Genomic DNA, 57,671 nt, shown 5'->3' on the forward strand with positions numbered 1-57,671 from the left:
CGCTCTCGTCGAGGATTCCCGATTCAGGATCTCCAGGAAATTGCGGCGTCACCCGATGTAAATAAGCTCGTGCTCGCAACTGAACTTGGCCTGCGCGATCGGGATCGCTACGTTTCAGCTGTGCGAGTCCATCGCGCAGGCGAGCGACATCCAGAGCGTTGATGGCGAATGCCCCCACGCAGCACTGCGTGCAGCCGGGACGGCAGACCAGCCAGTCTCCGGCCCGCCGAGCTGCATCCTCGAGCGCGGCGTCGACTATTTGAACTAATTCTCGATCCCGGGCTGGACGCCGACAAGGCATGCGTCAGCATAACGCAACTTGTATTGCTGGTAGGTAACCGATCAGTTTGACGATTACTTGTGGCCCCCAAAGTCGCAATCAACACCTCGAGACTGTCATCCCTCGCGTCCGCCGCGGCGGACGCGGGGGATCTGCTTTTGTGCGCATCGAAGAACAGCGGATCCCCCACTCCGCGTTGACATCACTGACACCACAAACGGCTTTGCTGCGGAGTGAGGGATGACAGTTCGTGGAGTTAAGGAGGCTCTTGAGCTAAAACCACGGAGTCTGTAATCGACATTTTCTCGAAACCGACCACTACCGATTGGTGTGCGGACACGACGAAGAAGAAACGCGAGCGCCGTCTCTCGTCGCGTACCGCGATCGCTTCGTGAGCTACTTATTGATGTCGTCCTTGGCTTCCAAACGTTTTACCAGACCGTTCAAGGCTGGCTTGTAGATATCGGGAGCCTCGTTAACTGCAAGCTTCATCTCCTTCACGGCATTGTCGTAGTCGCCGTGGGCAACTGATAGGCGAGCAGCCTCGTTGCGTGCGACCCAGCCTTTGGGATATTTCTTCACGTTTGTGCGAAACAGTTCGAGCGCCTGATCCTGATGTCCCTGGCTCTGCAGCTGCCTGGCATAGCCGTGGATCTGGAGCGCATTGGCGAGGTCAAGCGCCTGGGCGCGGGCTGCAGCCGATTCATCCTTCTTGCCCATCGCTTCGAGCACCTGCGATTTCGTAATCAGGTTGTCGAATCGGGATTCCACCTGAATGGAGTGATTCGCATAGTCGAGAGCCTGCGGGAGGTTCGTTTTACTGGCGAGGAAATAGTTGGCAGCCTCGTCCCATGGCTCCCAAATGTACTGCGCGCCTCCGCGGAGCTGGTTTTTGACATCGGCTTGCACGACATCGCTGACTGGCACACCGATCCGGAATGGGACAGAGACTTTCTCCCAGCGCATCGTGACCAGCGTCGAGTCCGGAGTCACATCGTCAAAGTCGTAAACGAGTGCCTCACGAAACTCGCCGGATTGTGGCTTTACCGAGACACGCAGCGCATCCTCGTCTTCTTTATATGAGAAGCTTCCCCAGGCAGTGGACACTTTCGAGAAGATCACGGTCCACTCGTTCTCTCCGGGAATCATGTGGAGACCGTAAGTCCCTTTTGCGAGCTGTTTGCCTTCAACCGTGACCGGATCGGCAAATTCGATGGTGGTGTTCTCATTCGCGCCAGCCCGCCAAACCTGCCCATAGGGGACGAGCTTCCCCCATATCTGGCGTTTGTTGACCAGAGGACGGCTGTAGTTGATCGAGATATCCGTGATGCCCACGCGCTGCGTGACCAGGGCATGCTGGCTGGCGCGTGGCAGGTTCAAGATGCTTTGTGCATACGACTCGGCCGCGCCGAACATCATCGCGCCGATCGCAAGAAATGCGAGCAGCATTCGCTTTTGCATATGTGGTTAACCTCCGCCTTTGGACGGATGTAAAAAGAGATTTGTAAGCAGAGTTGCAGAGATCTCGAGGACCATTGGTCCCCAGAACCCAACGAAATGTCACAGGAGAATCGCGCGGTCGGAGAGCGCATTCTGAACAGAAATCTTGCCAGCAATGCGACTGGAGACCTGCCTTGTCGGCGTACAGAAAGAGTCGTCACCCAGTGAGGGCCATGTACGACAGAAATTCACTGCTTATTCACTGTTATTCACTGTTCTCTAAACCGACATTCGCGCAGATTCGGGAAAATTCAATAACGTCTCGGTTATTTTGCAGAAATTCACTGTTCTCGCGAAAAAGTTCTTGAACCGCGAAGGCCTCAGTTCCCCTTCATCTTCCCTTTCACTGACCTCGCCAGCTTCTCGATTTCCTCAGCCTTTTTGATCACGTCGAGGGAAAGTGTGTGTTCGTTAGTCTTGTCGACATACTCTTTGAGTTCAGTCGCGAGTTGAAGCAGGCGATCGGTATCTTTCTGCAGCGACGTCTGCCGTTGCTTGTTCATCGCCTTCTCGCGGTCGTGCTCGATCTTCTCTTCTGCAGGATCTTTTGGTCGCTCACGGCCAAATGGAGGCTCCTGTGTCGGACTCTGGATGTTGCTGTCGATCTGAGCGAAGCAATTCGACATCAGTAAAAAAATGAGCAGAAAGATTACAAAAGCGGGATAACGCACAAGCACCTCAACTCGATTGCGGAATATGGCCGATTATAGCTATCGCCAGCACGTTATGCGGCTCAGGCTGCGTCTTCTTGCTTGCTATAATCCAGCTTCCGCCAACGCAATTCATGAGCATCCTGGGCACAAACATCCTCTCTGAACCTATCTGGCGGCGCGTGTTTTCCGCGTGGCACGACGATCTCGCCAACTGGGCGCGGCTGCATGTGCCGCGCATTCTCGTAATCCTGATCGTGGCGGGCGTTCTCACCCGTTTGCTGGGACTGTTAACCCGAAAATTGCAGGATTTCAGCCGACGCAACGCTCTGCCCAGCGGCATCCGTGCGACTCAATTGCGTACTCTGGCGTCAATCATCCAAAGCGTCGGCGGCTTCGTAATTTTCTTCTTCGCACTTCTGCAGATCCTTGACGATGTCGGTATCGATGTAAAACCGTTCCTTGCCAGCGCGGGCATCGTTGGTTTGGCAGTCGGCTTCGGTGCGCAAACCCTGGTGAAAGATGTGATCAACGGCTTTTTCATCATCATCGACAACATCTATGACCTCGGCGATCTCGTGAAAATTGCCGGTGTACAGGGTACCGTCGAACAGATGTCGCTACGCATGACCGTATTGCGCGACGACACCGGAGCAGTGCATTCCGTTCCCAACAGCGAGATCAAGATCGTCTCCAACATGACTCGCGACTGGGCACAGGTCGCGCTGCATGTCTCAGTGGACTATAGCGAGAGTTCCGATCGCGTAATCGAGCTGCTAAAAGAAGTCGTCTCCGGTCTGCGGGACGATCCAGAGTTCGGAAAGGATATTGTGGGAGAACCCGAGGTGCCAGGGATTGAGCGCGTGAGCGGATCGGAAGTCGACTACCTGGTGATTGTGAAGGCTGGTCCAGGCAGCCAGCATGCGGTTCGGCGTGAACTGCGCAAACGAATCAAGGCTTCTTTAGAAAAGAATGGCATAAAAGCCGGCGCGCCCAACCGTATGTATGTAATGGAAGCTCCCCCTGCCAGTCGGTAATCTGATCGACATGGAAACAGGACTCAAGGACAAAGTTGCGCTGCTGGTGGCGTCGAGCGAAGGCATTGCCCGCGCGGCCGCCGAGAAGTTCGCCGCTGAAGGCGCCCGGCTTGCGATGTGTGCTCGCAATGAAACGAAGTTACTCAGAGCAGCAGACGAATTGCGCGCTCGTCATAACGTCGACGTGCTGGCCGAACGTGTCGACGTTTCGGATTTTGCGTCGATGCAGGCCTTTGTTCGCCGCGCGGTCGAACGCTTCGGCCGAATCGATGTTTGTCTCGCAAACTCCGGTGGCCCGCCGGCCAAGAACTTTCTTTCCATCGAACTGGACGAGTGGAAGAAGAACGTCGATCTGATCTTTCTCAGCGTCGTGAACCTGGCTAAGTCCGTGATCCCGCACATGCAGAAGAATGGCGGGGGACGCTTTATCGCCATCACCTCTACGTCGGTTAAGGGATCGATTCCCGATCTTGTCATGTCGAATGCAGTGCGGCCCGCGGTCGTGGGACTGCTGAAGAGTTTGTCGATTGAGTTCGGAAAAGACAACATTACCTTCAATAACGTTGCGCCCGGATACACCGCCACCGAACGGCTCAAGGAGCTTGCCGGAACGCGCGCGCTTGCGGCCAACGTAAGCGTCGCCGAGATCTATGAGAAGTGGTCAGAGGAGATTCCGCTTCGGCGATTGGCACGTCCAGAGGAGGTTGCAGATGCGATCGTGTGGCTCGCCTCGGAGCGCGCGTCGTATGTGACCGGACAAACCATTCTGGTTGACGGCGGAAGATATCCTGGCGTCGCGTGAGGGTGTGGGTGGCAGCTAAGGAGCTACTTGAGAGTTCTGCATATCGATGGGGATCAGCTCACGCTCGACGACCTGCGTGAGGTGGTCTACGAACAACGTCCGGTACTGCTCGCGCCCGACGCACGGCAGAAAGTCCTGACTTCGCGCGAAGTGGTTGACGAACTCGTGCGCGAGAACCGTGTCGCCTATGCGGTGACGACCGGTGTCGGCAAGCTGAGCGAGGTCCGCATTCCGCCCGAGCAAATTCGTGAGCTACAGCTCAACCTGCTGCGTTCCCATGCGGTCGGTGTCGGTGCGCCACTGTCGGAGGCGGCCACGCGAGCGATGATATTGCTCCGCGCCAATTCCTTAGCTAAGGGATTTTCAGGAGTGCGGCCGCTTGTAATCGACACACTCTGCGAAATGTTGAGCCGCGGCGTGCATCCGGTAATCCCTTCGCAAGGGAGTGTTGGAGCCAGCGGCGACCTTGCGCCCCTGGCTCATCTGGCTCTGGTTCTCGTGGGAGAGGGTGAAGCCATCTTTCAGGGGCGCCGGCTCCGCGGCGCGGAAGCGATGGGGGCGGCCCAGGTAAAACCCGTCACATTGGAAGCTAAGGAAGCGATCTCACTGATCAACGGCACGCAGGCAATGTTGGCCATCGGAACGCTGTCGCTGCTAGCCGCGCAGACGCTGGTCGACACGGCTGACGTACTCGGCGCGCTAACCCTCGACGCGCTTCGCGGCACGACGGTTGCCATGGACGAGCGCATTCATCGCGCTCGTCCCCATTCGGGACAGTTGCACAGTGCGAGTAATGTCCGCAGGCTCCTCGAGGGCAGCGAGATTCGTCAGTCTCATATCGACTGCACCCGTGTCCAGGATGCCTATTCGCTGCGCTGCATTCCCCAGGTCCACGGCGCCGTGCGCGACACTCTCGCTTATTGCCGCCAGGTTTTCGACATAGAAATGAACTCAGCAGTCGATAATCCGCTAGTCTTTCCGTCTCCACGATCGCAACGCGAACCCATGCGCCCCTCGAAGGTTCCGGCGATCGACGACCGCCGAGCCAAAGAGAACGCAAACGACCATACTGATTCGGGACAAGTACTCTCTGGCGGCAACTTCCACGGAGAGCCAATAGCCTTCGCGCTCGACTATCTGGCCATCGCGCTGACCGCTCTGGCAGGAATCTCTGAGCGGCGCATCGAGCGCATGGTCAACCCGGCCCTCAACGAGGGCCTGCCTCCATTCCTGGCTCCAAACGCCGGACTCAACTCCGGATTTATGATGCCGCAAGTGACCGCTGCCGCATTGGCAAGCGAGAACAAGGTTCTGGCGCACCCCGCCTCTGTCGACTCAATTACGACGAGCGGCAACAAGGAAGATTACGTTTCCATGGGCATGGCCGCCGGCCTCAAGCTGCAACGCGTAGTCGCCAATACGACCCATGTGCTTGCGATTGAGGCGGCCACGGTTGCGCAGGCGATCGACTTTCTTGCCCCGCTCAAAACGAGTCCGCGGTTGCAAAAGGTCCACTCGGCGATTCGAGGCATTAGTCCGCCAGTGGACCGGGACCGCGTCTTGGCCGATGAGTTCTCCAGACTCGCACAGGCAATTTCCGAAGGAAGGCTGACAAGGGCGGCTTTTGAGTAAGCGTGCCAGCATTTCTGCAAAACTAAGGGAGACCGCTCTTGGAATGATTGTATGTGCCACGGCCAACTTTGGATGGATTCACTCATGCTGACGAACCATGTAGCACTGTCATCCCTCAGGCCGTCGCTTAGCTGTCAATGGTCCTTCAAAGCTGATGCGGCCTGGGGAATCTGCTGTTCTGATCACTAACGAAACAGCAGATCCCCCGCGCCGCAAAAAACCAACTTTTGGATCCGAGCTGGTATCGCTGCGGCGCGAGGGATGACAGTTCCAAAAAGGCATCGCACAACTAATGAGCGCACGCGATATTGCAGGTCCAAAACCTGAATTCGCTTCAGTGCCCGGACTCCTGCAGCAACTCCCTAAGATACTGCTGCCAGAAAACCGCCCACGTGTGCGTGCCATGACCATGGGTTTCAGCCGATGTGGGGATGAGCACGAATCGCCCACGCTTTACGCGCTTGATTTCGCGCTGAGCGATTCCCAATTCGGGTGGATTGATGAAATCGTCCGCTGAATTGATGTACATCACCGGCGCTGTGATCTTTTCAAGTTGGTTGGAGGGATCGTAGTTTCGCGACGCGCTTACCGCGTATAACAAATCATTTGCATCAAGAGTATGAGTTACTCGGTTGCGATAATCCTCCAGATCTTTATCCGCAGAATCTCGTGTTGGATAGCTGATCTGCATGGGCAACGGAGTGCTTCCTGCAATCAGTAAGAAGTCGGTAGCAATTTCGATGCCCGCGTGTGGCTGAGAACTGTAATCCCCGTCTTTCCATTCCGGGTCACGCCGGATTCCATCGATCACCATCTTGCGCCACATACGATTACGACCGGCGATTTGCACGGGCAGGCATGCCAGTGGCATGAGCGCATCCATGTAATCGGGATAGGTCTCGCCCCACACCCACGAATGCATGCATCCCATGGAAGTACCGAGTATCAGGCGAAGGTGATTAATGCCGAGCCCTTTTTCGAGCATCTCGTGCTGAGCCGCCACCATGTCGTCGTAGTCATACTGCGGAAAGCGTGCGTGCAATCCATCGCTGGGCTTACTGGATTTGCCGTGGCCAATGCCGTCGTCAAGAACAATGAAATATCGGTTGATATCAAGCAACCGCCCTGGACCAAAGAGGACATCCGCAAACTGCGGTTGAAGGAACTGCTGGCCAGAACCACCGGTACCGTGAAGCAGGAGCACAGCGTTTGTGGTACGACCATTGGCATCGCGAACAGGTTTACCGAACGTTAGGTAATGCAACCGCAATTCGGGCAGCGATTCGCCTGAACGAAAGTGAAAGTTGCGAGCGATGTAATCGCCTTCCTGCGGCGCAGGGATTTTTGTAGATTCCTTGAGGACTTGCCCTTGACACGAATAGGCGAGACAAACAAATATCAAAACTCTCCGAAGCGATGACATCAAATGCTCCCGTCTGTAATTGTTATTCAAATCACGCCGAGCCATTTTACTGGTGCGCCGGCATAAGCTACCTGCGATGAAAGCCACGATGACGGCAATCCAGGGAGACATCACGAGGCTGGCGGTCGATGCCATCGTGAATGCTGCCAACAGCTCCCTGCTCGGCGGTGGAGGCGTCGATGGCGCAATCCATCGCGCTGCCGGCCCTGGACTGCTCGCTGAGTGCAGAACGCTCGGCGGTTGCGCGACGGGGGACGCCAAAGGAAGTCGCGGTCATCGCTTGCCGGCGAAATATGTGATTCACACCGTCGGGCCTGTCTGGCGGGGAGAAGAGAGCACGAGCCTTTCGATCGATGAACGAGATGAGGATCGCCTCTTGGCCTCGTGCTATCGCCGCTCGCTGGAGATTGCGAACGAGCTTGGCGCGGCAAGCATCGCCTTCCCCGCAATCAGCACGGGCATCTATGGTTTTCCGCGAGAACGGGCCGCCAAAATCGCAGTTGCAGAAGTCAGAAAGATACTCGGTGAGTACCAGACGATCGAGGCGGTGATCTTCTGCTGCTTCGATTCGGCCACTCTGCAGATCTACGAAGAAGTGCTTGGGCAGAATCCCTAATACGGTCCGAATGCTTCCCTGTTACTTTTGTTGTCTCTTCCCGAAAGAGAACTAAACCCTTTGTTAATGGTAACTTAGCGCCGAAATCAGGAGTTCCCTGTTCAGTCCCTGCGTTCGAGCGAACTTGGCGATTTTTGGGCAGAAACGTGTAACTGAAGCGTTAATCTTGAAAATCGCTCTGTATATATCCCTGTTTCTTTTTGCGGACGTTTCCCCAGGTTAAAGTCCACGCGCACGATGCTCCTTGAAAATGCACTTGTCCATCACGACAAAGATTCCCGCATCACGAGCTTTCTTAGCTGCAGCTTGATGCACAACGCCTTCCTGCAGCCACACAGCAGGAATCTTTAAACGGATCATTTCGTCGACGATCTCCGGGACGAACTCTGGACGCCGGAAAACGTCGACCAGGTCGATCTTTTCAGGAACTTCCGCGAGGCTGGCGTAGGATTTCTCTCCGAGGACCGCCTCCTCATTGGGATTCACAGGAATAATGCGATAGCCCTTGCGCTGCATGTATTGAGTGACGCCAAAGCTCGGGCGCAAGGGATCGGACGACAAGCCAACTACGGCAATGTTTCTCGCTTTGGTTAGGAGGTCTCGAATTTCGTCGTTCAGGGTCATCATGATTCAAAGACAGCTGCGCTGATGAAACTAGCTACCTCCGCCAGGTGTGGTTCTGGTTTGTATCAACCTGAGAGCCCCCTTCCGCAGGGTCTCGGGAATGTTTTTGTTCATGGAAAGAACCTTCAGGTCCGGGCCCATCAGGTTCTTTATCAGACCTAAAGAAAGATCGAGAGGAGTTCGCGGATTGTTACAGAGATTTCTGAGAACGACATAGTTCTTCATAAACTTGCGGCTGCGAGCGATATCGCGCAGCACGTTCTCACGAACGTTCTTCATGTTGGCGAAGGCCTCGATTTCCTGCTCACTCACTTTCGGCGACGCGAGTACCGCGGACGAAACCAGCTTCGATCCGTCGCGAATCAGGATGCCGCGTTCCTCCCTACTGCCAAGCATCGCAACCTTGACGCGCTCGCCAACATTCATGCGCGCGAGCTTCTGCAAAATTGAGATGCGCTCGTCTTCCTGCTTGCCTTTGCCCTTCGCCGCTTCCAGAGCCTCGGCGCTGATTACAATTCCTTCTTCATCGCCGAGTTCGTCCACTCCGCCGAGCAGAACAAACGGCTTCGCCTCTCTCTCTTCAGCCTCAAGTTCCGCCGCGTGCTCTTTGAGCCATGCAAGCACTTCGACATCGGTAATGGTTCCGAATTCGACAGCAACGTCCACCCCAAGCCGCGACAGACTTTCCGATACGCGTACATGTTCTTCGGGGGCGAGATTTGGATTATTCAGCAACGGCCTCAATACGGTTGCGGAACCCATGACGCGGGGACTCGAAAGCAACAATGCAGTCGTCTCTCGTGTGGCTGTTTCAGCGATCGCAGCCAAAGTCTTGTCAGATACTGAGGGGTTGTTGAACAATGATGGCAAAAGCCGCGGCCGGCGATTCCGGGGCGCAAGGAAATAATTGAGGACTTCGTGAGGAGTGCCCGGATCGGCCAAAGCAGTCGCCGATCCGCCTTCATCGAAGCTAGCGAGCGTCATGCGGGCCTGCTCGCCAAAAATTGGATGTTCACTGAGGTAGACGAGTATCTCGAGCATCTCCCCCGGAGAAACTGCGAGTGCTCCGCGAGCCGCCGATCGCATCACGCCTGCGGGAACAGCCGACTGCCTCATCATCTCGATCAGTCGAGCCATTGCGAGTTAGCTGGCGCCAGCTTCGCGTCGCATCAGGAGATATCCGCGAATAAATGGAGTCAGATCTCCATCGAGCACCCGGTCAGGATCGCCGACTTCGACCTTCGATCTAACGTCTTTCACGAGTCGATAAGGCGCGAGGACATAGGAGCGAATCTGCGAGCCAAAATCGATGTCCAGTTTTGAGTCTTCGAGCTTCTTCGTCTCGGCGCGCTTTTTTTCGAGCTCATATTCGTAGAGCTTCGAGCGAAGAATCTTCATTCCCCGCTCGCGATTCTTGTGCTGAGAACGCTCGTTCTGGCAGCTCACCACAATTCCAGTGGGAATGTGAGTGATGCGCACCGCGGAATCCGTTGTGTTCACATGCTGTCCGCCGGCGCCACCGGAGCGATAGGTGTCGATCTTGAGATCGCTTTCTTTGATATCGATCTCAATTGACTCGTCGATCTCGGGGGAAACAAATACGCTGGCAAAGGATGTATGACGGCGCTTGGCCTGATCGAACGGTGAGATGCGCACCAGGCGATGCACGCCGATTTCGCTGGTCAGCAAACCAAAAGCGTACTCACCATTCACCGTGAAAGTCGCCGACTTGATGCCCGCTTCCTCTGCTGCCTGATAGTCATTGAGCACCGTCTCGAAGCCTTCGCGCTCCGCCCAGCGCAGGTACATGCGCATCAGCATCTCGGCCCAATCCTGTGACTCGGTACCTCCAGCGCCCGGATGGATCGTCACGATAGCATTGCGGGCATCGTTCTCGCCGGCAAGCAGCGTTTTAGTCTCGAGCTTCTCGACGACTTCTCGCAGGCTGTCGATCTCGCGACGCAGCTCCTGATCGACACTCTCACCCTCTCGTGCCAGCTCAAAATATGCTTCGATGTCCTGGGTACGGCGGGCAAGGTCACTCTCGCTCGCCAGTGCGGCTTCGATGCGCTTGCGCTCGCGCATGACCTGCTGCGACTGTTCCTGATTCGACCAGAAGTTGGGATCGCTCGCCTTTTTCTCTACTTCGGCGAGCTGCTCTCGTAGGCGCGGAGCGTCAAAGATACTCCCGCAGATCGTGGACCTTGGCGCGTACGGCCGCGTATTCGCGTTCGAGATCCTCAAGCATGAATTTGCGTTCCCCGGTCTGCATAAAGAGAGTTACTGGCGCAGTGGAGCTCGTCCGCTTAGTGCGGCGCTGACCAAAGCCAATATCGAAATTATCGCACAGCCTCCCGCGAACCAATCGCCATGCCGCGTGTAGAACGTGGTTCCCGACTCGAAGCTGTAAGGAGCCTCGAGCACAGTCCGCGTCTTGCGTGGAACGGCGGCGACGACCTGGCCGAAAGGACTTATCGACACAGTGATCCCGGTGTTGGTCGCCCGCAGCAGCCAACGTCCATTCTCGATCGCGCGCATGCGGGCCATGTTCAGATGCTGCCCAGGTGCGCCGGACTCACCGAACCATCCGTCGTTGGAGATGTTCACAAACAGCTCTGCCCCGTTGCGGACAAATCTCAATACTTCATCGGGAAAGATTGATTCGTAGCAGATAAAAGTTCCGACGCCATGCCCATCTACATGAAGAACGTTGCGTTGGTTGCCGCGCGAGAATTCGCCGATATCATGCGTCAGGGACTGGGCAAAGCTAAGCAAATTCCGGAATGGAACAAATTCACCAAAAGGTACCAGGTGAATCTTGTCGTATCGAGGTCCCCAATTCCCATCGGGCAGAACCAACTGCGCCGAGTTAAACACTTCCGCCTTGCCACCAACCCTCGGACCTACTCCCAGACTCCCTGCAATTACGTATGCGTGAGAATCCTGAGCCAGCGCGCTGAGCCAGTGCTGAAACTTCTGATCCGAGGTGTAAAACGGCGCCGGAGACTCCGGCCACACGATCAAGGGGGGATTTGCACTGTGTTGCGCTGCTGCCGATACTCCTTGCCCACTGAGTTGCACGAGTTGGGCGATAGTCAAATCGTAGAAGGTAGGCGACCAGTCGGTTTCGAGAATGGGCAAATTCTCCTGAACCAGCGCCGCAGCGTGGTCGGGATGAGACTCCGGATAAGGAACGAGCGATCCGGACTCTAATGCGATCGCGCCCAGGATGCCGGTAAATGCCACGGCCAATCGCCGATCTCGTGGCAGCAAAAAGCCGAGAGCGAGAACGGAGTTTACGAGTGCAATCGCGAGCGAAAGCCCATACACGCCAGTAAAGGTCGCCAACCTTGTAAGCGGCAGATTATTGACTTGCGCATATCCAAGGAGGTCCCAAGGAAAGCTGGTAATGTGCGCGCGAGCGAATTCAACCGCAACCCAGAAAAAGGGCGCGAGGATAAGAGCGCGAGCGTTAGCGAATAAACGGCTGCGCGTCGCGAGGCCGAGAAGCAAACCGAAGGCAGCGTGATAGAGCGCAAGATACAGACAAAACAGCACGAGGATGTCGGCGGCAATCGGACGAGAGAGATTGCCGTAGCTATGCATCACATGAAAAATCCAATAGCAGGTGCCTGCGTACCAGACAACGCCGCTGAAGTATGCAAGCAGAACGCAGCGCGTGAGAGTGGGAGAGTATCGACGATCGATCAGGGCCACGAACAACGGGGCCAGCGCGATCCAACACGTGAAGTAAACGCCAGGGGACGGGAAACTCAGTATCTGGAGAACAGCGGAGAGCAGTGCAAGCAGCCATCCAGCTCTCGGCGATGGTCGCATGATCGAAAGTCTACAGGATGAGCTTTGCCAAGCCCATGATAGAGTTCACGAAGGCGGGCGCGACGACCGCTTACATGGCGCCTATTCAGCCGCCTTTACTCATTCAAGAATCTGGATCGACTCGGACGCACCGAACCTACTGCCGAGGTGTGAGCCGATTCGATAAAGCCGGACGATCGTGTGCTGCGCGTAATGGCCACAACCAGGAGACCCGCCAGCAATTGCACGGTTGCGACGTCGTAATCACTGAAAGCGCCCCTATGGCTGGAAAACACTTCCAGCACACCGAGGACGCTGTTCAAGTGCGAGACTGGCGCAGCCAGCACTGACTGAGTCCCCAACTCTCGGCAGCGGTTGCGGTCAACGTACGTATCCGACTCGGCAGAATCGCAGCGCCAGCTCACGCCAGTACTCGCGCAGAGGCCTGAGATTCCGTGGCCCAACTTGAGTTCGACTCCCAGGTCAGGGAGCAACTGTTCCAGCTTGAGCTTGGCAAACAAGCTTGCCTTGGCGAGAAAGTGCGAGTGCAGCACCGTCGGCGTTCGTGATCGTGCATGCACGCTCGACTACCCAGCGCATTGCCGGCTGAAGCTGCGGCAGTGAATTTGGCAAGGTTCTGCACGCAATCCCGCTCGCAGAACGATATGCTAGAGGCGCCGACGGGCTCTGCAGGATACTCCCGCGCCATATCACTGCAGAGAATGTTCTCAACGGCACGATCGATAAGGTCGTCCTCAATCAGACGTGCCCGCTCCTGATTGCGCAGCGAGCCGCCAAGCACGCGAGCGAGTGTAAGCAGTGCAGTACTTCCGCAGGCCAGACAATTGGAGCCGCTGTTGTAGCTCATTAGCTCGCATTGCACGCAGAAGACAGTATTACGAAGTTCAAAGAAGGTGACATCCGCAGGCCGAAGATGTGGCATTTCCTAAGGTCGAGCCCCTTAACCCAGACGAAGTAGACGAAACAGATTCGTTGAAGATAAAAGCACACGAGCTTGTGCAGGAGTAGCACCGCTGGTTCATTTTTGAATCGCCGTCGGGCATCGGCATTCGGGCTTGACGCAACTTGTCAGTAAGAAGCACTCTGGCGGGTCACGCAACAAATTTCTCGGCCAGGAACGAAGATCGATGTCTGGCTTTGCAGCACAGCTTCGAAACGAAATAACTGCGCGTGCAGTGGAGTATGCGCAGCAGAACGGCATACCTTTCCGTCGCAGTCATTTCGACTTCGGCAGCATCGTATTCGCTCCGGAGGACGGCGCCTCGCGACACGGGAACTTTCATCCAGCGAGCTATCGCGCCATTCTCAAGCGCCCAATCTGGTGCAAGCGCCTGGGCAAGGTGCTGACTGTTACCGAGAGGCTGAAAAACCCAGACGACGATCGCAGACTCTGCGAACTAGACTCCTGCTGCAGCTCCGACGCGCTGCTGATGAATATCTTCTGCCACCCCAACGTGCGCAGCAGACCGCAAGTCCGCCGAATGCTCGGAGTAGACGAGCGTGCCGTGCCGATCTTCGGCTGGCGTACTCGCGTGCCACTGTTTGATCAGAAGTTCGATCGCACCGAAGTCGACATGAAGTTCGGCAATCTGCTGGTCGAGGTCAAGCTCACTGAGAGCTCGTTCGAGAGCTGCACCTTCGCCCGTATGCACGAGTATGCCGACTTCCGTGAAGTGTTCCGTCTGAGCGAATTGCCACGTTCCAGTCGCCAGTACCGGTGCTACCAACTCCTCCGTAATGTGCTGGCCGCGCAGGCGCACAACGCGGCTTTCTGCCTTTTGACGGATGCCCGCAGAATCGATCTGATCGAGTGCTGGTACAGGGTGCTTGCGGCGATTCGGCCAATAGATCTGCGCGTGCGGTGCAAACTGCTTACCTTCCAGGAGCTATCGCCGGCGCTACCGCGTTCGCTACGCGAATTTCTCGATCAGAAATACGGCATCGTGTCCACCGTTGCTGCTACCAGCACGGCTGTGGGATATTGAGCAACGGAGTCTTTTCGTCGATGCCCAACTCCTCGGTTGCCGTCCGTTTCGAGTACGCCAGCGAGAGAAAGATTCGCGAGCGTAACAAGCTGCACTACCGGTTCGCGCACTGGCCGATCTGGATCGCCGTCTTCTACCTCGCGCCGGGACCATTTACCTTCGACTTATTCGCACATGGGTTGCATCCCTACATGGCTGCGTGGCTGGGAATCGTGATAGTCGGTACTGGAATCGCGGGATTACTTGGCAAGCTGCCGGGCGTCGAGCCGAAGCCGTACATCATTCGCTTCACCGAGGATCGTCCAAATCCCTTGTATCGTCGCATCTGTTACACGCTCGCCTGGAGCGAGCTGGTGACCTACGCAGTACTGAATATTACGGGGCTGATCGGTGCCATCGTAACCGGCCAATGGAAGCTGCAGCAGATTTACTCCTACGGATACTTTCCTATCGCTGCCACGTTCTGGATCCTCGGCGCGTTAGGAAAATTGCCGCGCGTAAGACCTTCCACCACAGGAGAATGTCATGAACGACGCTACTTTTACGGCGCCGTTTGGGCATGTGTCCTCGCACAGCCCATTCTGGGACTGTTGTGGTGGTGGCTTCCACGAGGCCGTAATTTCGACATCCTGCGGCTCGGCGGATTCCTCGGCGTGCTGGCATTCATGGGTGCGCTGGCCGTTCGAGGACATCTCCCGCGCACTCGTCCGATCCTTCCCGGCGAACTCGCCATCTCCGACTGACTCAAGATTGTGTTCTACGTAATCACTTTCGCCATCGCAATTGCATTGCTGGTTGCTGCCGGCGTGCTTTTCCAGGCAATCGGACTCAGGCGTGACGAACGTCGCTTCCCTGCTCCCGGACTCCTCGTCGATGTTGGTGGATACAGATTGCACCTCCATGAACTCGGCTCAGGCTCTCCAACCGTCGTTCTGGAATCGGGAATCTCTGCTTCGTCGCTCAATTGGCGGAGGGTTCAGACAGAAGTCGCAAAGTTTGCTCGTGTGTGCAGCTACGATCGTGCGGGACTCGGTTGGAGCGAGCTCTGCGATCTGGCTTGCACGCCGGCATCACTCGCAAAGCAGCTCCACACGCTGTTGCACAACGCAGGAGTCGCCGGTCCATACATCCTCGTAGGACATTCCTTTGGCGGGCTGATCGTTCAGGCTCTCGCTCGCTTGTACGCCAATGAAATCGTCGGCCTGGTGCTCGTCGATCCACTCGATCCTGCGGAATGGACGCCAATCACAGACGAGCAACGTCGAATTATCCACCACGGAATAGGACTCTCACGACGCGGCGCACTCGCGGCAAGGTTCGGAGTCGTGCGCCTTTGCCTCAATCTTCTGCTCGCCGGCAACCAGTTAGTGCCACGAATGGCGGCAAAACTCTGGAGTGGAGACGCTTCTCAAGTAACCAACCGCATCGCTGGACAAGTGCAGAAGATGCCGCCAGAGACATGGCCGCTGGTAGCAACGCACTGGAAGAATCACAAAAGTTTCGAGGGTATGGCGCGCCACTTTCAGGCGCTGGCGGAGAGTGCCCAGGAACTTTCGCAGGTACGACAACTCAGCGTGCCGGTCACAATGCTGGTAGGCACACAAAACGAACATCCGGCAGATCCCAGGGAATACGCAAAGAAGCTTTCGCCCGAGACTCGTCTCATCTTCGCCGAGAAGAGCGGCCACTGGATTCAACTCGACGAACCCGAACTCGTCGTGAAATCGATCGCAGAGATGCTTGAGACTACACAGCGCCTGGAACGGGTTACCGCTCGCTGATAGCGCTATCCGCCCCGCAGGAGACAGAGGCAACGGGGAGGCGTATACACACCCAAGACGCTAGAAATGCCGGAATTCCTACCTCTGTCCCGAGGGATCTGCGGCGGTTAGCCGAGGCTAGCTGGCGAGAGCGTCCAGCACGTCGCTGGTCGCGGCTGAGGGCAGTGGGCACTCGTACATAGCATGGTGGTCCTTAGCCGCGCGCAGTTCCTGCTCGTCGACTCCCCGAGCGCTCCAGCGGCAATTGGGGCAAAGCACAACGGACTGAGTTGTTTCCATGTTGGCCCTCCAGTCACTAATGTGCGCTTTAGATACCAATTAGTGAAATCGAGATTTCTTATGCTCACAATCGGAAAAAGTTATCGTAAGTAAAGCGTATAACCACGAGGACTGAATTCGCACTTATGGTCGACCCCGTCGTAGAGAAACTGATCCTCGAACTCCTTGAATGGGTGGCCAGGCGGGAGAGGACTTACGAAGACGTAATCGATGCCTGGCGCACCTCATGTCCGAGACTTCCAATTTGGGAGGACGCCAATGAGCGCGGCTTCCTAGTGGTGGAACAGGCCAAGGGACGAAGGATTGTCACCATTACCGCAGCCGGCCTCGGATTCCTGCAGCGGCATAAACCTTCTGAGAAGTCCATACATTGGAACAATAGCTGACCGTAACCGCATCGCGTGTTCGCTAAGTAGGGTGTGAGGTCAGATACTCGATGGGTGCGGCATCCGTTCGATGGAATCCCAAAAGAGGGGCCTCTCCCGGTGGGCGATAAGATGCGTAGGATGAGTCGCCCGTCCTTTGGCCGCAGCTCCTACTCACTGTGATCCCGACGAGCAGCGGTGCCCTTAGGAACAAATGTCCGCCTCAGCCCTGGTTTCCAGAAACGGAAAGGAACCAACTTTATAACCCTTCGATTAACAAAAGTACTATACTGTTATCCCCTTTCGAGAGGCTAAAGCAGTCCCCCACAGCCTCCGGTTGAAGTTCGCCCCCAGGTTCAGTCGGCCCCAAACATCAAGACCGCAAGAGATAGAAAGAATAATGTTTGGCAAGCGCGGGACTGCTGTCCTACACGCGATGATCCTCATCGTGGGGCTAGTCGTGTGGACAGCCGGATGCGGCGGCGGGGGCGGATCTAACAGCTTCTCATCCAGTCCTGCTCCTCAGCCAACGACAAGTAACACATCGACGGGAACGAATGTGTCCGTTCAACCGGCAGATGCAAACGGCGCAACGCCTGCCAAACTGACCTTCAGCAACGTAACCCAAGGGGGAATGACCACCCTCACAATGGCAAGCACCGGCTTGGCGCCTCCGGCCGGATTCCTTGTCGGCAACCCCGCACTGTACTTCGACCTGGCCACGACCGCTGTTTTTTCCGGCACCGTTTCCGTTTGCATGAATTACACGGCGATTACGTTCGTGAATTCGCCGCGACTCTTTCACTACAACGGAAGCGCCTGGGTAGATGTAACGACTTCGGTCGACACGGCAAACCACACGGTCTGCGGAAACGTTACGTCTTTCTCTCCATTCGCAATCTTTCAGTCAGCCACGTCGCCCGCGATCACGAGTGCAGGCAGCGCGGCGTTCACGCTGGGCACTGTCGGTTCGTTCACGGTCACCGCCATCGGCTTCCCCACTCCTGCCCTGACAGAAGGCGGAGCGCTACCGAACGGGGTCACATTCACCGACAACCACGATGGCACCGCGAAGCTGAGCGGCACAGCAACAGCAACCGGGAATTTCCCAATCACGATCACTGCGCATAATGGTGCGACTCCAGATACGACGCAGAATTTCACACTATCAGTCAATCAAGCGCCAACGATTACGAGCGTGAATAGCGCTACCTTCGCCGTCGGCGCGGCGGGTACGTTCACCGTGACGGCAACGGGGTTTCCGGCACCGACTGTCAGCGCGAGCGGTTTGCCGGCGGGCGTGACCTTCAACACCGCGACTGGAGTGTTGAGTGGAATGCCGAGCACGAGCGGCACGTTTCCATTCATCTTCACCGCGCACAACGGTGTAGGCGTCGATGGCATACAGGACTTCACGCTGACGGTAACGGCCGCCACGCAGGCGACGCTGACGATCACAGGACCGTCAGTCGTAATCTATGGCGCGACTGGCACAGCAACGGTTTCTGGCGGGAGCGGAACAGGCGCAGTGAGCTTCAACGCTGGGGCCTCGACTGGATGCTCAGTCACGGGAACAACAGTTTCAGTTACCAACGCAAGCGGCACGTGCACCCTGGTTGCAACCAAAGCAGGCGACGACAGCTACAGCCCAGCGACTTCTGCACTGTCCACCGTAGTGCTGAACAAAGCAACGCCCACGATTAAAATCCTCAACGGCAACACTGACGTTACTGGCCAGACCTCCACGTTCACCTACAACGGAGGCTTGCAAGGTCTGACGGCAACCGTTACTGGCGCAGGCTCCGACAGCCTCTCGATCACCAGCCTTACCTACGACGGATCCTCCATTGCGCCGGCGAACGTGAAGGTCGTCAACAACGCAATAGCCAGCTACAACGTGGTTGCCAGCTACGGCGGCAATAACAACTACAACTCTGCATCTGCCAGTTCCAGCGAGCTCATCAATCGGGCCACCGCGGTGATCAGTGTCACGGGCTACAGGGTGACCTACGATGGCCAGGCACATACGGCAACTGGTACTGCGACGGGCGTGGAAAGCACGCCAGCGAACTTGAGCTCACTGTTCACGTTAAGCGGCACGACTCACACAGAGACCGGCATCTACAACGGCGACGCCTGGACCTTTTCGGGAAATAACAACTACAACCCGGCGAACGGCACGATCAATGATGCCATCTCGATGGCGGGTTCAACGATGACGGTGGACTGCACAGCGGGTGCGCCTTACACCTATACGGGTTCGCCATTGACGCCCTGCACGGCAGTCGCCGCTGGAGCTGGGAATCTAAGCGTGCAATTGACGCCAATCTACTCGAATAACATCAACGCGGGCACGGCCTCGGTGACGGCGGACTACACGGGCGATGCCAATCACAGTGCCAGTACCGGCGGTGGCAGCTTCGTGATCGGGAAGGCGACGCCGACGATCACCTGGGCGAACCCGGCCAGCATCACCTACGGCACCGCGCTCGGCGGGACGCAGTTGAATGCCAGCGCCGCTGGTGTGCTCGGCAGCTTCGCCTACACGCAGCCAGCGGGCACGCTGCTAAACGCCGGCGCGAGCCAGACACTCTCGGCGACATTCACTCCGAACGACACGACCAACTACACGACACAAACTGCGACCGTGACCATTACGGTCAGCAAAGCCAGTTCCACGGTGAATGTCGACTGCACTGCCGGCGCACCCTTCATCTATACGGGTTCGCCATTGACACCCTGCACGGCAGTCGCCACCGGAGCTGGGAATCTAAGCGTGCAATTGACGCCAAGCTACTCGAATAACATCAACGCGGGCACGGCCTCGGTGACGGCGGACTACACGGGCGATACCAATCACAGTGCCAGTACCGGCAGTGGCGGCTTCGTGATCGGGAAGGCGACGCCGACGATCACCTGGGCGAACCCCGCAAACATCACCTACGGCGCGGCGCTCACCTCCGCGCAGTTGAACGCCAGCGCCAGCGTGCCCGGTAACCTCACTTACACGCCGGCAGCAGGTGCCGTGCTGAGCACGGGCAATCAGATGCTAAACGGTGAAGTTCACCCCCACCGACACGTTGAATTACCAGACCGTGACCAGTTCGGTGAACGTCAATGTGATTCCGGCGGTGCTGACGGTGACGGCGCAGAACGCTGCTCGCACTTATGGAGCAGCGAATCCGGCGTTCAACGCAATCATCACCGGCCTCGTCAACGGCGACACGCAGAGCATGGTGAGCGGAAGTCCCAGCCTGAGCACGACAGCTACACCAGCCTCGGGCGTGGGCAGCTATGCGATCACCGCCACTTTGGGATCGCTGGCGGCAGCCAACTATACCTTCACCTTCGTGAACGGCACGCTGACAGTGAACGCCGCTGCGTTGACTGTAACGGCGCAGAACGCCTCGCGTGCTTATGGAGCAGCGAATCCAACGTTTACCGCGAACATCACCGGCCTCGTCAACGGCGATACGCAGAGCGTGGTGAGCGGAAGTCCCAGCCTGAGCACGACGGCGACACCAGCTTCCGGAGTGGGCAGCTATGCGATCACCGCCAGTGCGGGAACGCTGACGGCAACCAATTACACCTTCAGCTTCGTACCCGGCACGCTGACGGTGAACGCGGCTGCGTTGACAGTGACAGCGCAGAACGCTGTGCGGGCGTATGGGGCGGCGAACCCCACGTTCAGCGCGAGTATCACCGGCCTCGTCAACGGCGACATGCAGAGCGTGGTGAGCGGAAGTCCCAGCCTGAGCACGACAGCTACACCAGCCTCGGGCGTGGGCAGCTATGCGATCACCGCCACTTTGGGATCGCTGGCGGCTACCAACTACACCTTCAGCTTCGTACCCGGCACGCTGACAGTGAATGCGGCAACCCTGACGGTGACGGCACAGAATGCCTCCCGCACTTACGGAGCCGCGAATCCTGCGTTCAGCGCCATCATCACCGGTTTCGTCAACGGCGATACCGTGAGCGTAGTGAGTGGCAGTGCCAGCCTGAGCACCACGGCAACACAAGCGTCTGCAGTGGGCGGCTACGCGATCAGTTCCAGTCTGGGAACATTGGCAGCGGCCAACTACATGTTCGGCTTCGTGAACGGCACGTTGACGATCACCCCCGCGACTGCGTCGGTGACTCCGAACGCCGCCAGCAAGACCTACGGAACACTGGATCCCGCACTGAGTGGAACACTCACCGGATTCCTCGCGGCCGACAACGTCACCGCTACCTACACGCGCGCACCAGGTGAGACCGTTGCCGGCGGCCCCTACACCATCAGCGCAACACTGTCGCCAACAGGCGTGCTGGGCAACTACTCCATCACTTCCAACACGGCGATGTTCACCATCAGGCCGGCTCCGTTGATCGTCACCGCAAATCCAGCGCAGATGATTTATGGCTCTCCAGTGCCTGCATTCACAGCTAACTACACCGGCTTCGTCAACGGCGATACCGTGAGCGTAGTGAGTGGCAGTGCCAGCCTGAGCACCACGGCGACACATGCATCCGCCGTGGGCAGCTACGCGATCACAGCTACTGCGGGAACGCTGGCGGCAGCGAACTATACCTTCACCTTCGTGAACGGCATGCTGACAGTCAACGCGGCTGCGTTGACGGTGACGGCGCAAAACGCTGCCCGCACTTATGGAGCTGCGAATCCTGCGTTCAGCGCCATCATCACCGGTTTCGTCAACGGCGATACCGTGAGCGTAGTGACTGGCAGTCCGATCTTGAGCACGACGGCGACGCCAGCTTCCGGTGTAGGCAGCTATGCGATCACCGCCACTACGGGAACACTCGCGGCAGCCAACTATACCTTCACCTTCGCGCCGGGCACGCTGACCGTGAATGCGGCGACCCTGACGGTAACAGCACAGAATGCCTCGCGCACTTACGGAGCCGCGAATCCCGCGTTCAGCGCCATCATCACCGGTTTCGTCAACGGCGATACCGTGAGCGTAGTGACTGGCTCTGCGAACCTGAGTACAGCGGCGACTGCAAACTCGACCGTGGGCCCGTATTTGATAATTGCGAGCCAGGGGACACTCAGTGCAACCAACTACACTTTCACCTTTGTGAATGGCACGTTGACCATCACAGCCGCTACTCCGACTGTGACGTGGAACAACCCGGTGGCGATCACATACGGTACAGCCTTGGGCGGGACGCAGTTGAATGCCAGCGCCGGTGGTGTGCTCGGCAGCTTTGCCTACGCACCTCCAGCGGGCACCGTCTTGAACGCCGGCGTGAACCAGACGCTCTCGGTAACATTTACGCCGACTGACAGCACCGACTACACGACGCAAGCCGCGACCGTCACCATTACGGTGAATCAAGCTCCTTCATCGACGACGTTCACCAGCTCGGTGAATCCATCGACTCTTGGAGCCCCCGTCACCTTTACCGCGACAGTATCCAGCAGCAGCGGCGGCACACCCACCGGCACCGTGATGTTCAACGATGGCAGCACCAGTTTGGGAACAAGCGTACTGGTTTCCGGCCAGGCGACATTCAGTGCTTCCGTGCTTGCGGCGGGAGCGCATTCGATCACGGCGGCCTATGGCGGAGATGGGAACTTCCGGTCGAGCACATCTTCGGCGCTGAGTCAGACGGTGAATCAGGCGGCGGCGATCACGAGTGCGAACAGCGCGACGTTCAGCTTCGGGACATCCGGCTCATTCACTGTGACGGCAACGGGCTTCCCAGTCCCGACTCTGAGCCAGACCGGGGCTTTGCCGGCGGGCATGATGTTCAACAACGCGACTGGAGTGTTAGGCGGCACTCCGACTGCCAGCGGTTCATTCCCGATCACCATCACCGCTCACAACGGCGTAGGCACAGATGCAACCCAGAGCTTCACATTGACCGTGAATCAGGCGGCAGCCATCACTAGCGGCAACAGCGCTACCTTCATCGACGGCATCGCCAGTTCCTTCACAGTAACGGCAACGGGCTTCCCAACTCCGACGCTGAGCGAGAGCGGTGCCTTGCCGGCGGGCGTGATGTTCAACACCGCGACTGGAGTGTTAGGCGGCACTCCGACTGCCAGCGGTTTATTCCCGATCAACATCACCGCTCACAACGGCGTAGGCGTCGATGCGGTCCAGAACTTTACGCTAACCGTATCTCCACCGATCCTGCAGTCGATCACTATCAACGCACTCAGCCCCTCGATCGCGAAGGGGACGAGCGATCAGTTCACGGCTACTGGAACCTTGAGTGACGGCACGACTCAAGACCTGACGAACTCCGCCACCTGGACTTCCACGAATCCTGCGGTCGCAACCATCAGCTCCGCAGGTTCGGCGTTCGGCATCGGCGTCGGCTCTACCAGCATTAGCGCCACCAGCGCCGGAATTATGTCGAACACTCTTCCACTCACGGTAACGGCGGCTACGCTGCGATCCATCACGATCAGCGCAGCCAAGCCTTCCATTGCCAACGGCACGACCGATCAGTTCACCGCAAAGGGCATCTTTACCGATGGCAGCATGCAAGATCTAACTGGTTCTGTGATATGGGCATCTTCGAATCCTGCTGTTGCAACCATTACCGCTGCGGGACTGGCGACCGGAGCCAGCGTTGGTTCCAGCAACATCAGCGCAAGCTTCAACGGAATCACGTCGAATCTGCTCCCACTCACTGTCACTCCGGCCGTACTGCAATCGATCGCTATCCGCGCTCAGAATGGTTCAATCGCGAAAGGTACGAACGACGAATTCACTGCCAGCGGAACCTTCAGCGATAACAGCACGCAGGATCTGACTAACTCTGTCGCCTGGACCTCCTCGAACCTCACCGCGGTCAAAATCGATGCCAGCGGAGTCGCAACCGGAGCTAATATCGGTTCCAGCGACATCAGCGCTTCCCAAAATGGAGTTGCCTCAAACACATTCACCCTTACAGTCACAGCAGCCGTGCTGAACTCCATCATCATCGGCGCCGACAGTACATCGATCGCGAAAGGCACAAGCAATCAGTTCATTGCTCTCGGTACCTTCAGCGATGGCACGGTGCAAGAAGTGACTGATTCCGCCAACTGGGTCTGCTCGGATCCCATGGTGGTGAGCGTCGACCCCACGGGTCTGGCAACAGGAGTGAACGTTGGCTCGTGCAACATTAGTGCCACGCAGAATGAAGTCACTTCCAACAGTTTCGAACTCACCATCACCGCTGCCGTTCTTCAGCTCATCTTTATCGGCGCCGACACCACGTCTACTGCGAAGGGCACCACCGATCAGTTCAGCGCTGTTGGAGTATTCAGCGACGGCACAATTCAGGACCTGACCGAGACAGCGACCTGGACTTCTTCGAATCCCGCGGTCGCAACCATCGCGCCCATGGGTTTGGCGAGTGGAGTAGGCCTTGGTACTAGTAACATTAGCGCGACCCAGAATGGAACTACGTCAGATACCTATGCCCTTACGGTCACTGATGCGGTGCTACGGTCGATTACCATCGCCTCCGATAATGGCACGATCGCGAAGGGTACAACGAATCAGTTCACAGCCACTGGGCACTTCAGCGATGGCACAACCCAGGACCTGACTAACTCCGTGATGTGGACTTCTTCCGGCCCGTCGGTGAACATCAACGCGACTGGTCTTGCTAACGGTCTCAGCCCCGGTTCCAGCAATATCACCGCAACCCAAAACGCAATCGCATCAAACACTCTGGCACTTGCTGTTAGCGATACGGTGGTGCAGTCGATCACGATTACTGCAGCCAGCGGCACCATCGCTAATGGACTGACCGAGCAACTCAACGCCACTGCCACCCTCAGCGATGGCACTATGCAAAACGTCACTCACTCTGCGACTTGGGCGTCATCGAGTCCCGCAGTGGCTACCATCAGCGCTGTAGGAGGAGTGGCCACCGGACTCACGCTCGGCTCTACGAACATCAGCGCTACCGAGAACGGAGTCACGTCGGATCCCTTCGTACTCACAGTGACCACTGCTGTGCTGCAGTCCATCGCCGTCACTCCTGCCACGCCATCGATTGTGAAGGGATCTGCGCAGCAGTTCACCGCCACCGGGACTTATAGCGACGGTAGCACTCAGGATGTCTCGCTTTTGGTAACGTGGACTTCTTCGGACACGAACATTGCCACGATCAGTTCAGCAGGATTTGCGACCGGAGTCGCCGCAGGCTCCGTCATTATTACGGCTGCTCAAAACGGCGTGTCTGGCTTGACGCCTCTAATCGTGGACAACCCGCCGCCGTCGATCACCTCGCTGTTGCCGAACATTCTCCCAATTACAGGCACAGCTCAAACACTGACGATCAACGGCTCCAACTTCGATAACAACTCGACGGTTACTTACAACGGAGCCCCCCACTTCGTTACCCTTTTCAGCGCAAGTCAATTAACCATTCAGTTAAGCGCTGCCGACTTGGCGATGGCTGGTGTTTTCCCTGTGGTAGTCACCAATCCTCAGCCCGGAGGCGGTTCGAGTGCGGCGAGTTTCTCGGTTGCTGGGCTGGTTGTCACTCCAGCCGCTCTGGACTTCGGTTCAGTCCCGGATGGCATTGCCAGCATGTTTCAGATTGGGACTCTGACAGCGGTAGGAACCGCCGTCACGGTAAATTCCCCCACCGTGAGCAACAACGCGTTCTCCGTCACTGGGCCCGGTGCCCCGCTGCAATTCCCGCTTCAGCTTGCGGCCGGAGACACCTTCCCATTCATCGTCACTTTCAATCCGCTTTTGGACTCTCCCGGACTCGCCTCAGGAACTGTGACATTTGGCGGCAGTACCAACGCGGCTGCGCAGACCGTTTCCGGGACTGGTACAGCAATCGTTCAACTGACCTGGCAACCTAGTCCTACTCCCGATGCGCATTACAACGTGTACCGTTGCGGCGACGTCTCGCCCCTTGTAGCGGATGCTAGGTGCTCTTCCTCGCAAAACGGCTTCGACTATACCTACATCGCAAGCGTGGGCGATGGAATCCTAACCTACACAGATTTGTCAGCATCTTCCGGCAAGTACTACTACATCGTGACTGCGGTCGATACCGGCGGAAATGAAAGCGACAAATCGGCTATTTCCGATCCGGCTATAGTTCCATAGCTCCTCGTTTTCCGCCTTGCTGTCGGAGTTCCAGGGCGGGCGGAGCACCCTCTCACATTCCATCCATCACAATGGTTACGAATCTTCGAATAGCTCAACGCTGCTCTGTTTCTGCGTACTTCTGCCAACGCCTCCAGAGAATGCGCAGCGCAGCCATGATCGGAATGGATAGATATACGCCGATGACTCCGGCGATCTCTCCGCCTGCGAGAATGGCGAACAAGGCGGCTAGGGGATGCAGTTCGAGCGTGCCGCTCATGATGCGAGGGGAGTTTACATAGTCCTGCACCAACCGCCAGAGAGCCAGAAACAAGACAAGAAGAAGCAAATGGTGGTAACCGGTCAGGAAGGCGACGCCAAAAATTACCAGTGCTGCGACCAGGGGACCCGCAACGGGAATAAATTCCATAGCCCCGCCCAGCAGGCCCAGGATGATCGCGTAAGGTACGCGCAACAGAAGCAGCACAACGGTATAAGCCACGAGCGATAATCCGGCCAAGATGAGCTGGGCGCGAATGTATCCGGCGAGGATCACGTTGAGATCCTCAATGATGCTGCTCACCAGTTGACGCTGCCGGCTTCTTTCCGCGATTTCGATCAGCGAGTTGGCAAATTCGCGTCCGTCGCGCAGGAAGAAGATGGCGAGGATAGGGATCACGATGAGCCAGACGACATTCGCCAGCAGCATGGTCGCGCGACTGGCAAAGTCCCTTGCCCACTCATCGATCACTCCACGGTGCGCTGCGAAGAACTGTTGTAGACGGGCCTGCGTCTCTAAGCTCCACCCATGCTTTCCGGCGAAACGCGTAATTATGTCGCTCGCCGACATCTGATCCAGCAGGCTGGGCAGAGCGTTCGCAAGCTTTCGACCTTCATCCACCACCCGCGGACCGATGCTCAGAAGCACTCCTGTGATGATCAGCAGTAGCAAGACGTAAACCTGGAGAATGGCGAGGGAGCGCGAGCCCCGGGAGAACTTCGACTTCCGCTGAACCAGCGACACGAGAGGCTCGAGCAGGTAGGCAAAGAGAATCGCGAACAGGATGACGACGAGAATGCGTCTGGCGCCGTAAATGAATCCTGCGATCAGGCAGAACAGCACAATTGTGCTGAGTACACTCGCGGTGCGCTTGTCGAAGAAGCTCATCTGTTTACGATGCCAGTGATCGTACTCACTTCTTAGAAACCCCTCAACAAGCGCCGAGACCTACGACTGTTTACGCCACACCTTGAAGTGCATTTTGCCGTGACTACTCGTCGTAAGTTCGCCTACGAGTTTTTGGATTCTAAATTTCCAGCGGACTATTCAGTCACAATTCTGTCTGCCCACTCCACCAGCGAGACGAATATCGCGGGAGAGCCGAATTTTGCTCCCCACTGATTCAGGTCGGCTTCCGTTACCCCACGGGCACGGGAACATGCCCCTCAGGAAAACACGGGAATGCGCTTGGCTACGAGCTTTTCGAAGGTCTCACTCAAGGGTGGCCAGCCAACGGGCTTGATGGCATCTACCGTGGCCTTGCGCATAAGGTAAGTGGCTTCGCCGGTGAGGAAGATCTGCACGTCGTGGCCTGCCTCGGCCAGGGCGAGTCCGTGGATAAAGGCAAACGAAGCTCGCGTAGGATCGTCGGATCCCCAAGCGCTCTTCATCATGATCTTCAGGCGCTTCTTGGTTTCAGATTGGGTCGCGTCCGCCAGGGCGGCTGCAGGCCATCCTAAGAATGGCAATGCGGATAACCATGAGAGAAACGAACGCCGCTCGGTCTTCATTTGTCCTCCTGAATTAAAGAGGCATGGTACACGAAAGGAAAGAGGTGGAAAGTAAGTACGCGAGGCGGTGCCAGTAGCAATGCTGCATTGCGGGTCAGCTCTACGAGTGGGCGAACGAACATGATCGCATCACAAACGTGTGACCGACAAGACTGGGCACTCGCCGTTTGGAAAGTCTAAGAGCCCAAGCCAAGTGCAAGGTCGGCCACTCGCCAATCGCGGTGCCGAGACAGATGTTCTCATCGACGGCTGCTTGCCGTAGCGACCGTCGATTCGAGATCTCTCCGCAATACACCGGCGATGTGGTTGTCGGCATTGAAGGTGACGATCGCGATTCGATAAGTCTTCCAGAGGGCGAGTTCCTCGGACTTCATTCCGAAATAGTGAGCATGCTCGCTGGTCGGCAAAGGAATTGGTTGCGGAGCTTCGCGCTTCTGGCGAAGGCGTCTGGTTCCTCTAAACGCCCAAAATGCCAGCCATGCGGCCAGGCAGATCGCAGCCAACAGGAATTCGCTTAGAGGATTCCAGATGTCGACCACATGCACTGGTTTTACATGTGTGAGCGAGAAGACAGGAGGGCTGAAGTAGTCATAGAACAGATAGAGCCCGTATCGCATAGATTGGGCGATGGCAATCCATGCAACAACCGTCAACAAAATGTCCCGGAAAACAAGCCAGGCCGGCAGTCGTTTGGCCTGTATCAACGGTGGTGCTGGTGGCACGTGCACATTAGCGTTCATGCCACCCCTCGGTCGGGACTGGTCCACGTGCCCCGCGGCCTGTACATCCGCACGATCGCTCTGGGCACTGCGGCGACCGCCGTCATCGCTTGAAGCATCCAGAAAAACACCGGATACCAGGACAGCCAAAAGATGGTGCGGAGAAGCCCCGTTTCGAATCGCCGCTCTAATGACAGGCCCACCGTGGCTTGCAACAAGTAGGTTGCGGTTAATATTGCCCCCCACCAGGCGGGAAGGAGGCTCACTTTAGGGAGTCCGGTGTTCAACGGCAATCCCACTCGTTCCAGTAGCCACAAGCTCATGGCGCCCAAAATCGTGAAAGACCAGAGGATGCTCGTAATATAGTTTCCCCAAACGATCCAGCTCTTCCAGTGGCGCAGCCGCCAAATCCGCAGCGTAGACATAAGCACAGTTTGGGTGCCACCTTCGGACCAGCGCAGTCGCTGTCTCCACAGACCCCGGAGAGTTTCGGGCATCAGAATCCAACAGATCGCGTTGGCCTGGTAGGTAACGCGCCACCCGGAAAGTTGAATCCGCCAACTCAGTTCCACATCGTCAGTGACGGTCTTGGGGGACCACCAGCCAGCCTCCTGCAGCGAGCGCTTCCGAAACGCGCAAATCACTCCCGAAACGGTAAACACCCATCCGAACAAACTCTGCGTACGCTTAATCAGGCCAACGATCGTGCCATACTCGCCGACTTGCAACCGGGCCAGCACTGTGGATCGATTCCGTATGCGCGGATTTCCCGTGATTCCCCCAATGGAACCATCCAGGAGAAACCGTCGAACGATCCACGTCAGCGCATTGACGTCCAGCAGCGCGTCGCCATCAATACAGACGAGAATCTCGGCATTTGCCAGCATCGCTCCGCAGTTGAGCGCTACGGCTTTGCCCTGATTGCGAGCCAGATGTACCACGCGCAGGCGTTCAATACGCCGCGACAGATCGTTCAGAATTTCGGCAGTGTTGTCGGTCGATCCATCGTTGATCGCGATCACTTCGTAATCGGGGTAATCGAGCGCCGCGAGAGCGGTAAAGACTTCGGTAGCGTTAGCTGCTTCGTTATGGCAAGGGACGAGAACTGATACTGCCGGATAAGAATCCAGTTGCGGCGGTTCCCAAGGTGGAGGCTGATGCCGTTCTCGCAGCCAGCGATAGAGTATTCCGCCGGCCATCCAGTACCAGGACATAATGAATGGATAGCCGAAGCAGAAAGATTGAGTCCCGCGAACTACCGTTTCCGAAAACATAAAGTTCAGAACTTCACAGGGAACGAGCTGGCTGAAACCGAGCCGGCTACCAGCGCCGCCTGAGGCTTGTCACCGATCATGTCGTCGGCCCAGCCGATCACGCTGATTCCATTTCTTTGAAACATGCGAGCAATAGCGATCAAATCGGAGGAACTCGGAGGCTTCGAGCCTTCGATCCAAACTCCGAGGCGTCGCGGAAAAAGCTCCGGCGATCCAGCGAGCTTCTTCAGCCGCTCAAGCAAACGAGCAGCCTCCTTCGGATTGTTGGGAGTTGCGATCAACGTCATATCCGCGATCGAGCTAGGCCCGGCCAGCGTTTGGTCGGTGCTGAACAGGGCCAGACTCAATTGCGGGCGGGCAGCTTCGACAATTCGGAAGCAACGAAGGGCCAGCGCGTCGGACGGGTTCAGTGCGCTGTATTCCACCGCCTTACGCCACTTTTCCACCGCCCATGGTGTTTCGTCTTCCAGGCCGCTTTCCGTCTTCATTGCCGCCAATTGCGGCACTTCGGTGAGCACGAAACCATCGATTGGAGCCGCCACGCCAAAATCGCGGCAAAGAGCGAGAACGCGCTCGGGATCTTTCAAAGTATTGAGCGCAGCCTTTACGGGGAGTCTTCCGAACACACGCACGCCTGCGCGCACGTGCATCTGCCAGGCAGCGCGTGAGAACACGTCGGCTTGCACGGGCAAAGAGCTGTTGGGAAACCACGTGGCGCTGAGCGTGCCATCGGGGCCCGTCAGGGCAGCGTCGATTACTATCGAAGTGGCGCCCAGCTTACGGACCCGTTCTATCGCACGACCCAGACGAGCCTCAGTCTCGTGGGCATCGGCAGTCCAGAGAGTGGATGGGTCTAGCCGGACGAGACGCTGCACCGATGGCGGCTTGGTGAGCGCACGCAGATCGCTCACGATCTTTTTGTAGTCGGAATCTGCGGACAAAAGGTATCGGGCAAGCGCCATGGGCTTGGAAGCATCGGCCGGCTCAGAATCCAGAGTCAGGGCAAGCGTGAAGCCTGCATCGCGCGCTACGTCATCAGCCGCGGCCGTATATCGGCCATAAGGCCAAGCCAGCGCCCGCGGCGCTTTGCCCAATTCGCGTTTCATCAAAGCCACGGATTTATCGAGATCTTCCCGGATTCGGATCCGGTATTGGTGTTCGTCTTCGTATCCCGAAATGGGATCATACTTGCGGAAGCCAGCCGCCGGGAGCAGACTTCCCTGCGGGTTTCCCAGCATTCCGTGGTGTAAGTCATAGGTGTGCGAAGCAAACTCAACAAGCCCGCTGCGCTCCATCTCGCGCGCCTCCGCCCAGGAGATATAGCGCTTGCGCGACACATCGGTCTCGATCCAACTGCCCACGAGAGCTGCGACCGCCGGCATCCGATAAGCGAGGAGAAGTGGGAAGACCCGCGTGTGGAGACTGCGGTAACCGTCGTCAATCGTTATCAGAACGGCGCGGTCCGGCAAGGGATGGCCCAGCCTGGACGCCTGGTACACATCGTCGAGGGAGATCGCTGTCCATCCGTCCCCTCGCAGGAACTCGAACAGAGCCACCAAGCGGTCGGTCGTGATCGCATCCGCGCTCAGTTCTTCTCGAGTGTCCACAACGTCATGAAGCGTGATAGACACGAATCGTAACCCTTGCTTGTCGGAGAAAGAGGTCGAAGTGCACAGCACAAGCAAAACGGCCAGCGAAGCTACGCGTTTCATAAAAACCGCTTGTCTAAACTTGCAACGATTCCGAGGTCGCGGACGGGTTGCCCATCGTAGACGCGGCGAGCAAGGTCCACACCATAGCGGATCTCCAGGCCCGGCTGGAGTTCGAAACTCTGTCGATAGCTTATTTGCCCAATCCAATCGGGCCGGTAAAGCGCTTCCCAATATGGTCCCATGCCCGCTGTGAGGTTCTGCCGAAAGCTGCGTTCATAGCGGCGCCAGAGAATGTGGTCGAGTTCCACAGCAATGTTTGCTGAGGTATCGTGCTGCGGGTTGAAGTATGGCGCGTCGAGCCGCGTGTTGTGTGAGGCGTAAAACTCGGGGCGAATGTTTAACTTGAAATGCGGCCGGTCTCTGAGACGACGGAACAGCGACACGCCACCTTCGAAGCGCTGGTTGCCGTCCGAGAACGAGAGGGCCCCCATCCGTGCCGAAATGGAAAAGGATTCATTTTTGGCGTAAGCGGTTCTAAAGCTTCCTCCGTTCGCCGTAATGCCGTGGAGCACCGCGCGCAGCGGTGTTTCGGCGGAAAACAGCTCCCCGCTCGCGGAGAAGCTCCACTGATCTGTCGCCTCCCAACTGCCCGCGAGGGTTGCGCCGCCGCGCGAGAGTTGTCCGGCATTGTTCCAGGCGATTGCTTCGAGCGTGAAGTCTGGCCATCGCGCTTGAGCCCCTGCTCCATAGCGAACGCGATGGACAGACCCTTCCGGCGGCTTCGCGAAGGAATAGTCGAATTCGGTGAAGGGACGCCATCTCTCGCCGAACGCGGGGAGGTAAAGGCGGGCGGTAGTGTCGATTTCAGATCCTGGACGATTGGTGGCGTTTCCACTCTCGTGACGTAATACCGTATTGACCTGCAACTCCACGGCTTGCTCGGCCGCGACATCTCGCATTGACCGTTGTACTGCGACATCACCTGGGTAGAGGAGGTTCAATTGTTCTATGCGCTCCTGTGCCTCGCGAAATCGTTTTCGCCGCAGGCAGGAGTCCGCCAACGCGATCTGGATGCCTCTGTCCTCTCGCGCCACTTCTGTTGCGATTTCGATTTCTTCGTCAGCGCGGCGCGGCCAACCCCTGTTTGCAGCAACCCCTCCCAGCGCTGCGCGCAAGTAACCTAGCGCCGGGGCCCCATTGGCCAACGGCTTAAGGCGCTTCCATCCCTGAGACTCAATGCTTGCGTAATGACGTGCCTGGCCTGCCAAAACCTGCGCATCCAGCCAGTCAGGATTCTCGACCGGACCCGGCATAAGAGGTGGGCGAATCGCAGGTGCCTCCTTTCCGGCCATGGCGTCGACTGTGGCAAACGCCGCATTGAAGTCTTCCGTTTCCACTTGTGCATAAAACAAACCTTGCCTTGCATCTTTGTTCCGCGGGTCGGCGGCAAGAACTTCTTCGTAAGCCTTCAATGCTTGTTCTGGATGCCGAAGGGCCAGCAGAGAATCGGCCTCGGCTTCCCGCACGTAAGGAGGCAAAACGTCGCCTTCCTCGCGCAACCCTGCAGCCGCCCGCACGGCATCATTCCAGCGCTCACGGTTTCGGAGCGCGAGCACCCGGTCTCGCTTCAGGCGCAGTAGCAGTCCTCGATCGAGGGGTTGCGCAGCCGAAGCTTCCCGAATCAGGACTTCCAGCCTGGCAAGCGCCGCATCGGTTCGTTCAAAACGCTTCGCCGGCTCAGGCGACACAAACTCCGTGCCCCAACGCACCAGCGCCGCCGCTTTTCCCGCTTCGATTCCTAAATCGGGAGTTGAGACTAGTGAAGCCGCTCCGTAAGGTGCATTCAAGCGCATGAGAATGCCGCTCATGACGGAGGCTAGGCCGCTGTCGTCAGGTGCGAGCTCACGCGCAGTTGCGTACGCTCGGAGGGCTCCAAAGCTATCGCCTGCAGCCATCGCGATGTCACCACTCAGGAGGGTATTCAGAAGGAACCATGCCTTTCCCTTGGGAAAGCGCCGAAGCCCTTCTTCGGCAAGTTCTTGCGCGAGCCCGAACCTCTGCTGGTCTCGATAGGCACGAACCATTGCAAACAGGACATGCTCCGGCGGTTCGTGAACGGCCGCCCGCTCGAATACATTGGTGGCATCACGTGGTCGCTTCGCCCATGTCAAGATGGTCGCCAAATCAAGAGCAGCCGCAGTGTCCCTGGAGTCTTTCGCGATCATGCTTTCCAGCACACGAATTGCTTCTTCAGTATGGCCCTCCCTTGCTGCGCGTACAGCGTCTTCCCGGCTCTGTCCACGCGCATTCCCCAATGCCAAAAACAGGATCGTCAGCAGACTCAGCGCGTCACGGCCAATGCACAAGCGAATGGCTCTTGCTTTGTCTATCGGCACTCGTTTGGCTTGCAATAAGTTGGAACACACGCGGATTGCATGACTTCAATCTCTGAAGGTAGCAACGGCGTGTCTCGCAGGGTACTGACAGATTTGATAGCTAGTCGCGTTGAGGCCGCAAGGAACGGTTCTGCCTGGCGAAGCGGAGTCTTGATCTTCGGGCTACCGACGAGTCTGCTTGCGCAGTCTCCTCCTCACTGCTTGTTCAGATCGTCGTCCTTGTAGTACTTCGTACCCTGCAAGGTCGCCTGTAGGGCAAGACCGTTCTTCGTGATTTGATAAACGCTAGTCGGCGCTCTTGCTGGTGGCTCGCCGGGGCTTCGGCTTGGGCTTCGGATTGCTTTTGCCCTTGAGGTTGAGCGCCACTGCAGCGCGGATGAGATCCTTCAAGGCCCCCTCATCGACCTTGTCGCCTTCGTGGATATCGATAGCGCGCCTGACATTCCCATCGAGGCTGGAGTTGAATAGACCTGAAGGGTCCTTCAACGCAGCTCCCTTGGCAAATGTCATCTTAACGACGTTCTTGTGCGTCTCTCCCGTGCAGACGATGCCGCCGTGGGAAAAGACCGGTGTTCCGGGGTTCGTTGGTTTCACCCACTTCCACTCTTCGACGATCTCAGGGTCTGCCTGGTGGATGATTCCGCGGACTTTCGCGAGCGTCTTCCCGCGCCAGTCCCCAAGTTCCTTAATCTTCTGGTCGATGAATGCAGAGGCAGATTCCATTGGGACGCTCCTTTTCTTCTTCATGTACAGCTCCAACTCTCGCACGTATTTTAGCTGCGCTCATCGTCGCGTTCGCCGGACTTCCCGGCGCGACAGCGTATGCATATCACGGCGCCGATTTTTTCCAAATCAATCGTCGAACCACTTGGCCTTTCTACATCCAAAGCCCCGTAAGGGCCATTATAGGAACGAAGACATAACGAGTCGGAGGAGCGTACTGTGGAATTTTGTCGAACGGACTATAGATATAGCCGATGATCGGAATGCTAAAGATGAGGTGAATCCAGCGAAAAATCGTACGTTGGTTCATGATTCCCTCCATTCACGAGTTTTGAGACGTCTTCGGCCAGTTGGGCATTGGGATGCCGAATTGCTGGGCGTACTCCTTGTGCAGCCGCTGCCAACCATCGAACTTCATGGCTTCGCCGCCAGCGATGCGGCCGATGGGAGTTCCGCTTAGAAGGTGATCCAGAACGTCGAAGCAAATGTGCCACCCGGCAGCACCCATTGCGATGAAGCGGCGATCGAGACTGTGCCACATCGTCAGGCGCGTGCCGCCGGCAAAGGGTTCGAGTTCCCAACGAGTATTGGCGTCACCCCAGTTGTACTCCAGCACCTTGGGAGCGTCGGCTCGCGTGATTTTTATCTCGGTCTGCGCACTGGTAGCTCCCAACCAACTGAACTTCACTGTGGTTCCAGCCGTACCCAGGTTTCGATCCGCTTCAAAGGGTGCCCACTCGCGCAGATGCGCCGGCTCGGTAAGCGCGCGCCAGACTTTTTCCGGCTTGTGGAGCAGTTCTCTGGTGAGAATGAGCGTCCACAGCTCTCCGTCTTTCTTTACCACCTGCGCCCCGCTGGCCGGCCCCGGTGTGTACTGCGCGCGATCGCTCATCTTTTTCTCCTAGTCGTCTTTGTTTCCGTTTTTATTTGGGTTGATGGGCTCTACCCGGTCGAGGTAGCGTTCGAGAGCATTTATGAGAGCAGACCAGAACTGACGGAACTGAGCCAGCCAGGGATCCCGTTCCTGAGGTCTTTCACTGTAGTGCTCGCGATCGCTCACCTTCTTCTCCTTAACGCGAATAGCGTGCCAACTGGGTGAGCTGAATGAGGTTGCCGCAGGTATCTTTCAGCATCGCAATCGTCGAGCCGGTCACGTCGGTGGGCGGCATCGTGAACTCGGCGCCGCGGGCCTTGATCCGCTCATAGTCGCCCCTGACGTCGTCGGTGAAAAACATGGCCGCGGGCTGGCTCTGTTGAAAGATCGCCTGCTGATACGCTTTGGCCGCGGGGTTGTTGTTTAACGCCAACTGCAGCTCAGTGCCGTCCGGCTCCTCCGGCGAGGCCACGGCCAGCCAGCGATATGGGCCCTGACTGCAATCGGTCTTCTTGGCAAAACCCAGTACCTCCGTATAGAAGCGCAGGGCTTTGTCCTGATCATTCACATATACGCTGGTCACTTTGATTTTCATTTCGTTTCTCCTTGCTCACATCCGCAGTTTAGACCGCGTCTTCCTTTTCTTTGGTGTTGATTGATCTTTATCCATGCGATCGAGGTGGCGTTCGAGCGCATCCACGCGAGCGGACCAGAAACGGCGGAACTGAGCCAGCCAGTCATCGACTTCCTGAAATGGTTCAGGCTTCAGTCGGTAGAGACGGCGCTGTGCGTCCACCGTAGACTCCACGAAACCGGCCTCGCGCAGCACGCGCAGGTGTTTTGACACGGTCGGCTGCGGCATACGGAGTTGACGCTCGATCTCTCCCACCGACTGTTGTGACGAGACCAGCAGGCTCAATATCGCGCGGCGGTTCGGCTCCGCAATGATTTCGAACACAGATCCCACGGCTCTGTATATACTCCACAGAGAATATACGTGTCAAGGTATATAAAGAGAAGATTTTTTTAAAGAGTGCGTGATTCGGAATCGTCCGCGTCAATTAGAAGAGTTGCTCAAGACGAAGGCACCCTGCCGAGTCACTCTGGACTCCGGTTTACGCACCTAGACCAACCGGAATGAAGGGTGCGCCAGCGTCCGCGATCACGCGTTCCGCAGTGCCACCATCGGCTCTACGCCGGCAGCGCGCCGGGCCGGGATCGCCGACGCCAGCACCGCGGCCAAGCCGAGCGCTAGTACAGCCAGTGCGAGCATAATCGGGTCCCATGGCTTAACGCCGAACAACTGAGTCGTCATCAACCTGCCGGCCCCAATCGCTGCAGGAATGCCGATTGCCAGCCCGATGCCTATCTGGAGGAAGGCGCCGCTCAGCACCATTTTTGTGACCTGCGCGCGATCTGCCCCCAGCGCCATGCGAAGGCCAATCTCGCTCGTCCGCTGCTCCACCATGTAGGACAGAACTCCATACAGCCCGACCGAAGCAAGGATCAGCCCAAGCGCGCCGAAGAGCGAGGTGAGCGTCGCGATCATCGTTTCCTGCTGGAAATCATTGCTCAGGACTTTGGTGTATGGATCGACGCTGTAGAGAACAAGATTCGGATCGACGCTCGCCAGAGCCTTGCGCACGCGGTCTTCCATGCCCGGCGGATTTCCCGGCGCCCAGATCACAAGGTTCTCCAAGTAGTGCGACGACGTTTCCCCACCCGCGAAGGCTGGATCGTCATACTTCACAATCTGCGCTTCCGCCCCCCAGAACATCGGGCGCGCCGGCTCTTTCATCCCCCAAGTCATGTAGCGGATGTCTCTCGCGACACCGACAATTTCGTAAGTTGCGGAATACTTGATCCTACCGACCCCGAAATGCTGTCCGATCGGGTTCTGGTCTTTGAAGAACTTCTTCGCAAACGCTTCGGTGATCACGGCTACATTCCGCGTCGCCGCTGTGTCGTCGTCGGTAATCGGCCGACCAAGCAAGATCTTGGCGCCGATAGTCTCGAAGAAGTCCGGCGTTATTGTGGCCCACCCTGATCCTGTATCTTCCTTAGCTGGAGGTTCAGGCCGGCCCTCCACGCGAATGCCGGTGTTCCAGCTGTCACCCGACATTGGGGCGTAAAGCGCAGCCGTCACCATCCGCACGCCGGGAATCTCGCGCAGGCGATCGTTGATCTGCCGAAACAGCGGATCCAACTGTTCCAGCTTGTAGTTGCCCAAATGAGGGTTGATCGAAGCAAGGTACCGGCCCTGCGTCTCGAATCCAAAATCCTGATGCTGCAAGTTCCGCAGACTCTGTCCGAGCAGAGCCGCAGCCGAGAGCAGCACCACGGAGACCGCTCCCTGCGCGATTACCAGGGACCTCTGCGCCCACGATCGACCGCCTCCTACCGAGCGGTTTGCCCCACGAAGCGCCTCCACCGGATCAGCATTCGAAGTCACCCATGCCGGCGCAATTCCGAAAATGATTCCCGTCAGAACGGATATAGCCAGTGTGAACAGCAGCACAGGCAATGATGGAGTTGCGCTGATCGGTACATAGTTATTAGGTCCGCCGTTCTCGAAAGCCAGACGCAGAATCAACCTTGTTCCGGCGTACGCTACAGCGATGCCCAGGGCCCCACCCATAGCTGCGAGCGTGACGCACTCGACGAACGACCTGCGAACGATTCGCGCTCGCGACGCGCCCAGCGCTACTCGGATCGAGGTTTGCGCGCGATCTTTCAACCCACGCGCCAGCATCAGATTCGCCAAATTTCCGCACGCGACTAGCAGCACGCATCCCGCAGCAATCAGGAGCAGCTTCAGTCCATCCTGGTACTCGCTCCGAAGGGCTGTCACTCCACCGCCGCCGGGAACCAGATGCAGCGTTTGCTGCTGCCAGAGTTGCTTCTCGCCTGGCTCCATATCGGGAACGTGGCCGGCCAGCCAGTTATGGAATTCCACCCGCAGCTTCGCTTCGAGCGACTTGGGATCCACTCCTGGACGCATTCTTCCGAGCAGGTCCAGGAAGTTGGCCTGTGGCCGCTTCAGCCGCGCCGTCGATCCCTCGATCAATAACTCGGTTGTCACTGGCAGCCAGAAATCCGGCATGCCCCACCCCGCCAGCTTGGCTCCGAAAAATCCGGGCGGAGCCACGCCAATCACGTTGAAAGGATGCCCATTGATCTGGTAGCCGGCCCCGACCACGGAGGGATCTGATCCATACTTGTCGTGCCATATGCGGTAGCTCATCACCGCCACTGGCGGCGCACCCTCCTTATCATCCTCGTCCGTCATCAGGCGGCCGATCCACGGCTGCACGCCGAGGGTCCGGAAGAAATTCCCAGACACATACTCCCCATTGCGCGTGTCTACCGGCGCCTGCGATCCGACTCTGCGGACGCCAAGAGGAGCATTGCCGGCCTGCAGCGCTGCCAGATCGACGAACTCTGGTGTATGCGCGCGAAAATGCTGGTAAGCCTCCCACGAGAACAACGCAAAGTCGCCGTCGTCACCCTGGGTGTAGCCTCCCCAGTTGCAGCAGCGATCTTTATCGCCGATCCGCCACAGCTCACCCGGCTTCGCGACCGGCAGCGACTTCAACATCACCTGGTGCACCAGCGTGAAGATCGCCGTCGTCGCTCCGATCCCTAGTGACAGTGTGATCAGAGCTGTCGTGGTAAATCCAGGGGCCTTCCGCAGCTGTCGCATCGCGTCCCGCAAATCCGCCAGCATTCATCCTCCTCGAATGAAATTTTGACGCAGCTCGCGCAAGTTGGTTATGGAAAAGTTTTCGAGGTGTTCTGGATGCCGGCCCCTTTCATCGTCGAGGAGTGCGGCAGTCACCTAAGGCGCTGAAGCCGAAACAGCAGATTGATGTATCTGGTATTCATGTGGCGGCTCGACGCCGAGCAGGTAGCGCACGAAGTAATCCCAGCGCCGACGCATCATGTAGTTGCTCGCATTGCCATAGCCGTGACGCTTGTTAGGAAGCATAAGGAGATCAAAGTCCTTGTTGGCTTTGATCAACTCGTCCACTACGAGCAGCGTGTTGTACGGCGGCACATTGTCATCCATGGTGCCATGTGCCAGCAGCAGATGTCCCTTCAGGTTTTTCGCCAGCGGCTGATTCGCCTGGCGGGAATAGTTTGACGTTCCATCCGGATTCTTTGTCAGGAGACCCATCCACTTCTCCGCCCAATCGTCTTCATATTCGCGGTTGTCGTGATTTCCCGATTCGGAAATACCTACCTTGAAGAAGTCGGGATAGCGGAACATGGCGTCGGCGGCGGCGTATCCGCCTCCTGAATGGCCATAAATGCCTGCGCGGTCGAGATCGATCCACGGATATCGTTCGCCAGCTGCTTCATTCCCGCAACTTGATCGGGCAGCGTGTTGTCGCCCAGATCCTTAGCGTAGAAGTCGTGGAAACTCTTCGAACGCAGCGGATTCCCCATACCGTCAAGCTCGATCACCACGAATCCGAGCTCGGCCAGCGCCTGCGCATCGCCTCGAGCGGCAGAAAACGAACGGCTGCCCACGCTGCCTCCCTGCGGACCCGGATAAATATGGTTCACGATTGGATATTTTCGGCTTGCATCAAAATTCGTCGGCTTGAACATAAGCCCGTACAGATCGGTCTTTCCATCGCGGGCTTTCACCGTAAATGGAATCGGAGGCTTCCATCCTGCGGCTACGAGCTTCGCAACGTCGGCTTTCCCTAAAGTAGCGATCACCTTGGCATTACGGTCCCGCAAAACGCTGATGGGAGGCACATCAGGCTGGGAATAGCTATCGACAAAAAACTTTCCGGAAGGGGAAAACGATACTTCGTGATTTCCCGGTTCAGGCGTGAGCAGCGAGATTTTCTTTCCGTCGAATCCCGCGCGGTAGAGATATGCAAAATACGGATCGCTTCCCTTTTCGCGTCCCACGGCCAGGAAGTAGATCTCCCGGTTCTTTTCATCAACCTGGAGCAACTGCGTCACCGCCCATTCGCCGCTGGTGATCGCGTTCCTTAGGTTCCCTGTCCCGAGGTCGTATAGATAAAGATGCCCCCAGTTGTCGCGCTCCGAGTACCAGATCACCTCGTTGGAAGATGGAAGATAGCGCCAGCTCACCTTACCGGCGCCCGATTCGTAATATGTCGGTGCCGTCTCTTGCATCACGTCGCGCACAGTTCCGGTATCCGGATCGGCAACACGAAGTTGCTCCTGCTTGTGATCGCGCGAGGTCGAGACAAACGCCACGTGTTTGCCGTCGGGACTCCACTGCACATCGCTCCATTCGCCGCCTCGGCAAACGAGGTGATCGCAGAGCGAGCCGCGATGCTGGTCAGGCGGCATCTGCAGGCGGATGACTCGCGGACCTTCCACGTCGACGATCACACGCTGAATCATCGTGACCACCTCGTCGCCCGGCAGGGGATACTTCCATGCCTGCAACACCGGATGTCCCACTTTGGTCCGGACCAGGTACATCTCGCCAACATTGCGTTGGTCCTGCTGGAAGGTGGCAATGTGCTTCGAGTCGGGAGACCAGACCAGGATGGCGCGATTGCTGTGCGTCCATCCCGCGTTGTCGGTGGCGTAGCCGAAGTCCTTCACGCCATCAGTCGTCAGTTGCGTCTCCTTGCCGCTGGCGAGATCGCGCACCCAAAGATTCCAATTGCGGATGAACGCCGTAAGCTTGCCGTTCGGCGACGGCACATCGAGACGAGGAGGCAGCGCACCTTGCACAGGCGGAAGCGCGGGCTCCCCCTCGAGCTCCCCGCCTCCTTCGGCGGCGCACTGCGTGCCCTGCACGTCGCATTTCCAGCGCTGTCCCTTCAGGTTGAACTCGACTGTTTGCTCATCGGGTGAAAGTTCGACTTGCTCAAATGGCAGGTGCTTCGCTTCATAGCTCGCATTGGCAGCGGAGGAGAGCGCGGCAGCCAGCTTGGAGTGCTCAAACAACATAGACCGCTTCCCTGTGGCTGCGTCCACGACAACGAATTCGTTGCCTTCAGGAGTAGCATCGCGAAACCAGAACCGATCGTCTTTTAACCACGACGGACGGACCGTCCCAAACACCAGGCGAGTCGTATTGGCAGGTATGAATTTCTCGGCTCTGCCATAGTCAGTCACAGCCACTGCCGGAGCGGAGTTCAAACTCTGGGCAAAAGAAATTCCCAGCACGAGGGAGCAAGAGAAGCTTATGAGTACAAATTGGCGGATTCGGAGCATGCGCATAGTCGCACAACCGAATCAAGATTTCAGAGCCCCTTCCCACGTGCGAGAATCTCCCGCATGCTTCGCTTCCGATTCGTACCCATCCTGCTGCTGTTCTGCGCTTCCGCTGTGGCCCAGGAGCGCACCATCACCATCCTTACTGACAAGGCCTTCGACGGGCGCGGCGGCGTACTGCGAAATGCGCGCATCCAGGTTCGCGGCGACAAGATCGTCTCCGTGGGCAAGCAGACTGGTGCGCCAACGCCGGCAACTTACGATCTGCGGGGATTGACCGTGTTGCCGGGCTGGATCGATAGCCATGTCCATATCACCTGGCATTTCGGACCGAATGGGCACTTCGGCGAAAAGAACGAGCCGCCGGAGCGAGCCACGCTGGAGATGGAGGGTAATGCCTGGCGGACGCTCATGGCCGGCTTCACCACCGTGCAGTGCCTGGGATCGCCCGAGGACAAGCCGTTGCGCGACGCGATCAACAACGGCGTCGTGCCGGGACCGCGGATTCTTACCGCAATCACTCCCCTGACCGACGAGAAGCTGACTCCCGACCAGATCCGCGAGTTCGTGCGCAAGGTAAAGGCCGATGGCGCTGACGTGCTCAAGATCTTCGCATCGCGCAGTATCCGCCAGGGTGGCGGGCAGACGCTCAGCGATGAGCAGCTCAAGGCCGCATGCGACGAAGCCCGCGCGCAGGGTCTGCGCTCGGTAGTGCACGCGTACAAGAGCGCGGTAAAGGCGACTGCCATTGCCGGTTGTACCGAAGTGGAACACGGCAGCCTCACGACCGATGACGATCTGAGAGAGATGGCGAAGGATGGAACGTGGTTCGATCCGCAGGTTGGGCTGGTGATCCACAACTATCTCGACAACAAAGACAAATTCCTCGGCGCGGATGGGTACACCGAAGAAGGTTTTGCCAAGATGCAGGAGGTATTGCCGTTGAACGCGGCAATGTTCAAGCGCGCTCTGGCCACGCCCGGATTGAAGATCGTCTTCGGAACCGATGCGGTTGCAGGCGCTCACGGCCGCAACGCCGAGGAGTTCATCTATCGCGTCCGCGACGGCGGGCAAGATCCGATGGCAGCCATGGTCTCGGCCAATTCGCTGGCTGCACAAGCCATGGAACTGGATAAACAGATCGGCTCGCTCGCTCCGGGAATGCAAGCGGACATCATCGCTCTCGACGGAGACCCGAAAAGCGACATCACTGCGGTTAGGCGGGTTGCGTTCGTGATGAAGGGTGGAGTTGTTTACAAGAATAGCCGCTAGCTGTAGGCTGGGCTGGCCCTCCCTGTTCCCGTTTTGGTTTTTGTGCGCGGGACGCACCCGCAGTTTCATTTCTGAATGGTCAGTCTGAACACGTAGATGCATACAACGATGACGGTAATCCATAACAAGGGATCGCCGAAATAGAAGATTAACGCGCCTCGCCCGGTGGTCTTGGTCCTGAACGCCATGACGAAGCTGGCGTACAGGAGCACCACAAACGCTGCACCCAATGCGGTCAGACTAGCTTTCACGTAGATCACAGGATCGTTCCTTCCCACCCCCTTCGCTGGCACTGGGGATTACCACTATCCAACCGTTTATTCTTGCAAGTGCATGCGAATTGTGGAAGAGGAGCCTTCGTGAACATCAAGGCATAGCCGTGTCGAACGAACGGGTTTGACGGGTGGCCGGGTGCGCCACCCGTCAATACGGAAATGGGAATTTTCTGGTGGCAAGTTCCGAGTAGCCCGTTATTCGCCCACGATCATCAAACCGTATGCGACATATCGTCACTAATCTGGAGGTCCACCTCCGCGTCACTCTCCCAAAGTGTTTCTCTGAGCTAGCGGTTTTCGACTCGCTCCTTTATATCCGAGTACGCCGCATCGATGAGCCTGTTTAGCGCCGCCGCGTTTGTGCCCGTTTCAGGTCTCAGCTTCACATGGCGCATGAACTTGCCGGTGCCTTGCAACAAGCGGGCAGGATCCGGCAGCGCTGCGCCATGAAAGAAGCCCACGTTTACGTGCGAAGTGAATACATCGACGTAGCCGAAGGGCGCATCTCCCAAACACGCAACCGGACAGCCGTCATGCAAGAGCTCCCGGACTTCGTCCCCGCATTTTCGCATCACCTCAAACCACTGATGCGCGATGGCTCCCAATCCAACTACATGCTCCTTCATCCACGCATCGATGGCGGGATCCCGCTCGACAGCGCCGTTGAATCGCAGCAATTGCGTTCTCATCGTCGCTCCAGTTTCCTGCTTTCGAGATCTGTAGTTACGTGGCACCCTTACCTTCCCTCCAGTACGGATGGCCAGCCTTTTCCCATTTCGGTTGTTTGCATTGAGACCTCCAGATAAAGGCTGGACGGGGCGCACTCTTCGCAATTGTCTTAGTTTCCTTGGACGGGTGTCCCACCCGCCTCAAGGGAGGACGCTATAAAGCAACCGCCAGCCCTTCAGTCTCTTCGCGTCCGCACTTCTTGCAGCGGAATCTTTGGGAGTTTTGCCCGAACGGGCTAGATTCCTTCTCGCCGCCACAAATCGAGCACATCATCAGGGCTTTTGGTCTGTCTAAAGACCAGCCTCGATCTCGTTCCTGGTGGGTAACTTTCCCTAAATGAATTTCATCAAGGGTGACCGGGAAGTGATCGCCGCAAGCGAGGCACTCAGTCCGGTGTGGCGCTTTTGGTGGCTTGTCCTGAAAAGCGGGACTGTTCGCGTCGAGCAGAACGAAATGATGTCCGCAGTAGCCAAAGAAAACAAGTTCAGTCGGTTTCTTGATCACGGAAGTGTCCCCCCCGTTATGTTAGACCTCCTGCCTTACGAGCGGTTGGCCTTAGCAGAATGGAGCGGCAGAAAGCCAATTTCCCAAGTCGCATGTCGTCGGGTGGCACACCCTAATTAGATTTGATTTCCGCGTTACGATACCCAAAATATGAGTGCCGCACCCTTTGCGGGTTTTTCAAAGAGTGCGTGATCGGAATCGTCTGTGTCATCAGAAGAGTTACTCGAGACGAAAGCACGCTGCAGATTCAGTCTGGACTTGCATACATTCCCGTTTGTGCACCCTGCGAACACCGCGCAGACCGGGGTCCCCAGCAACTCGAGTTTGTTGCTGGGGTGGGAGACCGGGGTCCCCAGAGACACGACTTTGTCGCTGGGGTGGGAGAGTGCGGCACCCACACTTAGGAGTCCCAAACAAAAATCAACCTAGACCAGACCGGAATGAAAGGTGCGCCACCTATCCGATGCCAAGCAGAGTGCTCCAGATCTGTCCGGGAGATGTGTTTGCTCTTGACATCGCCTCTTTTAGAACCCGCCCAGACCTTTGATGCCGAGTGTGTCCAGCTTAGTTTCAGGAATATGAGACGGAGGCCGAATCTGCCAGTTGCCTATTTCCGGTCTGTTCGCTCACCTGAAAGAATTGTGTATCTACCTGCGCCTTCGTTGCTTCGAGCAGCAGATAGCCATACTCCTTAATGCCTTTGTCGAAGGTCACTCCCGGCATAATCTGCTGACCGTTGGCGGCCGATACCGCCTGGAGTCCGCGGCCTCCACAGCCGGCGACCAAATAGGGAATCTTCCGGGAGGCGCCGTTTTCCTTCACCGTACGCGTATGTCGTTGGTAGCTGTGCGCGTGCCCGGAGATCACCATATCCGGCCAGATGCCGGCTTGCTTGCAGGCTTTGTCCATCTCGTCGAGCATGGCTGGACTGCCGGAGTGTCCGCCGCCGTTGCTGTAAGGTGGGTGATGCGTCAGGAAGACGAGCCCCTTGCGGCTCTTCTTTCGAGCAGTGACGATGGTCTTCAATGTCGCTTGAAACCAGTCAATCTGAGACGTGTCGGGCTTCGCGGCCGATCCTCCCTCAAGGAATCCGGGACCTTCGGCGAGATTCGAGTAGAGTCCAATCACATCGAGAAATGGAGTCTGCAGCCACCAATACACCCCCGGCTGTTGAACCGTCTGGCGCAGAATGCGCGCTCCTGCCGCTGCCTGCGGCGTAGATCCGTCTGGGGCACAGAAGTTCGTTTGAAATGCGGCCAGCGACTTGGGATCAGTCTCGGCGAAGATTTCACCATCGTGGTTTCCCGGAATGGCAATGATCTTTCCCGGATAGTGCGCGTAAGGACGATAGAACTCATCCCGAAAGAGATTATCCTTGTGCATTCCGTAGATCACATCGCCCAAGTGAATAAAGCAGGCAGGGCTCGCTCCCGGGTTACGGGGATCGTAATCTTCGGACATGCAGTTCGACACCGCTTCAGCCGCCTGACCCTGCACCCTCCCGGTATCTCCGGTAAGGTGAAAGCGGATTGCGTTAGCCGCGGTAATCGCCGTTTCGCCATCGGCGCCGATGACTTGGCTCAACGGAATTACTCCATCTTTGTTGGTAAGGCGAGGGATCGGTCCGAGTTGTTGGCGCGCCCAATCAACTAGCTGCACATTCTTGCCGCGCCCCGTCGATTGTGGGGTTACCAGCGTATGTGCAAATCGGGACGGAGCCTTCTTCACTACAGCCTTCTTCACTACAGCCTTCTTCACCATGAGGTCCTCCTTGCAGGCGTGCTGCGCTATTTTGGGAATTGGAAATCGGTAAGCTGAGAGGCGGCGCGGAGTATCTCACCAACGGCAAGCAAACGCAAGGAATAAAACACGCTGAAACAGAGAATTAATTCCCAAAGAGGGACGAGCGGGAAGTCAGACCCGGGCGGCCTGGTCTTTTCCGTTTTGGACTCCCGGAAAAAGGGGGGACTGGCGGCATACCCTTCGCCATTTCCTGTTTTCCTTGCTTGCGATTTCTAAAAAGTGGGCCGCACTCTTCGTGTTTTCGAAGGGTGCGCCACCCGTCGCGCTTCTTGCTTTGGTGTCAAAGGAAACGTTCCGTGTCCCTAGTTTTCCAATTCACTGTTCATTCACTGATCAGAGGGCTAACAGTGAATTAACAGCGAATTTATCAGTGAAATTATCAGTGAATTTCTTCCGCCGCATAAAACCCGCATGAACACTGGGGCAAGCCCGAAGAGGCAGGGAACTTGCAGGGGAGCAACAGGGAATGCAATTGAAACGATCCTCGCAGTGTCATCGCCATCGCGCTGATTTCTCCCACACCATCCTCCTCTCTCGTTGGTACCCCGATTGTGAGCGGCGCGTCAAGAGTTGTACCGTCGCTCGCTGTGGAAATCGGTCTTGCCTTTTGGCTGTTTGGTATTCCTGAATTGCTGAGTGCCGGTAAGCCTTCCCACTCTGGCCTGCAGCTCTCCAGCAGCGCCATCAGGCATCCCAGACTCTGGAGGACAACGAATGACTGAAATCAAAGACACTGTTTCCAAACTGATCGAGACTCTGAAGGACGGCGAAGAAGGATACCGGCAGGCAGCCGAGAAGATCCAGAACCCGGAGTACAAGCGCTTTTTCGAGCAGCAATCGAGTGAGCGAGGACGTTTCGCGACCGAGCTGCAGCCCTTCCTGGGTGACAAAGAAAAGGACTCCGGATCTGTCAGCGGCGCACTTCACCGCACCTGGATCGATCTCAAGGGCAAACTAGGAGCCGGCGATGCAGCCATCCTCAGCTCTATCGAGCAAGGAGAAGACAGCGCCAAGCAAACCTATGAGGACGCTCTGAAGGCATCGCCACCCGCTGAATTGGTGGCCATGATCCGGCGTCAGTACGCAAGCGTGAAGAACGCACACGATCGCGTAAAAAACTGGCGCGACAGTGAGAAAGCGGCCTAGCGGCGGAAACCAACAAAAACAAGCGGCCCGAAAGGGGCCGCTTCTTGTTGTGTGTCAGTACCGTCCGCGGTAGCGGATGGTTGAGTCCTGAAGTCAGTACCGTTCGCGGTAACGAATGGGTGGGTTGTCAAACTCAGGTATCTCTCCACCCTGACCATTGACGACGTAATCCATCGCCCGTTCGATCCCAACGTCAGTCCAGATGTATCGCATGCTTCCACCGTCAGCCCAGGGCGTACGCAAATGCGGCCAGTGTCCATCCTGCCGGAGCTGCCGAGTGGCGTTGGCCTTGAGTGCGTTTAGTACTCGTTCTGGCTTCAGCAAACCGGTAGAGACAAGCGTGTGCACATGATTGGTGCGGACGTTTATCGCCTTTAATTCCCAGTTGCGGAATCCACAAGTCTCGTGTATGGCACTCTCGACGGATACCCGCTGCAGGTCGGTAAGGGTCACTGGAGCATGCTTCAAGTGACGGAGATTGTACGTGTGCCAGTTCGGATTGGGAACTATATAAGGAGACTGATGTTGATTCTGATGCCGGTCGATAGAGCCCCGCTCATCGCCGTGAAGCCAGGTACCGTAGCATCGGAACGTAATCAGATATGCCAGCGGGATGTCCGGCATAGGTCAGGCAGTGTAGCAGACCAACCCAGACTCACCCGTCCGCCGAGGGCCCCACCTGTGAGCCTTGCTTTTTGGTGGATGAACCCTAAAGTGGGTACCCTGCGCTCCGTGGTTTCGGAGGGTGGGTAAAGAGGATGGTTGCAATTCCGGAGTTGACTGCCGATTTGCAAAAATGATTCGGCAGCCCACCCCTATTCTTCTTGTCTTCTTGGGATTCTATTTGTGAACTGCTGTCCCAAATACGGAAGACGCAATCAAAGGCTGAAGTCCTCGACATCATTCTCACCCACCCTCTCCGCCGCGGGCGGACGGAGGGTAGGGCACCCACTGCTTGGTTAATCAACGAAAAACAAAGTCAAATGGCATCAGATGAAAGGTGGGGGCGCCTGGTGGGGCACCCGGCACGAAAGTTTGCATTTTCATATCGCTCTCCTGATGGCTCGAGTTAGCTCGGCGACGGTAAAATGGCGCTTACGTGGAAGGAGAGAGACAGGGTGGACCCCCTCCAGCCGTTAACCGGCTATGGCTGGTCCGTCAGCTTTTGCCGGGTACTCATGTAGAGGTCGTTGCCGCCAAATCCTCCAGCACGGTTCGAGTAGAAGATCATCGTCTGGCCGTCCCACGAGAGCGCAGGCGCGGATTCGTTCGCGGAAGTGTTGACAACCGCATCGCCGCCCTTGTTCAGGTTGTCCTGGTTGAGGTTGATGGGGATCGACCAAAGATCCTGAACGGAAGCGCGCGTCGAAACCCAAAGATCATGGCCGCCGAAGCCTCCCGCGCGGGTGCTGGCAATGATCAGTTCCAAACCGTCGCGGCGGCTGATAGCGGTTCGAGTGTCTCGTGCCGGGCTGCTCAGCTCCGCCACAAATACTCCCGGCGACCACAACTGCTGCCGATTGCAACTGTCAAGATCGGATGTGCAGGTGCTCACATAAATGTCGAAGCCATTGGAGTTTGCGGGAGTCAGGTTGCGAGCGAAATAGAGATAAAGGATGCCGGTGGTGTCGTCTTCCCAAAAGGTCGGACCACCCTCATCGACACCGGGAATATTCAGGGTGCAACCTAGATTGATTGGCGGTTCCCAGCCGAAATCGTCGCGCTTGTTCTGGCGATGCGCGGCCCATAATTCCGTGCGCCCATTGGTATTACAGCCGTCGGGGCGCGCGCTGAAGAAGAACACCCAATGTCCGTCGGTCGTGAGATTGGGAGAACTGTCATCGAAAGGCGAGTTCAGCGCGGTCACGTTCTGCGGTTTCTCCCACGGACTGTCGAGGCTGTCGCGTTGCGAGACCCACAGGTCAGCGCCGCCGGCGCCGCCTGGGCGATTGGACGCAAAGATAAGGCTCAGACCGTCCTTGGACAGCGCGGGGTGCTGATCATCGGAAGCAGTGTTGACGGTTGGACCCAGATTCACTGGCGTTGACCAGGGTCCGAACTCCTGTGCACTCGCCGTCGTTATCGCCATCAGAATGGCAACCGTGATCAGCAGTGATTTGTTGGCGTGAATTTTCATACCCGGCTCCTCCTTCTCGGAGCGAGCCTACTTTCTTCCACCCTTTCCTTTGGATCAATGAACTGGGGCCGGACTATTTCCGGAATATTTCCGGACAGCAATCTTCCGACCCGCAAGGGCTTGTATTGATTGGGTCAGAAGAACCAAATCTGAACGAAGCGTGTTCGGCGGTATACTTCCAGCCACTCTGTGAGGGAGTCGTCGTGGCCACTAGTGCCCAATCCCGGCCTGTTCTACGCTTCGAGGAGTTTGAAGTTGATCTCCGCTCCTGCGAACTGCGCAAACGCGGTGAGCGACTCAGGCTCCAGGATCAGCCGTTCCAAGTTCTACGCATGCTGCTTGAGAACCGCGGAGAGATCGTCGGTCGAGAAGAACTGAAACAGAAGCTGTGGCCGGCTGACACCTTCGTGGATTTCGACGATGGGCTGAACACCGCGGTAAAGAAGCTCCGGGACACGCTCGGCGACTCCACCGAACATCCTCGATACATCGAGACCATTCCCCGCCACGGGTATCGGTTCATCGGAACCGTGCTACCGCAACAACACGTTGCCGCGCCCGTCGCTAGAAGTCGGAACTTCTCCTGAGATCCCCGTAGCGACGCCAACGTTGCGAAAGCGGGAGACGCGCCTGCTCTGGATCGGAATCGGCCTGGCGATCACGTTCGCGTTGGTGGTCACATCGGCCCTGGCCTACCGAGCTCGCTTGCGGAGCGAAGCCGCCTCCGTCCGGTCCATCGCCGTGCTTCCGCTGCAAAACCTATCCGGAGATCCAGCGCAGGACTACTTCGCCGCCGGGATGACGGATGCGTTGACTACTGAATTGGCGCGCACCGTTGGGAACTCGCTTGAGGTAAGGTCGCGTGCCTCTGCGACGAAATTCAAAGACATGCCACTCTCTCAGATTGCGCGCGAGCTGAATGTAGACGCAGTGATTGAGGGTTCGGTAGCAAGGTCCGGCAACCGGGTACGGATCATCGCGCAGCTTATCCAGGCCAAGGCGGACAAACATCTTTGGGCCGATAGCTACGATCGCGATCTGGGCGACATGTTATCGCTGGAAAGGGAGATTGCGGTCACCGTCGCACGCCAGGTGCAAATTAAGCTCAGCCCGCAAATACAGGCACGGCTCGCCGCCGCACCGCGAGTGGACCCGCAGGCCTACGATCTTTATCAACGCGGCCGGTATGGTGGGTTCAGCAACAACAGGCAAGACCTCGTCGCCGCGATTGGTTTCCTGGAGCAAGCCATACAACTGGATCCGAACCTCGCGGCGGCGCACGCAGTCCTCGCGCGGGCCTACGTAAACGAAGCCTTCCTGCTGGAGCCCCAAGAAGAGGACCTGGAGCGCAAGGCCACCGACGAGGTGAATCGAGCACTGAAGCTCGATCCCGATTTGGCAGACGTCTACCTGGTGCGCGGGCTTATCTACTGGACACACCGCAACGGATTCCCGCATGAGCGCGCGATCGTCGAAATCAAGCGTGCCCTGGAACTCGATCCGAACCTGGCGGAAGCTCACCACTGGCTGGGCGCCATATACGGGCACATTGGTCTGCTCGACAAGGCTGAGCACGAATTCCGTACCGCGCTCCAGTTAGATCCAACCAACGTCGGAGTGCGCTACCGGATCGCCATGAACTTGTTCCAGAGAGGCAGACTGGAGGAAGCGATATCGGGCCTCGAAGGCACGCAGCGCTATAGTCCTGCTCTCTGGCATCTTCACATGGCCGAGGCGCTGTTTCAGGTCGGTCGAAAACAGGAAGCCGCAGTCCTGATTCGGGACTACTTGCGAGATAACCCCCGCGACGAGGGCGGCGTTGGCAATGCCATGCAAGCTTTGCTCTATGCCGATGCTGGGCAACCGGCGCTCGCGGAAAGAAGCATCCACGCAGCTATACAGAAGGGCAAAGACTTCGGGCACTTTCACCACGCGGCCTACACCATAGGTTCGACCTATGCGGTGATGAACCAGCCGAAGGACGCTGTCCGGTGGCTGCGCGCTTCAGCGGAGGATGGATTTCCATGTTATCCGCTCTATGAACGTGATCTAGCGCTCCAGAACCTGCGTCGCGATCCAGATTTTCTACAATTCATGGCTGCAATGCGAAGCGATTGGGAACGCCGGCGGGCCACCTTGTAGTTCGCGGAGAGGCAATGATGGTCGGGCTCAAGCGAGGATCGCTCGTCTGTGTTTTAGCACTCGCCAGTTGGTTACAGGCACAGACCACGGGCCGCATGATCGGTACAATCACCGACCAGACCGGTGCTGCGATCGTTGGAGCGGAGGTCGTGGTTCGCAGCACCGCAACGGGAGAAAGATGGACGTCGCAGACCGGATCTGCAGGCATCTTTTCCGTACCGCTCCTTCCATCTGGCGAATACAAGTTGACGGTCAGCGAGCCTGGATTCCAGCAGAAGATAATTGAGAATGTGACAGTCAACGTCACAGAAACAACCGTCATCGATGTTTCTCTCAAGGTAGGAGACGCGCAGGATTCAGTAACCGTGGTGGGCACCGCCGCACTGCTGGAAACAGAAGGGCCTCAACTCGGACGTGTGGTGGATGAGCGCGGCGTCTCCGAATTGCCGTTAGCGACCAGGAACTTCACTCAGATTCTTTCTCTCTCTCCGGGAACTGCCACGTATCTGCCCGACGCAACCGGGCTAGGACGAAACACGCAGGCAATCTCCGTCAACGGCGCGCGTGTGACGCAGAACAATTACCAGATCAACGGCGTGGACGCGAACGGCCTCGGAACCAACGGTCCCGTTCTGGTACCGGTACCCGCGCCTGAAACGATTCAGGAATTCAAAGTACAGACTTCTCTCTATGACGCGACCTACGGGCGTGCCGGCGGGGCCAATATTCAAATGCTCACTCGCAGCGGAAGCAAGGAGTGGCACGGCTCCGCTTACGAGTATCTGCGTAATGAGGCGCTGAATGCGAATGACTCATTCCTAAAAGGGGCGGGAGTGAAACGGCCAGTTCTTCGGCGCAACGTCTTTGGAGCTACGTTGGGCGGCCCGGCGCAGCGCGACCGCGCCTTCTTCTTCATTTCTTATCAGGGAGCAAGGGAAGCGAACGGAGCGTCGCTGATCAACAGCATTTCGTCCAATGTGCTGATCGCTCCCGGGCTTACGAATGACCGTTCACAAACGACGCTGCTGGCGACCTTTCATCCCGTGCTGCCCGGTGGAAAACCCGCAGCCATGATTGATCCCGCCGCTCTGGCGTTGCTTAACGCGAAGCTGCCGAATGGAACTTTTGTGATTCCGACGCCGGCAGCCGACGGTCGCTTCACCGCCTCCAGCCCATCGTCCTTTCAGGAAGACCAGTTCAATACGAATTTCGACTACGACTTCGGGCCGAAAGACACGTTATGGGCCAAGTTTTTCTTTTCAACCATTTCGCAGGTTTCCGCGCTTCCAAGTTTTAAGGGAACCGGGCCGAACGTGTCGGGCTTCGGCACGGATGGCCTCTTCAACAACCGCCTGATCGCGTTGCAACAGATGCACGCATTTAGCTCGTCGCTGATCAACGAAGTACGGCTCGGATACACATTAAATCGCGGCAACACGTTCCCGCGCGAACCAGTAACGGATGCCCAGATTGGAATTGCTAGAGCAAATGCTGCGCAATATCCCGGACTTCCGCTGATTCGAATCGCTCAGCCAGCCGGAGGCCTCGTAATTGGAACTGCAGCTCAGGCCTTATTCCTGGGTGCGCCTGCGACTTCAACCCTGAACGACACGGTTTCAATGGTCCGCGGCCAACACAGCATGCGTACTGGCGTTGAGATTCGCTACAACCTCATCAACTTCCAAAATCCGGCTCTGGTGCGGGGCCAGATCGATTTTCTCGATTTCCCCAGTTTTCTCGTAGGCAATGCTCGCAGCGCGACACTCGGCGATGGCATCGTCCGTGGAGCTTGGCGCGCGTTCGACTACAACTTCTTCGCGCAGGATGACTGGCGAGTTTCATCTCGGCTGACGCTGAACCTCGGCGTGCGCTACGAGCTCGACCTGCCGGTTTACGACAGCCGCGGCCGCCTCTCCACCTTCGATCCAGCACTGTATCAGCCGCGCATCGAGGCAAGCGCTACTGGACCGGTCGGTCCTCCGGTTGGAGGTTTGATCCAGGCCGGCAACGCGGTTCCAGAGTTTGCGATTGCGAATTTGCCCAAAGGCGAAGACTCTCTGCTGCGAAGCGTTGATCCGCACAATATCGCGCCGCGATTGGGATTTGCGGCGTCGCTGTCGAAGCGGCTGGTGATGCGTGGAGGTTATGGACTCTTTTACTCCCGGCCAACCTTCCAGTACGCTTCTGCGGCCGCCGCCCTCCCTCCCTATTATGTGCTTGGCATCCGCCCCAATGCGCCGCTAGCCAATCCATTCCTCCCCATACCACCGGCGACGCAGTTTCCCACGTTTGTTCCCGGCATAGCGCTGGCAGGTACGGCCTTTGACCGCGATCAACGCGTACCTTACTTCCATCAATTCAACCTGACAACTCAGTATCAGTTTTCGGAGAACTGGCTGCTGGAAACCGGGTATGTTGGCAGCCGCGGGCGCAGACTGTTTCGACAGGTTGCGATCAATCAGGCTCAACTGGCTAGCCCGCAGTCGCCGATCATCAATGTTGTGACTGGGACAACCATCACCGCGAATACGGCGGATAACGCGCAGCTTCGCGCACCTTTCCAGGGAGTCTCGGAAAACGGCTTCTTCATCAATGAATCGGACACCGAATCGAGCTACGACTCGCTGCAGGTGAGCGTTATCCGGCGCTTTGCCCGGCAATTGCAGCTTTTGGGCTCCTACACATGGGCAAAATCGATCGATGATGCTTCGGGCACCGGGGGCGGCGCCGGAATCTCGGGCATCGTCAATACGGGAGCGGTCGGAGACAGCAGCAATGTGCTGGGCGACCAGCTTCAAAGACGCGCGAATCGAGGGCTATCGGATTTCAATCGTGCTCATCGTTTAGTTGTCAGCTATGTGTGGGACTTGCCAGCATTGTCGTTTGCCCAGCAATCATTTGCCGCACGCCAAGTATTCTCCAATTGGCGTATTGCTGGAATTCTCACTGTGATGTCTGGCCTTCCCGTGGATATCGTCGATACAGGATCAGGATCTTTGTACGGATTAGCGAGTGGCAGCAATCCACTGGCGCGTCCGAGCTTGAACGCTGGCGCAACCTGCGAGACGGCGAAGGAAAATGTGCCTTCGGGCTATTTTTTCAATCCCTTCGCTTTCAACTCGCCCGTCGTTCTAGCTGGTCAGCCAATACCGAGCTCCGGCGGCACTGCCATTGCAGCCGCGCGTGGCACAGACATTGGCAACGTGCCCCGCAACTGCATCATCGGTCCGTCACAGTCGAATCTGGATTTCGCCGTGGCCAAGACTTTCCGTCTTCGCGAAGAGCGTGTAGTGGAGTTCCGCACAGAATTCTTCAACCTCTTCAACCACGCGAACTTTGCCAACCCCATTAGCAACCTAAATGCAGTCGCTTCATCCGGCGGCAGCATCGATCCGAACACCGGTCGCATCCTTCAGCCCGGCAATTTTGGACGGATCATCTCGACGAGCGCGAATCCCAGGCTCATCCAATTTGCACTTCGAGTAAGTTTTTGAGATCTAGCTTGCCGCCGAGGTTTGCGTTTAGGCGCAGCGGAATCAACGTCAGGCAACGCCGGGTGCCGCACCGGTGCCGCACCCTTCGGCTTTTGAAGGGTGCGCCTTTCGGAATTGCTGGGATGTCAGGGACGCGGCTCTGGACGGGTGGCCCACCCTCTTCCTATGTTGGCTTTTGCATCAGACTTGAAGACAAAGGGATTCGAGGATTTATGTAACTCGCCTCTGACTTTGCCTTGTTGTGGGACACAACATGGATCCACATGCACTGAAAGTTCCTGAGGACAGACCCGGCTGATCAGCGCTCATGTCATCCCACGCTCGCGAACGGAGCTGCCGTTCCTCAGCACCGAACGTAGTTCGGTGATACCACGAGTCAAGATTGCGAGTCAACGAAAATTTTCATTTTGGAACTCACGCCGCTGGGGTAGAGTGCTCGTCGCAATCATCGGACGCTGGCGCGAGCAACGGATTGCGAAATTCATGATTCACTGCTTATTCACTGTTATTCACTGTTCTTTGTGCCAAGCAAGAATCGCAGATTTCGATAATCTCTGACGCTGCAGGAGGTTGCGCGGAACTGTCCGTTGCTCGCCGGCGTTTTCAGAAAAAATTCACTGTTACATTCGCTGATAAATTCGCTGTTCCGTGAACACCAGTGAATTAAGACTGGTTCAAGCTGAGTCCGTTGCTCTCAGCATGACACGTCGTAGGGGTAGTTGGAAATTGGGACGGGTCCTCGCCGGTGCTGCGAGGCTGGGATCGAGGATGTATATGTAACGCCGTTTTTGCCTTTGTCGTTTTGTGCGACACAACCATCCACCACAAGCACTCAAAGTTCCTGCGGACATCCTGAATCTCGGTGACGTTGCGACTTTGGCTGAGTGCGGTAGAGCAGGGGGATTTTTAGTCCAAACCCGGGCCCGTAGGTCATTCGTACCTCAACGCTTCGATCGGATCGAGGTTTGCTGCTTTCAGGGCGGGAAGCATGCCGCTCACGATTCCAACCACAGCAAGAATAATCGTCGAGATGATTAATGTTGAAGGATCGATAATCAGGCGGATATCGGCTGCCTCGGCGTTCTTGGCGAGGGCACTGTAGAACGTGATTCGCCCGACGCCGATTGACACTGCGTAGGCGAGAAATATCCCCAGAATTCCGCCGGCAAAAGTAATGGTGAGGGCCTCTGCCAGAAATTGGAAGAGGATGTGGCTCTTGCGTGCGCCTAAGGCTTTCTCTACGCCAATCTCCTTGGTGCGCTGGGAGACAGAGACCAGCATGATGTTCATGAGTCCGATGCCGCCGATGCCTAGCGTGAGCGCGCCGATAAACGCGAGCAGCACTTTGAGTCCGAGCTTGATGATCTCGAATTGCGTGACCTGCTTCATGGCGTTGAAGAGGAAAACTGCGCGGCGATCCTTCTCGTTGTAGCTGTGCAGGTGAGCGAGTGCCGCCCGGACGCCCTCTTCCACGCCGCCGTAGGCAAACGTGTCGTAGTCCATCCAGATGCCGTCGATGTATTGCAGGTCCTTCATCTCTCCCATGGTGTTGAATGGGATCAGGATCTGCCGGTTGGTATCGTCATTGCCGCCCTCCTGCATCTTGGGCGCAAGGATACCAATGACTTCGAAGCTCACTCCGTCGAGTCGAATCTTCTCGCCGATTGCATAGCGGCCGGAGAAGAGTTTCGTCTTGGCCTCCGAACCAATCACCGCTACACGCGCGCGGATTTCGTTGTCGTGGTCATCGAAGAAGCGGCCCATGTCGAGGGGGTAGTTCAGGATCTTCTGAATGTTCGAGTAGTAGCCATTCACCGGAAAAGTGAAGGTGCGATTGTCGAACTGCACCGCATCTTGCTTCCAGGCAGAAGGACTGATGTGCTTGACGAGAGGAACCGTGCTCGCGATGTACTCGATATCCTCGATTTTGAAACGAATTTTCGATCCTGCTTTGGTACCACCTGCCTGCATGGAGGTGCGATTCGGCCAGACTCCAATGACCTTTGCACCCCAGTTGGCAAAGATGGCGTCGATGGCGCGGCCGAAGCCGGCGCCGTAGGCCAGCAGCAGCACCACCGTGGCGATGCCCCACGCCATTCCCAACATGGTAAGCGTGGCGCGACGACGGTCGTGCTTCATCGCTCCATAGGCTTGTCCGAGCAGATCGCGAACCATAGCTATTCCTTCCGCAGTGCTTCGACTGGTTGCAGCATCGCTGCTTTGCGGGCTGGATACAGTCCTGCCACAAGTCCCGCCAGAGCTAGCGAGCCGATGGCCAGCGCGGCAGATGAGGGCACGAGTTTCGGAGTATCGAATCCTGGAGGCGAAGGCAACAGGCCCAGCATCGCCATCAGGCCTGCAGCTCCGGCCATACCAATCCCTCCACTAAGTACAGTCAGTAGAATGCCCTCGAGAAAGAATTGTGTGAGTATGCTGCGATTGGTCGCGCCGAGAGCCTTGCGCAGGCCGATCTCACGCGTGCGCTCGGTGACTGAGACCAGCATGATGTTGATGATCCCGATAGCACCCAGTGCCAGGGTAATGAGGCCGACGCTGCCCAGAAATGCATTCATCGCGTCGAAGATTTTGCCTACCATGCGCGAACTCTGGATCGTATCCCACTCCTCGATCGCCTCGGGATTGTTGGGATCGAA

The 57,671-nt window shown here is 57.2% G+C and carries 46 protein-coding genes and 1 pseudogene (2 of these 47 only partly in view); 15 read left to right on the plus strand and 32 right to left on the minus strand.

From position 1 onward, the window contains the following. The 3 genes from VNX88_06595 to VNX88_06605 all read right to left on the minus strand — a co-directional run. Positions 1-301: the 5' portion of a YkgJ family cysteine cluster protein gene (locus VNX88_06595; protein ID HWY68315.1), read on the minus strand. 299 nt of this gene lie to the left of the window's left edge; 301 of the gene's 600 nt are visible here — the first part of the coding sequence; its start codon is at positions 299-301; its stop codon lies beyond the left edge, outside the window. Positions 302-676: 375 nt separating this feature from the next. Continuing rightward, positions 677-1,741, minus strand: a complete 1,065-nt coding sequence (locus tag VNX88_06600) for a DUF2911 domain-containing protein (protein HWY68316.1) — start codon at positions 1,739-1,741, stop codon at positions 677-679. A 359-nt stretch (positions 1,742-2,100) separates the two neighbouring features. Beyond that, positions 2,101-2,451: a hypothetical protein gene (locus VNX88_06605; protein ID HWY68317.1), complete on the minus strand. Its 351-nt coding sequence runs from the start codon at positions 2,449-2,451 to the stop codon at positions 2,101-2,103. A 77-nt stretch (positions 2,452-2,528) separates the two neighbouring features. Between VNX88_06605 and VNX88_06610 the strand changes: the two genes are divergently transcribed. Genes VNX88_06610 through hutH form a run of 3 tightly spaced genes read left to right on the plus strand, consistent with a single transcriptional unit; the run spans position 2,529 to position 5,901 of the window. Continuing rightward, on the plus strand, positions 2,529-3,467 hold the full coding sequence (locus VNX88_06610) for a mechanosensitive ion channel family protein (protein HWY68318.1): 939 nt from the start codon (positions 2,529-2,531) through the stop codon (positions 3,465-3,467). A gap of 10 nt (positions 3,468-3,477) precedes the next feature. Beyond that, entirely contained in the window at positions 3,478-4,269 is a 792-nt protein-coding gene (locus VNX88_06615) for an SDR family oxidoreductase (protein HWY68319.1), read from the plus strand. Positions 4,270-4,296: 27 nt separating this feature from the next. Further along, the gene (hutH, locus tag VNX88_06620; protein ID HWY68320.1) at positions 4,297-5,901 is read left to right on the plus strand and encodes a histidine ammonia-lyase; all 1,605 of its coding nucleotides are present in this window, start codon (positions 4,297-4,299) and stop codon (positions 5,899-5,901) included. A gap of 334 nt (positions 5,902-6,235) precedes the next feature. Here the strand turns inward: hutH and VNX88_06625 are convergent, their stop codons facing one another. Continuing rightward, a complete protein-coding gene (locus VNX88_06625; protein ID HWY68321.1) occupies positions 6,236-7,324 on the minus strand; it encodes an alpha/beta fold hydrolase in 1,089 nt (362 codons plus the stop codon). A 76-nt stretch (positions 7,325-7,400) separates the two neighbouring features. Between VNX88_06625 and VNX88_06630 the strand changes: the two genes are divergently transcribed. Further along, positions 7,401-7,940 carry an O-acetyl-ADP-ribose deacetylase gene (locus VNX88_06630; GenBank protein HWY68322.1) on the plus strand — a complete coding sequence of 180 codons (540 nt, stop codon included), beginning with the start codon at positions 7,401-7,403 and terminating at the stop codon, positions 7,938-7,940. A 219-nt stretch (positions 7,941-8,159) separates the two neighbouring features. Here the strand turns inward: VNX88_06630 and VNX88_06635 are convergent, their stop codons facing one another. The 5 genes from VNX88_06635 to VNX88_06655 form a co-directional block, all read right to left on the minus strand. Then, positions 8,160-8,567 (minus strand): CoA-binding protein, encoded by a 408-nt coding sequence (locus VNX88_06635; protein ID HWY68323.1) that lies wholly within the window; start codon positions 8,565-8,567, stop codon positions 8,160-8,162. Between the two features lie 27 nt (positions 8,568-8,594). Beyond that, complete coding sequence (locus VNX88_06640; GenBank protein ID HWY68324.1) at positions 8,595-9,701, minus strand: hypothetical protein; 1,107 nt, start codon at positions 9,699-9,701, stop codon at positions 8,595-8,597. A gap of 6 nt (positions 9,702-9,707) precedes the next feature. Continuing rightward, complete coding sequence (gene prfB / locus VNX88_06645; protein ID HWY68325.1) at positions 9,708-10,808, minus strand: peptide chain release factor 2; 1,101 nt, start codon at positions 10,806-10,808, stop codon at positions 9,708-9,710. Between the two features lie 36 nt (positions 10,809-10,844). Continuing rightward, positions 10,845-12,401, minus strand: coding sequence for an apolipoprotein N-acyltransferase (gene lnt / locus VNX88_06650; GenBank protein HWY68326.1), 1,557 nt, complete (start codon positions 12,399-12,401; stop codon positions 10,845-10,847). A gap of 95 nt (positions 12,402-12,496) precedes the next feature. Next, positions 12,497-12,961: a GAF domain-containing protein gene (locus VNX88_06655; protein ID HWY68327.1), complete on the minus strand. Its 465-nt coding sequence runs from the start codon at positions 12,959-12,961 to the stop codon at positions 12,497-12,499. Positions 12,962-13,528: 567 nt separating this feature from the next. Between VNX88_06655 and VNX88_06660 the strand changes: the two genes are divergently transcribed. From VNX88_06660 to VNX88_06670, 3 genes are read left to right on the plus strand one after another with little or no spacing between them, the layout of a single operon-like run. Further along, positions 13,529-14,386 (plus strand): hypothetical protein, encoded by an 858-nt coding sequence (locus VNX88_06660; protein HWY68328.1) that lies wholly within the window; start codon positions 13,529-13,531, stop codon positions 14,384-14,386. Positions 14,387-14,406: 20 nt separating this feature from the next. Continuing rightward, positions 14,407-15,129 carry a hypothetical protein gene (locus VNX88_06665; protein HWY68329.1) on the plus strand — a complete coding sequence of 241 codons (723 nt, stop codon included), beginning with the start codon at positions 14,407-14,409 and terminating at the stop codon, positions 15,127-15,129. 9 nt (positions 15,130-15,138) lie between these two features. Next, positions 15,139-16,167 carry an alpha/beta hydrolase gene (locus VNX88_06670; GenBank protein ID HWY68330.1) on the plus strand — a complete coding sequence of 343 codons (1,029 nt, stop codon included), beginning with the start codon at positions 15,139-15,141 and terminating at the stop codon, positions 16,165-16,167. A gap of 117 nt (positions 16,168-16,284) precedes the next feature. Here the strand turns inward: VNX88_06670 and VNX88_06675 are convergent, their stop codons facing one another. After that, a complete protein-coding gene (locus VNX88_06675) occupies positions 16,285-16,446 on the minus strand; it encodes a hypothetical protein (protein ID HWY68331.1) in 162 nt (53 codons plus the stop codon). Between the two features lie 125 nt (positions 16,447-16,571). Between VNX88_06675 and VNX88_06680 the strand changes: the two genes are divergently transcribed. The 3 genes and pseudogenes from VNX88_06680 (at position 16,572) to VNX88_06690 (ending at position 25,891) form a co-directional block, all read left to right on the plus strand. After that, positions 16,572-16,832, plus strand: a complete 261-nt coding sequence (locus VNX88_06680; protein ID HWY68332.1) for a hypothetical protein — start codon at positions 16,572-16,574, stop codon at positions 16,830-16,832. Positions 16,833-17,568: 736 nt separating this feature from the next. Then, positions 17,569-18,228, plus strand: a pseudogene (locus tag VNX88_06685) (putative Ig domain-containing protein). Positions 18,229-20,044: 1,816 nt separating this feature from the next. After that, positions 20,045-25,891: an MBG domain-containing protein gene (locus VNX88_06690; GenBank protein HWY68333.1), complete on the plus strand. Its 5,847-nt coding sequence runs from the start codon at positions 20,045-20,047 to the stop codon at positions 25,889-25,891. A gap of 94 nt (positions 25,892-25,985) precedes the next feature. Here VNX88_06690 and VNX88_06695 read toward each other — a convergent pair whose 3' ends face one another. The 15 genes from VNX88_06695 to VNX88_06765 all read right to left on the minus strand — a co-directional run bounded on the left by VNX88_06695 (position 25,986) and on the right by VNX88_06765 (position 41,515). After that, positions 25,986-27,038, minus strand: coding sequence for an AI-2E family transporter (locus VNX88_06695; GenBank protein ID HWY68334.1), 1,053 nt, complete (start codon positions 27,036-27,038; stop codon positions 25,986-25,988). Between the two features lie 278 nt (positions 27,039-27,316). Continuing rightward, positions 27,317-27,661, minus strand: coding sequence for a DsrE family protein (locus VNX88_06700; GenBank protein HWY68335.1), 345 nt, complete (start codon positions 27,659-27,661; stop codon positions 27,317-27,319). A 239-nt stretch (positions 27,662-27,900) separates the two neighbouring features. Beyond that, positions 27,901-28,401 carry a PgaD family protein gene (locus tag VNX88_06705; GenBank protein HWY68336.1) on the minus strand — a complete coding sequence of 167 codons (501 nt, stop codon included), beginning with the start codon at positions 28,399-28,401 and terminating at the stop codon, positions 27,901-27,903. Continuing rightward, on the minus strand, positions 28,398-29,654 hold the full coding sequence (gene pgaC, locus VNX88_06710) for a poly-beta-1,6-N-acetyl-D-glucosamine synthase (protein ID HWY68337.1): 1,257 nt from the start codon (positions 29,652-29,654) through the stop codon (positions 28,398-28,400). Before pgaC ends, VNX88_06705 begins: the two co-directional genes overlap by 4 nt. A 5-nt stretch (positions 29,655-29,659) precedes the next feature. Next, positions 29,660-31,366 (minus strand): poly-beta-1,6-N-acetyl-D-glucosamine N-deacetylase PgaB, encoded by a 1,707-nt coding sequence (pgaB, locus tag VNX88_06715; GenBank protein ID HWY68338.1) that lies wholly within the window; start codon positions 31,364-31,366, stop codon positions 29,660-29,662. Then, positions 31,363-33,702: a poly-beta-1,6 N-acetyl-D-glucosamine export porin PgaA gene (pgaA, locus tag VNX88_06720; GenBank protein HWY68339.1), complete on the minus strand. Its 2,340-nt coding sequence runs from the start codon at positions 33,700-33,702 to the stop codon at positions 31,363-31,365. Before pgaA ends, pgaB begins: the two co-directional genes overlap by 4 nt. A 285-nt stretch (positions 33,703-33,987) precedes the next feature. After that, positions 33,988-34,449 carry a DUF1801 domain-containing protein gene (locus tag VNX88_06725; GenBank protein HWY68340.1) on the minus strand — a complete coding sequence of 154 codons (462 nt, stop codon included), beginning with the start codon at positions 34,447-34,449 and terminating at the stop codon, positions 33,988-33,990. A 130-nt stretch (positions 34,450-34,579) separates the two neighbouring features. Further along, positions 34,580-34,735 carry a hypothetical protein gene (locus VNX88_06730; protein HWY68341.1) on the minus strand — a complete coding sequence of 52 codons (156 nt, stop codon included), beginning with the start codon at positions 34,733-34,735 and terminating at the stop codon, positions 34,580-34,582. 12 nt (positions 34,736-34,747) lie between these two features. Beyond that, positions 34,748-35,317: an SRPBCC family protein gene (locus tag VNX88_06735; GenBank protein ID HWY68342.1), complete on the minus strand. Its 570-nt coding sequence runs from the start codon at positions 35,315-35,317 to the stop codon at positions 34,748-34,750. Positions 35,318-35,326: 9 nt separating this feature from the next. After that, positions 35,327-35,485, minus strand: coding sequence for a hypothetical protein (locus VNX88_06740; protein HWY68343.1), 159 nt, complete (start codon positions 35,483-35,485; stop codon positions 35,327-35,329). A 10-nt stretch (positions 35,486-35,495) separates the two neighbouring features. Beyond that, a complete protein-coding gene (locus VNX88_06745; protein HWY68344.1) occupies positions 35,496-35,894 on the minus strand; it encodes a VOC family protein in 399 nt (132 codons plus the stop codon). A gap of 15 nt (positions 35,895-35,909) precedes the next feature. Next, on the minus strand, positions 35,910-36,266 hold the full coding sequence (locus VNX88_06750; GenBank protein ID HWY68345.1) for a metalloregulator ArsR/SmtB family transcription factor: 357 nt from the start codon (positions 36,264-36,266) through the stop codon (positions 35,910-35,912). Positions 36,267-36,461: 195 nt separating this feature from the next. Then, entirely contained in the window at positions 36,462-39,026 is a 2,565-nt protein-coding gene (locus VNX88_06755) for an ABC transporter permease (GenBank protein HWY68346.1), read from the minus strand. A gap of 111 nt (positions 39,027-39,137) precedes the next feature. After that, on the minus strand, positions 39,138-39,632 hold the full coding sequence (locus VNX88_06760; protein ID HWY68347.1) for a prolyl oligopeptidase family serine peptidase: 495 nt from the start codon (positions 39,630-39,632) through the stop codon (positions 39,138-39,140). After that, positions 39,539-41,515, minus strand: coding sequence for a DPP IV N-terminal domain-containing protein (locus tag VNX88_06765; GenBank protein HWY68348.1), 1,977 nt, complete (start codon positions 41,513-41,515; stop codon positions 39,539-39,541). The genes VNX88_06760 and VNX88_06765 overlap by 94 nt, the downstream gene beginning before the upstream one ends. A 63-nt stretch (positions 41,516-41,578) precedes the next feature. Here VNX88_06765 and VNX88_06770 point away from each other — a divergent pair, with 63 nt between their 5' ends. After that, complete coding sequence (locus tag VNX88_06770; GenBank protein HWY68349.1) at positions 41,579-42,787, plus strand: amidohydrolase family protein; 1,209 nt, start codon at positions 41,579-41,581, stop codon at positions 42,785-42,787. Positions 42,788-42,852: 65 nt separating this feature from the next. Here VNX88_06770 and VNX88_06775 read toward each other — a convergent pair whose 3' ends face one another. From VNX88_06775 to VNX88_06785, 3 genes are all read right to left on the minus strand, one after another. After that, positions 42,853-43,047, minus strand: coding sequence for a hypothetical protein (locus tag VNX88_06775; protein ID HWY68350.1), 195 nt, complete (start codon positions 43,045-43,047; stop codon positions 42,853-42,855). 302 nt (positions 43,048-43,349) lie between these two features. Next, entirely contained in the window at positions 43,350-43,751 is a 402-nt protein-coding gene (locus tag VNX88_06780; protein HWY68351.1) for a DUF1801 domain-containing protein, read from the minus strand. Positions 43,752-44,865: 1,114 nt separating this feature from the next. Beyond that, positions 44,866-46,056 carry a metallophosphoesterase gene (locus VNX88_06785; protein HWY68352.1) on the minus strand — a complete coding sequence of 397 codons (1,191 nt, stop codon included), beginning with the start codon at positions 46,054-46,056 and terminating at the stop codon, positions 44,866-44,868. 756 nt (positions 46,057-46,812) lie between these two features. Between VNX88_06785 and VNX88_06790 the strand changes: the two genes are divergently transcribed. Further along, complete coding sequence (locus VNX88_06790; protein ID HWY68353.1) at positions 46,813-47,244, plus strand: PA2169 family four-helix-bundle protein; 432 nt, start codon at positions 46,813-46,815, stop codon at positions 47,242-47,244. Between the two features lie 93 nt (positions 47,245-47,337). Here VNX88_06790 and VNX88_06795 read toward each other — a convergent pair whose 3' ends face one another. Continuing rightward, entirely contained in the window at positions 47,338-47,868 is a 531-nt protein-coding gene (locus tag VNX88_06795; GenBank protein ID HWY68354.1) for a transposase, read from the minus strand. Positions 47,869-48,388: 520 nt separating this feature from the next. After that, entirely contained in the window at positions 48,389-49,381 is a 993-nt protein-coding gene (locus VNX88_06800) for a hypothetical protein (protein HWY68355.1), read from the minus strand. A 203-nt stretch (positions 49,382-49,584) separates the two neighbouring features. Between VNX88_06800 and VNX88_06805 the strand changes: the two genes are divergently transcribed. Genes VNX88_06805 through VNX88_06815 form a run of 3 tightly spaced genes read left to right on the plus strand, consistent with a single transcriptional unit; the run spans position 49,585 to position 55,017 of the window. Then, positions 49,585-49,968 carry a winged helix-turn-helix domain-containing protein gene (locus VNX88_06805; protein HWY68356.1) on the plus strand — a complete coding sequence of 128 codons (384 nt, stop codon included), beginning with the start codon at positions 49,585-49,587 and terminating at the stop codon, positions 49,966-49,968. A 22-nt stretch (positions 49,969-49,990) separates the two neighbouring features. Beyond that, a complete protein-coding gene (locus VNX88_06810) occupies positions 49,991-51,523 on the plus strand; it encodes a tetratricopeptide repeat protein (protein ID HWY68357.1) in 1,533 nt (510 codons plus the stop codon). Positions 51,524-51,537: 14 nt separating this feature from the next. Continuing rightward, a complete protein-coding gene (locus VNX88_06815; GenBank protein HWY68358.1) occupies positions 51,538-55,017 on the plus strand; it encodes a TonB-dependent receptor in 3,480 nt (1,159 codons plus the stop codon). Positions 55,018-55,947: 930 nt separating this feature from the next. Here VNX88_06815 and VNX88_06820 read toward each other — a convergent pair. Both VNX88_06820 and VNX88_06825 read right to left on the minus strand, forming a co-directional pair. Beyond that, complete coding sequence (locus VNX88_06820; protein ID HWY68359.1) at positions 55,948-57,192, minus strand: ABC transporter permease; 1,245 nt, start codon at positions 57,190-57,192, stop codon at positions 55,948-55,950. A 2-nt stretch (positions 57,193-57,194) separates the two neighbouring features. Next, positions 57,195-57,671, minus strand: partial view of an ABC transporter permease gene (locus tag VNX88_06825; protein ID HWY68360.1) — the 3' end only. The gene runs 783 nt beyond the window's last position; the window shows 477 of its 1,260 coding nt (coding positions 784-1,260); its start codon lies beyond the right edge, outside the window — the gene reads right to left on this strand; it ends in the stop codon at positions 57,195-57,197.

This window comes from Terriglobales bacterium (assembly GCA_035567895.1).
In the GTDB taxonomy this organism is placed as follows: Bacteria; Acidobacteriota; Terriglobia; order Terriglobales; family Acidobacteriaceae; genus Gp1-AA112.

What these genes read in the sequence shown, in the direction of transcription:
- VNX88_06725 (HWY68340.1), bottom strand. Translation starts at nt 34,449, where the DNA reads ATGAAGAAGAAAAGGAGCGTCCCAATGGAATCTGCCTCTGCATTCATC.
- VNX88_06795 (HWY68354.1), bottom strand. Translation starts at nt 47,868, where the DNA reads ATGCCGGACATCCCGCTGGCATATCTGATTACGTTCCGATGCTACGGT.
- pgaB (HWY68338.1), bottom strand. Translation starts at nt 31,366, where the DNA reads ATGAAACGCGTAGCTTCGCTGGCCGTTTTGCTTGTGCTGTGCACTTCG.
- VNX88_06785 (HWY68352.1), bottom strand. Translation starts at nt 46,056, where the DNA reads ATGGTGAAGAAGGCTGTAGTGAAGAAGGCTGTAGTGAAGAAGGCTCCG.
- VNX88_06680 (HWY68332.1), top strand. Translation starts at nt 16,572, where the DNA reads ATGGTCGACCCCGTCGTAGAGAAACTGATCCTCGAACTCCTTGAATGG.
- VNX88_06600 (HWY68316.1), bottom strand. Translation starts at nt 1,741, where the DNA reads ATGCAAAAGCGAATGCTGCTCGCATTTCTTGCGATCGGCGCGATGATG.
- VNX88_06790 (HWY68353.1), top strand. Translation starts at nt 46,813, where the DNA reads ATGACTGAAATCAAAGACACTGTTTCCAAACTGATCGAGACTCTGAAG.
- VNX88_06745 (HWY68344.1), bottom strand. Translation starts at nt 35,894, where the DNA reads ATGAAAATCAAAGTGACCAGCGTATATGTGAATGATCAGGACAAAGCC.
- VNX88_06735 (HWY68342.1), bottom strand. Translation starts at nt 35,317, where the DNA reads ATGAGCGATCGCGCGCAGTACACACCGGGGCCGGCCAGCGGGGCGCAG.
- VNX88_06770 (HWY68349.1), top strand. Translation starts at nt 41,579, where the DNA reads ATGCTTCGCTTCCGATTCGTACCCATCCTGCTGCTGTTCTGCGCTTCC.
- VNX88_06695 (HWY68334.1), bottom strand. Translation starts at nt 27,038, where the DNA reads ATGAGCTTCTTCGACAAGCGCACCGCGAGTGTACTCAGCACAATTGTG.
- VNX88_06765 (HWY68348.1), bottom strand. Translation starts at nt 41,515, where the DNA reads ATGCTCCGAATCCGCCAATTTGTACTCATAAGCTTCTCTTGCTCCCTC.
- lnt (HWY68326.1), bottom strand. Translation starts at nt 12,401, where the DNA reads ATGCGACCATCGCCGAGAGCTGGATGGCTGCTTGCACTGCTCTCCGCT.
- VNX88_06665 (HWY68329.1), top strand. Translation starts at nt 14,407, where the DNA reads ATGCCCAACTCCTCGGTTGCCGTCCGTTTCGAGTACGCCAGCGAGAGA.
- VNX88_06755 (HWY68346.1), bottom strand. Translation starts at nt 39,026, where the DNA reads ATGCTGGCGGATTTGCGGGACGCGATGCGACAGCTGCGGAAGGCCCCT.
- VNX88_06660 (HWY68328.1), top strand. Translation starts at nt 13,529, where the DNA reads ATGTCTGGCTTTGCAGCACAGCTTCGAAACGAAATAACTGCGCGTGCA.
- VNX88_06705 (HWY68336.1), bottom strand. Translation starts at nt 28,401, where the DNA reads ATGAACGCTAATGTGCACGTGCCACCAGCACCACCGTTGATACAGGCC.
- VNX88_06780 (HWY68351.1), bottom strand. Translation starts at nt 43,751, where the DNA reads ATGAGAACGCAATTGCTGCGATTCAACGGCGCTGTCGAGCGGGATCCC.
- VNX88_06690 (HWY68333.1), top strand. Translation starts at nt 20,045, where the DNA reads ATGGTGAGCGGAAGTCCCAGCCTGAGCACGACAGCTACACCAGCCTCG.
- VNX88_06800 (HWY68355.1), bottom strand. Translation starts at nt 49,381, where the DNA reads ATGAAAATTCACGCCAACAAATCACTGCTGATCACGGTTGCCATTCTG.
- VNX88_06640 (HWY68324.1), bottom strand. Translation starts at nt 9,701, where the DNA reads ATGGCTCGACTGATCGAGATGATGAGGCAGTCGGCTGTTCCCGCAGGC.
- VNX88_06815 (HWY68358.1), top strand. Translation starts at nt 51,538, where the DNA reads ATGATGGTCGGGCTCAAGCGAGGATCGCTCGTCTGTGTTTTAGCACTC.
- VNX88_06625 (HWY68321.1), bottom strand. Translation starts at nt 7,324, where the DNA reads ATGTCATCGCTTCGGAGAGTTTTGATATTTGTTTGTCTCGCCTATTCG.
- VNX88_06700 (HWY68335.1), bottom strand. Translation starts at nt 27,661, where the DNA reads ATGAAGACCGAGCGGCGTTCGTTTCTCTCATGGTTATCCGCATTGCCA.
- VNX88_06630 (HWY68322.1), top strand. Translation starts at nt 7,401, where the DNA reads ATGAAAGCCACGATGACGGCAATCCAGGGAGACATCACGAGGCTGGCG.
- VNX88_06820 (HWY68359.1), bottom strand. Translation starts at nt 57,192, where the DNA reads ATGGTTCGCGATCTGCTCGGACAAGCCTATGGAGCGATGAAGCACGAC.
- VNX88_06675 (HWY68331.1), bottom strand. Translation starts at nt 16,446, where the DNA reads ATGGAAACAACTCAGTCCGTTGTGCTTTGCCCCAATTGCCGCTGGAGC.
- VNX88_06730 (HWY68341.1), bottom strand. Translation starts at nt 34,735, where the DNA reads ATGAACCAACGTACGATTTTTCGCTGGATTCACCTCATCTTTAGCATT.
- pgaC (HWY68337.1), bottom strand. Translation starts at nt 29,654, where the DNA reads ATGTTTTCGGAAACGGTAGTTCGCGGGACTCAATCTTTCTGCTTCGGC.
- VNX88_06635 (HWY68323.1), bottom strand. Translation starts at nt 8,567, where the DNA reads ATGATGACCCTGAACGACGAAATTCGAGACCTCCTAACCAAAGCGAGA.
- VNX88_06615 (HWY68319.1), top strand. Translation starts at nt 3,478, where the DNA reads ATGGAAACAGGACTCAAGGACAAAGTTGCGCTGCTGGTGGCGTCGAGC.